The sequence below is a fragment of the Bosea sp. 685 genome, assembly GCF_031884435.1.
Lineage (GTDB): Bacteria > Pseudomonadota > Alphaproteobacteria > Rhizobiales > Beijerinckiaceae > Allobosea.
Genome location: NZ_CP134779.1, coordinates 4178360 through 4236030 on the forward strand (window position 1 = coordinate 4178360; position 57671 = coordinate 4236030).

Annotated in this window: 48 protein-coding genes (2 of these 48 running past the window's edge); 28 read left to right on the forward strand and 20 right to left on the reverse strand. The window is 64.1% G+C overall.

Annotation, left to right across the window (positions count from 1 at the left end):
- The 8 genes from mmsA to RMR04_RS20790 all read left to right on the forward strand — a co-directional run.
- Positions 1-122 carry the end of a multiple monosaccharide ABC transporter ATP-binding protein gene (mmsA, locus tag RMR04_RS20755; RefSeq protein ID WP_311910259.1) on the forward strand. It extends 1444 nt beyond the left edge of the window, so 122 of the gene's 1566 nt are visible here — the last part of the coding sequence; its start codon lies off the left edge, out of view; its stop codon occupies positions 120-122.
- Between the two features lie 11 nt (positions 123-133).
- Positions 134-1324: a multiple monosaccharide ABC transporter permease gene (mmsB, locus tag RMR04_RS20760; RefSeq protein ID WP_410492280.1), complete on the forward strand. Its 1191-nt coding sequence runs from the start codon at positions 134-136 to the stop codon at positions 1322-1324.
- 238 nt (positions 1325-1562) lie between these two features.
- Positions 1563-2333, forward strand: a complete 771-nt coding sequence (locus RMR04_RS20765) for a DeoR/GlpR family DNA-binding transcription regulator (protein WP_311910261.1) — start codon at positions 1563-1565, stop codon at positions 2331-2333.
- A gap of 73 nt (positions 2334-2406) precedes the next feature.
- Positions 2407-4842 (forward strand): GcvT family protein, encoded by a 2436-nt coding sequence (locus RMR04_RS20770; protein WP_311910262.1) that lies wholly within the window; start codon positions 2407-2409, stop codon positions 4840-4842.
- Positions 4839-5741, forward strand: coding sequence for a formyltetrahydrofolate deformylase (gene purU, locus RMR04_RS20775; RefSeq protein WP_311910263.1), 903 nt, complete (start codon positions 4839-4841; stop codon positions 5739-5741). Before RMR04_RS20770 ends, purU begins: the two co-directional genes overlap by 4 nt.
- 14 nt (positions 5742-5755) lie before the next feature.
- Positions 5756-6733: a bifunctional 5,10-methylenetetrahydrofolate dehydrogenase/5,10-methenyltetrahydrofolate cyclohydrolase gene (locus RMR04_RS20780; RefSeq protein ID WP_311910265.1), complete on the forward strand. Its 978-nt coding sequence runs from the start codon at positions 5756-5758 to the stop codon at positions 6731-6733.
- Positions 6734-6819: 86 nt separating this feature from the next.
- Positions 6820-7668 carry a metallophosphoesterase family protein gene (locus RMR04_RS20785; protein WP_311910266.1) on the forward strand — a complete coding sequence of 283 codons (849 nt, stop codon included), beginning with the start codon at positions 6820-6822 and terminating at the stop codon, positions 7666-7668.
- A gap of 14 nt (positions 7669-7682) precedes the next feature.
- Positions 7683-8528, forward strand: coding sequence for an EamA family transporter (locus RMR04_RS20790; RefSeq protein ID WP_311910267.1), 846 nt, complete (start codon positions 7683-7685; stop codon positions 8526-8528).
- 2 nt (positions 8529-8530) lie between these two features.
- On the opposite strand, the gene RMR04_RS20795 is transcribed toward RMR04_RS20790, so the two are convergent.
- On the reverse strand, positions 8531-9424 hold the full coding sequence (locus RMR04_RS20795) for a LysR substrate-binding domain-containing protein (protein ID WP_311910268.1): 894 nt from the start codon (positions 9422-9424) through the stop codon (positions 8531-8533).
- 105 nt (positions 9425-9529) lie between these two features.
- On the opposite strand from RMR04_RS20795, the gene RMR04_RS20800 reads away from it, so the two are divergent.
- From RMR04_RS20800 to RMR04_RS20830, 7 genes are all read left to right on the forward strand, one after another.
- Complete coding sequence (locus RMR04_RS20800) at positions 9530-10675, forward strand: 2-aminoethylphosphonate--pyruvate transaminase (RefSeq protein WP_311910269.1); 1146 nt, start codon at positions 9530-9532, stop codon at positions 10673-10675.
- Between the two features lie 11 nt (positions 10676-10686).
- Positions 10687-11940 carry a phosphonoacetate hydrolase gene (gene phnA / locus RMR04_RS20805; RefSeq protein ID WP_311910270.1) on the forward strand — a complete coding sequence of 418 codons (1254 nt, stop codon included), beginning with the start codon at positions 10687-10689 and terminating at the stop codon, positions 11938-11940.
- Positions 11941-11942: 2 nt separating this feature from the next.
- A complete protein-coding gene (gene phnY, locus RMR04_RS20810; RefSeq protein ID WP_311910271.1) occupies positions 11943-13394 on the forward strand; it encodes a phosphonoacetaldehyde dehydrogenase in 1452 nt (483 codons plus the stop codon).
- 106 nt (positions 13395-13500) lie between these two features.
- On the forward strand, positions 13501-14520 hold the full coding sequence (locus RMR04_RS20815; protein ID WP_311910273.1) for a putative 2-aminoethylphosphonate ABC transporter substrate-binding protein: 1020 nt from the start codon (positions 13501-13503) through the stop codon (positions 14518-14520).
- Between the two features lie 148 nt (positions 14521-14668).
- Positions 14669-15763, forward strand: a complete 1095-nt coding sequence (locus RMR04_RS20820; protein WP_311910275.1) for a putative 2-aminoethylphosphonate ABC transporter ATP-binding protein — start codon at positions 14669-14671, stop codon at positions 15761-15763.
- Positions 15760-17475: a putative 2-aminoethylphosphonate ABC transporter permease subunit gene (locus RMR04_RS20825; RefSeq protein ID WP_311910276.1), complete on the forward strand. Its 1716-nt coding sequence runs from the start codon at positions 15760-15762 to the stop codon at positions 17473-17475. Before RMR04_RS20820 ends, RMR04_RS20825 begins: the two co-directional genes overlap by 4 nt.
- A 21-nt stretch (positions 17476-17496) precedes the next feature.
- Positions 17497-19161: a Na/Pi cotransporter family protein gene (locus RMR04_RS20830; protein WP_311910277.1), complete on the forward strand. Its 1665-nt coding sequence runs from the start codon at positions 17497-17499 to the stop codon at positions 19159-19161.
- 459 nt (positions 19162-19620) lie between these two features.
- Here the strand turns inward: RMR04_RS20830 and RMR04_RS20835 are convergent, their stop codons facing one another.
- The 5 genes from RMR04_RS20835 to RMR04_RS20855 all read right to left on the reverse strand — a co-directional run bounded on the left by RMR04_RS20835 (position 19621) and on the right by RMR04_RS20855 (position 26359).
- Entirely contained in the window at positions 19621-20076 is a 456-nt protein-coding gene (locus RMR04_RS20835; protein WP_311910278.1) for a PaaI family thioesterase, read from the reverse strand.
- Positions 20077-20085: 9 nt separating this feature from the next.
- Positions 20086-21048, reverse strand: a complete 963-nt coding sequence (gene dusA, locus RMR04_RS20840) for a tRNA dihydrouridine(20/20a) synthase DusA (RefSeq protein ID WP_311910280.1) — start codon at positions 21046-21048, stop codon at positions 20086-20088.
- Between the two features lie 310 nt (positions 21049-21358).
- Entirely contained in the window at positions 21359-22930 is a 1572-nt protein-coding gene (locus RMR04_RS20845; protein ID WP_311910281.1) for a Fic family protein, read from the reverse strand.
- A gap of 776 nt (positions 22931-23706) precedes the next feature.
- Positions 23707-25131 carry a DUF2235 domain-containing protein gene (locus tag RMR04_RS20850; RefSeq protein WP_311910282.1) on the reverse strand — a complete coding sequence of 475 codons (1425 nt, stop codon included), beginning with the start codon at positions 25129-25131 and terminating at the stop codon, positions 23707-23709.
- A gap of 172 nt (positions 25132-25303) precedes the next feature.
- Entirely contained in the window at positions 25304-26359 is a 1056-nt protein-coding gene (locus tag RMR04_RS20855; protein ID WP_311910283.1) for a hypothetical protein, read from the reverse strand.
- A gap of 264 nt (positions 26360-26623) precedes the next feature.
- Here RMR04_RS20855 and RMR04_RS20860 point away from each other — a divergent pair, with 264 nt between their 5' ends.
- Both RMR04_RS20860 and RMR04_RS20865 read left to right on the forward strand, forming a co-directional pair.
- A complete protein-coding gene (locus RMR04_RS20860) occupies positions 26624-28069 on the forward strand; it encodes a hypothetical protein (protein WP_311910284.1) in 1446 nt (481 codons plus the stop codon).
- 80 nt (positions 28070-28149) lie between these two features.
- Positions 28150-30291, forward strand: coding sequence for a di-heme-cytochrome C peroxidase (locus tag RMR04_RS20865; RefSeq protein WP_311910285.1), 2142 nt, complete (start codon positions 28150-28152; stop codon positions 30289-30291).
- A gap of 68 nt (positions 30292-30359) precedes the next feature.
- Here the strand turns inward: RMR04_RS20865 and RMR04_RS20870 are convergent, their stop codons facing one another.
- The 3 genes from RMR04_RS20870 to RMR04_RS20880 all read right to left on the reverse strand — a co-directional run bounded on the left by RMR04_RS20870 (position 30360) and on the right by RMR04_RS20880 (position 32137).
- Positions 30360-30491, reverse strand: a complete 132-nt coding sequence (locus RMR04_RS20870; protein WP_311910286.1) for a hypothetical protein — start codon at positions 30489-30491, stop codon at positions 30360-30362.
- A 346-nt stretch (positions 30492-30837) separates the two neighbouring features.
- Positions 30838-31479, reverse strand: coding sequence for an NrsF family protein (locus tag RMR04_RS20875; protein ID WP_311910287.1), 642 nt, complete (start codon positions 31477-31479; stop codon positions 30838-30840).
- Positions 31480-31564: 85 nt separating this feature from the next.
- Entirely contained in the window at positions 31565-32137 is a 573-nt protein-coding gene (locus tag RMR04_RS20880; protein WP_311910288.1) for a sigma-70 family RNA polymerase sigma factor, read from the reverse strand.
- Between the two features lie 167 nt (positions 32138-32304).
- Between RMR04_RS20880 and RMR04_RS20885 the strand changes: the two genes are divergently transcribed.
- The 4 genes from RMR04_RS20885 to RMR04_RS20900 all read left to right on the forward strand — a co-directional run bounded on the left by RMR04_RS20885 (position 32305) and on the right by RMR04_RS20900 (position 36567).
- On the forward strand, positions 32305-33234 hold the full coding sequence (locus RMR04_RS20885) for a CE1 family esterase (protein ID WP_311910289.1): 930 nt from the start codon (positions 32305-32307) through the stop codon (positions 33232-33234).
- A 72-nt stretch (positions 33235-33306) separates the two neighbouring features.
- Positions 33307-34581, forward strand: coding sequence for an OpgC family protein (locus tag RMR04_RS20890; protein ID WP_311910290.1), 1275 nt, complete (start codon positions 33307-33309; stop codon positions 34579-34581).
- Positions 34582-34652: 71 nt separating this feature from the next.
- A complete protein-coding gene (locus RMR04_RS20895) occupies positions 34653-36038 on the forward strand; it encodes a tetratricopeptide repeat protein (RefSeq protein ID WP_311910291.1) in 1386 nt (461 codons plus the stop codon).
- A gap of 43 nt (positions 36039-36081) precedes the next feature.
- A complete protein-coding gene (locus tag RMR04_RS20900) occupies positions 36082-36567 on the forward strand; it encodes a hypothetical protein (protein ID WP_311910293.1) in 486 nt (161 codons plus the stop codon).
- Here the strand turns inward: RMR04_RS20900 and RMR04_RS20905 are convergent.
- Genes RMR04_RS20905 through RMR04_RS20940 form a run of 8 tightly spaced genes read right to left on the reverse strand, consistent with a single transcriptional unit; the run spans position 36531 to position 43920 of the window.
- Positions 36531-37490: an amidohydrolase family protein gene (locus RMR04_RS20905; RefSeq protein WP_311910294.1), complete on the reverse strand. Its 960-nt coding sequence runs from the start codon at positions 37488-37490 to the stop codon at positions 36531-36533. The genes RMR04_RS20900 and RMR04_RS20905 overlap by 37 nt on opposite strands.
- Positions 37491-37497: 7 nt before the next feature.
- Complete coding sequence (locus RMR04_RS20910) at positions 37498-38292, reverse strand: ABC transporter permease (RefSeq protein WP_311910295.1); 795 nt, start codon at positions 38290-38292, stop codon at positions 37498-37500.
- 2 nt (positions 38293-38294) lie between these two features.
- Positions 38295-39158 (reverse strand): ABC transporter permease, encoded by an 864-nt coding sequence (locus RMR04_RS20915; RefSeq protein ID WP_311910296.1) that lies wholly within the window; start codon positions 39156-39158, stop codon positions 38295-38297.
- A gap of 9 nt (positions 39159-39167) precedes the next feature.
- Positions 39168-40253 carry an ABC transporter ATP-binding protein gene (locus RMR04_RS20920; protein ID WP_311910297.1) on the reverse strand — a complete coding sequence of 362 codons (1086 nt, stop codon included), beginning with the start codon at positions 40251-40253 and terminating at the stop codon, positions 39168-39170.
- Positions 40254-40272: 19 nt separating this feature from the next.
- Positions 40273-41334 (reverse strand): ABC transporter substrate-binding protein, encoded by a 1062-nt coding sequence (locus tag RMR04_RS20925; protein ID WP_311910298.1) that lies wholly within the window; start codon positions 41332-41334, stop codon positions 40273-40275.
- A gap of 23 nt (positions 41335-41357) precedes the next feature.
- On the reverse strand, positions 41358-42032 hold the full coding sequence (locus RMR04_RS20930) for an RraA family protein (RefSeq protein ID WP_311910299.1): 675 nt from the start codon (positions 42030-42032) through the stop codon (positions 41358-41360).
- 19 nt (positions 42033-42051) lie between these two features.
- Complete coding sequence (locus RMR04_RS20935; protein WP_311910300.1) at positions 42052-42738, reverse strand: RraA family protein; 687 nt, start codon at positions 42736-42738, stop codon at positions 42052-42054.
- 3 nt (positions 42739-42741) lie between these two features.
- Positions 42742-43920 (reverse strand): aminotransferase-like domain-containing protein, encoded by a 1179-nt coding sequence (locus RMR04_RS20940; RefSeq protein ID WP_311910301.1) that lies wholly within the window; start codon positions 43918-43920, stop codon positions 42742-42744.
- A gap of 237 nt (positions 43921-44157) precedes the next feature.
- Here RMR04_RS20940 and RMR04_RS20945 point away from each other — a divergent pair, with 237 nt between their 5' ends.
- Complete coding sequence (locus RMR04_RS20945) at positions 44158-44610, forward strand: Lrp/AsnC family transcriptional regulator (RefSeq protein WP_311910303.1); 453 nt, start codon at positions 44158-44160, stop codon at positions 44608-44610.
- 361 nt (positions 44611-44971) lie between these two features.
- Positions 44972-45667: a DUF2161 domain-containing phosphodiesterase gene (locus tag RMR04_RS20950; RefSeq protein WP_311910304.1), complete on the forward strand. Its 696-nt coding sequence runs from the start codon at positions 44972-44974 to the stop codon at positions 45665-45667.
- Between the two features lie 309 nt (positions 45668-45976).
- Here the strand turns inward: RMR04_RS20950 and RMR04_RS20955 are convergent, their stop codons facing one another.
- A complete protein-coding gene (locus RMR04_RS20955) occupies positions 45977-49291 on the reverse strand; it encodes a DUF2339 domain-containing protein (protein WP_311910305.1) in 3315 nt (1104 codons plus the stop codon).
- A gap of 672 nt (positions 49292-49963) precedes the next feature.
- On the opposite strand from RMR04_RS20955, the gene RMR04_RS20960 reads away from it, so the two are divergent.
- The 5 genes from RMR04_RS20960 to RMR04_RS20980 all read left to right on the forward strand — a co-directional run bounded on the left by RMR04_RS20960 (position 49964) and on the right by RMR04_RS20980 (position 55409).
- Positions 49964-50662 carry a GntR family transcriptional regulator gene (locus RMR04_RS20960; RefSeq protein ID WP_311910306.1) on the forward strand — a complete coding sequence of 233 codons (699 nt, stop codon included), beginning with the start codon at positions 49964-49966 and terminating at the stop codon, positions 50660-50662.
- A gap of 226 nt (positions 50663-50888) precedes the next feature.
- A complete protein-coding gene (locus tag RMR04_RS20965) occupies positions 50889-52070 on the forward strand; it encodes an extracellular solute-binding protein (RefSeq protein ID WP_410492141.1) in 1182 nt (393 codons plus the stop codon).
- A 210-nt stretch (positions 52071-52280) separates the two neighbouring features.
- Entirely contained in the window at positions 52281-53486 is a 1206-nt protein-coding gene (locus RMR04_RS20970) for a mandelate racemase/muconate lactonizing enzyme family protein (RefSeq protein ID WP_311910307.1), read from the forward strand.
- Between the two features lie 175 nt (positions 53487-53661).
- Positions 53662-54486 (forward strand): NAD-dependent epimerase/dehydratase family protein, encoded by an 825-nt coding sequence (locus tag RMR04_RS20975; protein WP_311910308.1) that lies wholly within the window; start codon positions 53662-53664, stop codon positions 54484-54486.
- 8 nt (positions 54487-54494) lie between these two features.
- Positions 54495-55409 (forward strand): aldose epimerase family protein, encoded by a 915-nt coding sequence (locus RMR04_RS20980; protein ID WP_311910310.1) that lies wholly within the window; start codon positions 54495-54497, stop codon positions 55407-55409.
- 270 nt (positions 55410-55679) lie between these two features.
- Here the strand turns inward: RMR04_RS20980 and RMR04_RS20985 are convergent, their stop codons facing one another.
- Both RMR04_RS20985 and RMR04_RS20990 read right to left on the reverse strand, forming a co-directional pair.
- Positions 55680-56585: a S1C family serine protease gene (locus RMR04_RS20985; protein ID WP_311910311.1), complete on the reverse strand. Its 906-nt coding sequence runs from the start codon at positions 56583-56585 to the stop codon at positions 55680-55682.
- Positions 56586-56796: 211 nt separating this feature from the next.
- On the reverse strand, positions 56797-57671 hold the 3' portion of the coding sequence (locus RMR04_RS20990) for an ABC transporter substrate-binding protein (RefSeq protein ID WP_311910312.1). 625 nt of this gene lie beyond the right edge of the window; the window shows 875 of its 1500 coding nt (coding positions 626-1500); its start codon lies off the right edge, out of view; its stop codon occupies positions 56797-56799.

The following is a 57671-nucleotide window of genomic DNA, read 5'->3' on the forward strand; positions in this document are numbered from 1 at the left end:
GCATCTGCGACCGTATCTGTGTGATGAACGAGGGCGCCTTCGTCGGCGAATTCTCCGCGCAGGATGCAAGCCAGGAAAAGATCATGCGCGCCATCATGCGCAACGGGGAGGCCAGAGCATGAGCGGCGAAACCTTGAGCGGCAAAGCCTCAAGCGAAGCACCGGCGCGTCCGGCGGGCAACCACCTTAAGACGGGCCTGCGCGACTACGGCATGCTGATGTCGCTGGTGGCGATCATGCTGTTCTTCCAGGTCATGACCGGGGGCACGCTGCTGCGCCCGCTGAACCTGACCAATCTGGTGCTTCAGAACAGCTTCATCGTCATCATGGCGCTGGGGATGCTGCTGGTCATCGTCACCGGCCATATCGACCTCTCGGTCGGCTCGGTGGCGGGCGCGGTCGGCGCGGTCGCTGCCGTGCTGATGGTGCGCTACGAGATGCATTTCGTGCCAGCCGCCTTGATCTGCCTGGCACTGGGCGCGCTGATCGGCGCGGCGCAAGGCTATTGGGTCGCCTATTTCAAGATCCCCTCCTTCATCGTGACGCTTGCCGGCATGCTCGTCTTCAAGGGGCTGGCGCTGGCGATCCTGCAGGGCCAGTCGCTGGGGCCGTTCCCGGCGACCTTCCAGAAGCTGTCCTCGGGCTTCATCCCCGAGCTGATGCCGGAAGCCGGCGCACTCTACCCGACCTCGCTGGCGATCGGCGCTGCGCTCGCGATCCTGCTCGTGGTGCTCAATCTCAAGAGCCGCATGCGCCAGCAGAGCCATGGCATCCCGGTCGAGCCGCAGGGCTTCTTCATCGCCAAGAACCTCGCCTTCGCCGCGATCATCCTCTACGCGACCTATCTCATCGCCTCCTATCGCGGCCTGCCGAACGTGCTCGTGGTGATGGGGGTACTGATCGCGCTCTATGCCTTCGTGACGACGCGCACCAGCATCGGCCGGCAGATCTATGCAGTCGGCGGCAATGCGCGCGCCGCCAAGCTTTCGGGCGTGCGCACGGAATGGCTGACCTTCCTGACCTTCGTGAATATGGGCGTTCTCGCAGCGCTCGCCGGCCTCGTCTTCGCGGCGCGGCTCAACACGGCGACCCCGAAGGCGGGGCTGGGCTTCGAGCTTGACGTGATCGCCGCCTGCTTCATCGGCGGCGCCTCGGCCTATGGCGGGGTCGGGCGTGTCTCGGGGGCGGTGATCGGCGCGCTCATCATGGGCGTGATGAACAACGGCATGTCGATCCTGGGCATCGGCATCGACTATCAGCAGGTGATCAAGGGCCTCGTCCTGCTGGGTGCGGTCTGCCTCGACGTCTACAATCAGAAGCGCTGAGCAGGCAGAAGCGCTGAGCAGGAGCGGGATCGCCGGCCCGACACGAACCTGGTCCCACCTCTTCGATCTCTCCGAGTGCGGGCCGCCTAGAGGCTGTTAGGGACTCCGGCAAGCCGCAAGAACTTCCCCGGCTCGATCATTGTTACCCGCGGGCCATGTGGTTCGATTGCCAAGCGCCAATCAAAGACATAGTCCAATTTGATTTCACCCATCGGCTCGGATTTTTGGTCTCGTTTTCATGACACGTGACATCGCGGCGAGGCGGCAGCGCACCATTCTGGAAAATCTCGATAGGCTGGAATCCGTTACCGTCGAGGAGCTTGCCCTATCGCTCGAAGTCTCGCGCGAGACCATCCGGCGCGACCTCAAGGTTTTGTCGTCGGACGGATTGCTATCGATCGTTCATGGTGGGGCCATTCGAAACGAGAGTTCGGAGGCATCCTTCGCCAGCCGCCGGGGCGTGAACCGCGAGGGCAAGGAGCGGATTGCCAGTGTGGCGGCCTCGATGCTTGGCGATGGCATGACGATCCTGCTCGATTCGGGCACCACGACCGCAGCTGTGGCGCGCGCCCTGGCGCGGTCAGACTGCAAGCGGCTGGTCGTACACACGACTTCGCTCGAGAATGCGCGACTGGTCAGCCGGTTGCCGGGCGCTCGGGTCTTTCTGATCGGTGGCGAGTTCGACCGTAACGAGGACGCGACCTCAGGCCCCGAAGCCCTGCGGGCGATCACACGCCTCTCGGCCGATCTCTCGTTCGTCAGCGTAGGCGGCGTCGATGCGGAAGGGCGGCTCACCGACTATACGCGCGCCGGGGCCGCGACCCGAAGCGCCCTTCTGCATGCCGCCGAGCTCGGCTACCTGATGGCCGACAGCAGCAAATTCGGGCTCGTTCTGCCCAGCAGGATCTCAGGCGACGAGGGTTGCGCCGGGTTGTTGGTCGACCAGCTTCCACCAGATCAGATCACCGCGAAACTGGCAGAAAACGGCGTCCGCATCGTCACGGGATAATTTGACCGTTTTTGTGGTTTTCTGTTGTTTTTTTTATTCGGTGCTTTAGAGTGCCTCCATCACGGAGGCGCTCATGTCCATTCCCACGCAATCTCGTGTCGTCATCATCGGCGGCGGCATCGTCGGCTGCTCGGTCGCTTATCACCTGACCAAGCTCGGCTGGCGCGACGTGCTTCTCCTGGAGCAGGGGCGGCTCTCCTCGGGCACCACCTGGCATGCGGCAGGCCTGGTCGGGCAATTGCGCAGTCAGTCGAGCATGACGCGCCTGATCCGGTATTCGACGGAGCTTTACGCCTCCCTGGAGAAAGAGACCGAACTCGCCACAGGCTGGAAACGCTGCGGCTCCGTCTCCGTCGCCCGAACGTCCGAGCGCATGACGCAATTGCGCCGGACGATCTCGGCGGCACGCGCCCAGGGGGTCGACATCGAAGAGTTGAGCCCGAAGGAGGCCGGCGACAAATGGCCGGTGATGCGCACCGACGATCTCGTCGGCGGCGTCTGGCTCCCCGGTGACGGCAAGGCGAATCCGTCCGACATCACTCAGGCGCTGGCGCGGGGCGCCAGGAATGGCGGCGCGATCATTCGCGAGCGCGTCCGCGTCACCGCCATCGAGACGCATCAGGGGCGGATCAAGGCGGTGCAGACCGATCAAGGCCGTGTCGAATGCGAGGTTCTCGCCATCTGCGCCGGGCAATGGTCGCGCACGGTCGGGCAGATGTGCGGCGTCTCGGTGCCACTGCACTCGGCCGAGCATATGTATATCGTCACCGGCAAGATCGAGGGCGTGACGCCGGACCTGCCGGTGATGCGCGATCCCGACGGCTACACCTACTACAAGGAGGAGGTCGGCGGCCTCGTCATGGGCGGCTTCGAACCCGATGCGAAGCCCTGGGGCATGGACGGCATCCCTTATCCGTTCGAGTTCCAGCTCCTGCCCGATGATTGGGACCAGTTTGGGATCCTGATGGAGAACGCGCTGCAGCGTGTGCCGGCGCTCGAGACGGCCGAGATCAAGACCTTTCTGAACGGTCCCGAGAGCTTCACGCCCGACAACAACTTCCTGCTTGGCGAGGCTCCGGAGGTCGCCGGCATCTATGTCGGCGCCGGCTTCAACTCGATGGGCATCGCCTCGGCCGGCGGCGCCGGAAAGGCGCTGGCCGAATGGATCGTCGAGGGAGAAGCGACGAGCGATCTCTGGCCCGTCGACATTCGCCGCTTCGCCAATTTCAACAATAATCCGGCCTGGCTGAAGGACCGCGTCAAGGAGACGCTGGGTCTGCATTATGCGATGCCCTGGCCAAACCGGGAGCTCGACAGCGCCCGGCCGTTCCGCCGCTCGCCGCTCTATGAGCGGCTTGCCGCGAAAGGCGCCGTGTTCGGCTCCAAGATGGGCTGGGAGCGGCCGAACTATTTTGCGCGGACCGAGGGCGAGCGCACGATCGGCTACGCGTTTGGCACCCAGAACTGGTTCGAGACGGTCGCGGCCGAGCATCGGGCCTGCCGCGAGGCGGCCGGCATCGTCGACATGAGCAGCTTCGCCAAGTTCCTGCTCCAGGGCCCCAAGGCCGAGGAAGCCCTGCAGCGCCTGGCCGCCAACGACGTCGCGGTGCCTGTCGGCGCCTCGGTCTATACCGCGCTGCTGAACGCGCGCGGCACCTTCGAGAGCGATCTCACCGCCGCCCGCATCGCACCCGACAGCTATCTCCTGCTGACCGGCACGGCCCAGGCGACACGCGACGCGCACTGGATCAGGCGCCAGCTCCCGGAGGGCGTGACGCTGACGGATGTCACTTCGGCCTATGCCGTGCTCTCGCTGGCCGGCCCGAAGGTGGTGGAGATCCTCGGCCGCGTGTCGCCGGCCTCCTTCGCTCCCGCCGATTTCCCGGCCAACGCGATCCGGCAGATCACGATCGGCTACGCCACGACCTGGGCTTGCCGCCGCTCTTATCTGGGAGATGGCTTCGAACTTTACGTGCCAGCCGAATTCGCGCTCGCCATCTACGATGCGCTGCACGAGGCCGGTGCCGATCTCGGCCTTGTCGACGCAGGATACTATGCGGTCGACTCGCTGCGCATTGAGAAGGGCTTCCGCGCTTGGGGACGCGAGTTGACGCCGGACATCAACCCCTACGAGGCCGGTCTGGGCTTCGCCGTGAAGCTGGACAAAGGCGACTTCATCGGCCGCAGCGCGCTCGCCGCGGCCCGCCCGGCCCCACGCACGAAGCGGCTGATAGCGCTTGTCGGCCCACGCCCGGACGGTCAGATGGCCTGGGGCGGCGAGGCGATCCTGGCTGATGGCAAGCCGGTCGGCGAGATCACCTCGGCAGCGTTCGGCGCGACCGTCGATGGAATCGTTGCGCTCGGCTGGGCCGAAAGCCATGAGCCGATCAGCCAGGCCTGGCTCGACGCGCGCAACTGGACGATCGATCTTGCGGGGACGGCGGTTCCGGTCAGCGTCAGCCTGGCGGCGCCACTGGATCTCGTGCGGGCGCGCGGAACGATGGCATGACCGATCTCACACCACTCGCACCCGCCCTGCCCCGGGACATCGTCGTGCAGAAGCCTGCCCGCATCCTTACCCTTTCCTGTGAGGACCGGCCCGGCATCGTGCACGCCGTCAGCGGGGTGCTTTACCGGCACGGCTGCAACATCCTGGAGAGTGCGCAGTTCAGCGACCCGCGCGACGACCAGTTCTTCATGCGCGTCGCCTTTGCTGCGGGCGACCGCCTCGACGATGCCGCCTTCCGGCGCGAATTCGACGGCGTCGCCGGGACCTTCCGCATGAGCTGGGACACCATTGACGCCATGCGCCCAGAGCGTGTCGTCCTGATGGTCTCACGCTTCGGCCATTGCCTGAACGATCTGCTGTTCCGCCAGGCGACCGGGAATCTCAACATAACGATTCCGGCGATCATCTCGAACCACCGTGATTTCGAGCCGCTGGCGAAGAATTACGGCATCCCGTTCCATTACCTGCCCGTCACCGCGGCGACCAAAGTGGAGCAGGAGGCAAGGCTGCTGGAGATCGTCGCGCAGACCGAAGCGTCGCTGGTCGTGCTCGCCCGCTATATGCAGGTGCTCTCCAACGATCTTTGCCGCGCGCTCGGCGGGCGGGCGATCAACATCCACCACTCCTTCCTGCCAAGCTTCAAGGGGGCCAAGCCCTACCATCAGGCCTATGACCGCGGCGTGAAGCTGATCGGAGCAACGGCACATTACGTGACCCCCGATCTCGACGAAGGCCCGATCATCGACCAGGACGTTGCGCGGGCCGATCATTCGCTCGCTCCCGACGATCTCGTCAGCGTGGGGCGCGACATCGAAGCCGTGGTTCTGGCGCGCGCCCTGCGCCTGCACATCGAACGGCGGGTGATGCTGGCCGGCCGGCGCACGGTCATCTTCCGCTAGAGCCGGAGGTTCAAATGAGCGCCAGGATCCTCGATGGCCGCGAGATCGCGCGCGACATCCGCGCTGAAACCGCGTTGCGGGTCGCCAAGCTCGCCGCCAACGCCGGAATCGTCCCGCATCTGGCGGTGATCCTCGTCGGCGACAATCCCGCCTCGCGCATCTATGTGGCGAACAAGATCCGCGCCTGCGCCGAGGTCGGAATCCGGTCCACGCTCGTCGCGTTCGATGCGGGAATTTCGGCGCAGCAACTTGTCGGCGAGATCGAGCGCTTGAACCAATGCGCCGATATCCACGGCATCCTCGTCCAGCTACCGCTGCCGCCCCACCATGATATCCAGGCCGTCTTGCGGGTGATCTCGGTTCATAAGGATGTCGACGGCTTCCACCTCTACAATGTCGGTGGCCTGGTCGTCGGCAGAACGATCTTCTCGCCCTGCACGCCCTATGGCGTCATGCGCATGCTCGATCACGCTGCGATCCCGGTCGAGGGCCGCAACGTCACGATCGTCGGAGCCAGCAACATCGTGGGCAAGCCGATGGCCTTGATGATGATGGCGCGCGAGGCCACCGTCTCGGTATGCCATGCCAAAACGCGGGATCTCGCTCAATATACCATTCTGGCTGACATACTGGTCGTAGCGGCCGGCGTGGCCGGATTGATCAGCGCGCCGATGGTCCGCACGGGAGCGGTCGTGATCGATGTCGGCATCAACCGCGACACGCAGGGCAAGCTGCAGGGCGATGTCGATTTCGACGCCGTCAGAGCCAAGGCGTCCTACATCACGCCAGTTCCGGGCGGTGTCGGCCCGATGACTGTGACCATGCTGCTGGTCAACACGGTCTCGGCGGCCGAGCGGATTGCTGAAAGCGCGGATGCGCGCCCGATACCCGAATGTCTCCACGGCGGATCGACCCGGTCCCGGCGGCTGGCCGACGGCTCGGATGAGGGGGATATCGCCGGTCATTCCGGCTCATTTGCACGGCCCTGCTGAAAGGGCGCCGACGTCAGGTCTTTGAACGCAAAGGCTTCGACCGGGCACCCCAGGCTGACGGGCGGGTGATTGCGGAAGCCACCCCCGTGACGCGCAAGGCGCGCGGACATATTTCGCTGGCAAAGCGTTTAGGATGCTGTAAAGCGCCCGGCGCGAACGTCGATGTCCCCCGGACACGGCGAAAACTCACGGAGCGAGCCATGCGCCTCGGCGTCATCGCGGACATACATGGCAACCTGCCGGCTCTGGAAGCGGTACTGGACCGCCTTCGCGACCATTCCGTCGACGGGATCGTCAATCTCGGCGACTGCGCCTCGGGGCCGCTCTGGCCGATGGAAACCGTCGCGCTCCTGCGGGCAACGACGATGCTGCACGTGCGGGGCAATCATGATCGCGCGCTGGGAGCGATCTCGCCGGAACGGCTTGGCGCCTCCGACCGCTTTGCCTGGGAGCGACTTGAGCCCGCCCACCGAGAATGGCTGTCCACGCTGCCACAGGAACTGTTCGCCGGGGCGGCGCGCTGCTTCCATGCGGCCCCGGGGGATGATGAAGCCTATCTGATGGAAGGCGTCTTTGGCGGCCGCCTTCTGCCGGAGGCCCGGGCCACCATCGATCCAAGGCTGGCTGGCATACCAGACCCGCTGCTGCTTTGCGGTCACAGCCATCTGCCGCGATTGCTGCGCCTCGCAACAGGGACGCTCGTCGTCAATCCAGGGAGCGTCGGCTGTCAGGCCTATCGTGACGACACACTCCCCGCTCATGTTTCCGAAAGCGGAAGCCCCCATGCCCGCTTCGCCGTGGTGACGATCGACGCCGCGATCACGGTCGAGCATCACGCCATCGCCTATGACTGGGGCGCCGCCTCGGCCAAGGCCCTCCAGAACGGCCGGGACGACTGGGCGCAGGCGTTGTCGACCGGAACGGCGCGCCGATGAGCCTTGGCGCGCCTATGAGCCTTGGAATTTTCCTGACCGTCCTCCTGGCGGCGGCGATGCATGCGGGCTGGAACGCCTTCGTCAAGCTCAAGCTCGAGCCGATCCTCGCGATGACGCTGATCTCGCTGACGGCGGGGGTGCTGGCCTTCCCCGCGCTCCTGGTGACAGGCTTGCCGAGAGTTGAGGCATGGCCGTGGCTCGTGGCCTCGCTGATCTTCCATCTCGGCTACTATATCGGCTTGGCCGAAGCCTATCGCCGCGCCGAGATGAGCCAGATTTATCCACTGGCGCGGGGTGGGGCGCCGCTCCTGACGACAGCGATCGGCGTGGCCTTCTTCGGCGAGCGTCTTGCGCCGTTGCAGCTGGCAGCCATTGGCCTGCTCGGGATCGGCATCATGCTGATATCGATCCTGGGGCGCAGGCGCGGCAGCGCTTTCGACCCCGTTGCGCTCGGCTTTGCCGCTCTCGCCGCGGTCATGATCAGCGGCTACACCCTGGTCGACGGGCTCGGCGCGCGTGCCGCGGGCGACCCCCATGCCTATTCGGCTGCGCTGTTCGTCATCGATGCCGTGCCGCTGCTCGTCTATGTCGTCCTGCGACGTGGAAAGGCGGGTCTGGCGGCGATGCGACCGTTCTGGCTGCAGGGAACGGCCGGCGGCGCCTTGGCTCTCGGCGCCTACTGGATTGCAATCTGGGCGATGACGGTGGCGCCGATCCCGCTCGTCGCGGCCGTGCGCGAGAGTTCCGTGCTGTTTGCCGCCTTGATCGCGTATCTCTGGCTCAAGGAACCGCTGCAGGCCTCACGACTTGTCGCCTGCGGCTTCATCGTCGCCGCACTCGCGCTGATGCGGATCGCCTGAGTTCAGCGTGCTCGTTCCGCTTCGGCGGTGACGAACTCCTGGACGGTCTCGAAGAAGCCGCGCACCAACGGAATTCGTCGTCGCTCGGCGCGGCAAACGGCATATTCGCCGACCGCCAGATCGACCCCGCTGACGATGAGCCGCTTCAGAAGCGGATCGGGCCTGAACTCGGCATCGAAGGTCACACCGATGCCGAAGCCGGCGGCAACGGCCTCGCGAACCGCCTCGCGCGATTGCACCTCGAGCAGGTTGGCCGGCGTGATCCCGGCCTCCGAGAGGCGGGCCTCGAACGTCTCGCGCGTGATCGAGCCGCGTTCCCTCAGCACGATGTCCTGGCCGGCGAAGGCTTCGATCGGAATGCTGTCATGCCCTGCCAACGGATGCCGGCTCGAGACGAAGGCGACCAGTCGATCCGAGCGCAGCTTCAGCGTGTGAAGGCGTGGATCCGAGCTCTGCCGAGCGGTGATCGCCACGTCGGCCGAGAAGTCCATGATCTGATCGACGACTTCCGACGAGTTTCCGATCGTCAGGGAGAAGGTCAGGCCGGGGTATTTCTCACGCATTCGCGCCAGCGCGGCCATGACATGCGTCGCGCTGTCGGCCGCGATACGCAGATGGCCCCGCTGCAGGGTCCGCGTGCCGGCGAGCAGGGATTGCGCCTCGTCCTCGGCCGCAAACAGCCGTGCCGTGATGACAAAGAGGCTCTGGCCGAGTGGGGTCAGTTTGATCTGCCGTCCGACCCGGTCGAACAGCCGCACGCCATACGCGTCCTCGAGCGTACGCACCTGTGCCGACAGCGTGGGCTGGCTGACATTGCGCGCCTTGGCGGCGCCGGTGAAGCTCTCCGCCTCCGCGACAGCGTGGAATGCGGCCAAGCCCGAATAGCTGATCGCCATCCTATAGATCCTTTCTATAGATGACATGGAAACGATGTATTGGAGCTATGTCAATTGGCTGCCTAACCTCTCGCCATCCGCTGCAACGCGAAAAGCGAGACCGACATGGCCCGAGCCCGCCGCCCCGCCACATCCGAGACCGGTGACCCGCTTCTCCTGACTCCTGGCCCGTTGACGACCAGCAAGGCCGTCAAAGAGGCCATGCTGCATGATTGGGGTTCGCGGGATGCGACCTTCGTCGGCATCAACAAGGCCGTGATGGACGAGCTGCCGAAGGTCATCCATGGCGAAGGCAGCTTCGTTACCGTCCCGATGCAAGGTTCAGGCACCTTCGCCGTCGAGGCGATGCTCACAAGCTTCGTGCCGCGCGACGGCAAGGTCCTCGTCCTGATCAATGGCGCCTATGGCCAACGCGCCAAGCGCATTCTCGAGATCGCCGGGCGCGGTGTCGTTGTCCACGAGACGGCCGAGGATATGCCGCCCGATCTCGCAGAGATCGATCGGTTGCTGATCGACGATGCTGCGATCAGCCATATCTTCACGGTCCATTGCGAAACCACCAGCGGCATCCGCAATCCGGTCGAAGCCATTGCGGCGCTGGTGAAGCGCCACGGTCGACGCCTGCTGATCGACTCGATGAGCGCCTTCGGGGCTCTGCCGCTCGACAGCCGGGAGGTCTATTTCGACGCAGTCGCGGCCTCCTCGAACAAGTGCATCCAAGGCGTGCCGGGTCTCGGTTTCGTCATCGCCCGCAAGAGCGCCCTGGCCGAGACCAAGGATAACGCCACGACGCTCGTGCTCGATCTCCACGATCAGCATGCTGCCTTCGAGCGCACGGGCCAGTACCGCTTCACCCCGCCGATCCATGTCATCGTCGCGTTCCACGCCGCGCTGCAGGAATTCTGGGCGGAGGGCGGCGTCGCCGGGCGCGGCGAGCGCTACGCTGACAATGCGCGCATCCTGATCGAGGGCATGCGGGAGCTCGGCTTCCGTACGCTGCTGCCGGCCGCCCGCCAGGCGCCGATCATCGTCACCTTCCACATGCCCGAAGACAAGAACTTCGTCTTCCAGCGCTTCTACGACACGCTGAAGGATGCCGGCTACGTCATCTATCCCGGCAAGCTGACCGTCGCCGACAGCTTCCGCATCGGCTGCATCGGAGCGCTGGGCGCGCAGGACATGAAGGCCTTCGTCGCCACGGTCTCGGACGTGCTCTCCGAGATGGGCGTCGGCCTGAAGTCGGCAGCGTGAAGGGGGCAGTGATGAACATGCATGCGAAGATCGGCGCTGACGTCGTCGCCAACGGGCGGTCGTACAAGCGTCCTGAGAAGCCTGTCGTCGTCATCTGCGTGGATGGCTCGGAGCCAGGGTACATCGAAGAAGCGATCGCGGCCGGGCTTGCCCCCAATCTCGACCGGCTGATGAAGACGGGGGCGAACACCACGGCGCTCTCGGTCATTCCGAGCTTCACCAACCCCAACAACCTCTCGATCATCACCGGCCGACCGCCGGCCGTGCACGGCATCGCCGGCAACTTCTTCTACGACCGCGAGGCTGGGGAAGAGGTGATGATGAACGATGCGCGCTTCCTGCGCGCGCCGACGATCCTGGCCGAGTTCCAGAAGGCCGGCCTCAAGGTCGCGATGGTGACGGCCAAGGACAAGCTCCGGACGCTGCTGGGCAAGGGTCTGGACTTCACGACCGGGACCGCGATCGCGTTTTCGTCGGAGAAAGCCGACAAGGCCAACATGGCCGAGAACGGCATCCAGAACGTCCTGGACTTCGTCGGCCTGCCGCTGCCCTCGGTCTATTCGGCCGATCTCTCGGAGTTCGTCTTCGCGGCCGGCGTGAAGCTGCTCGCCACGTTCAAGCCGGACGTGATGTATCTCTCGACCACCGACTATGTGCAGCACAAGGCGGCGCCGGGCTCCGACGTCGCAAACGCCTTCTATGAGATGTTCGACGCTTATGTCGGCCAGCTCGACGCCGCCGGCTGCACGCTCGTGATCACCGCCGACCACGGCATGAACGACAAGCACCTCGCCTCGGGCGGGCCCGACGTGATCTATCTGCAGGGCCTGATGGACGAGTGGTATGGAGCAGGCGCGATGCGCGTGATCCTGCCGATCACCGACCCTTACGTCGTGCATCACGGCGCGCTCGGCTCCTTCGCCACGATCTATCTGCCCGACGGCGCGAGCCAGCAGGACGTGGCCGACCGGATCGCCGGGCTCGACGGAATCGAGGTCGCGCTGACCTCGCCCCAGGCCTGCGAGCGCTTCGAGCTGCCGGCCGACCGCATCGGCGACGTCGTCGTCGTCTCGACCCGGCACAAGGTGCTCGGCACCTCGCCCGACAAGCATGACCTGTCGGGCCTGACCGAGCCGCTGCGCTCGCATGGCGGATTGACCGAGCAGACCGTGCCGATGATCGCCAACCGCGCGATCTCGGTTCCCGCCGGTCGGACCTTGCGCAATTTCGACGTCTTCGACGTCGCCCTCAACCTGGTGGGCTGATCATGACCGTCAACATCAAGCCACCGCTGCGCCGGGAGGCGATGCGGATCGCCGGCAAGCTGGTCTCGACCGACGACATGGTCGAGGTTCGCAACCCCTATGACGACAGCGTCGTCGGGCTGATCCCGGCGGCCAGGCCCGAGCATGTCCGCGAGGCGTTCGCCAAGGCAAAGGCGTTCAAGCCGAAGCTGACCCGTTTCGAGCGCCAGCGCATCCTTCAGACGACGGCCGAGCTGCTGCGCGACCGCAAGGAAGACTTCGCCCGGCTGATCACGGCGGAAGCCGGGCTGTGCTGGAAGGATTCGCTCTATGAGGCGAGCCGGGCCTATGACGTCTGGTCGTTTGCGGCCCAGCTCACCATCAAGGACGATGGCGAGATGTTCTCCTGCGACATCTCGCCCAACGGCAAGGCGCGAAAAATCTTCACGACGCGCCAGCCGCTGCTCGGGGTGATCTCGGCGATCACGCCGTTCAACCACCCGCTCAACATGGTCAGCCACAAGCTGGCGCCGGCTATCGCGACCAATAACCGCCTCGTGCTGAAGCCGACCGAGTTGACGCCGCTGACGGCGCTGGCGCTGGCCGATGTGCTCTATGAGGCCGGGCTGCCGCCCGAGATGCTCTCGGTCGTCACCGGCAATCCCTCGACCATGGGCGACGCCATGATCACCGATCCCGATGCGGATCTGGTGACCTTCACCGGCTCGGTGCGCGTCGGCAAGCACATCGCCGCGACAGCGGGCTACAAGCGCATCGTGCTCGAACTCGGCGGCAATGATCCGCTGATCGTGATGGAGGATGCCGATCTCGACAAGGCGGCCGAACTCGCCGTCACCGGCGCGACCAAGAACTCCGGCCAGCGCTGCACCGCGGTCAAGCGCATCCTCGTCGTCGAGAGCGTCGCCGAGGAATTCTCAAAACTCGTCGTCGAGAAGGCGAAGAGGTTGAAGTGCGGCGACCCGATGGACCCCGAGACCGATGTCGGCACCGTCATCAACGAGCGCTCGGCAAAACTGTTCGAGGCCCGCGTGGCGGATGCCGTCTCGCGCGGTGCGCAGGTTCTGCACGGGGCGGCGCGCCAGGGCGCGCTGTTCCACCCGACGGTGGTCGATCACATTCCTTACGATTGCGAGCTGGTCCATGAGGAGACCTTCGGGCCGGTGATCCCGATCATTCGTGTCCCGAACGATATCGCGGAGGTCATCCGCATCTCGAACTCGACCGCCTACGGCCTGTCCTCGGGCATCTGCACCAACCGCTTCGACTACATCCAGCGCCTCATCGCCGAGCTCGAGGTCGGCACCGTCAACCTCTGGGAAGTCCCGGGCTACCGCATCGAGATGTCGCCCTTCGGCGGCATCAAGGATTCCGGCCTCGGATACAAGGAGGGCGTCGTCGAAGCCATGAAGAGCTTCACCAACGTCAAGACCTGGTCGACCCCATGGAGCGCGTGACGATCTGACTATTTCCAAGGGCCGGCGGCTCGACCCGCCGGCTTTAGACAATCATGGGGATGACGCGTCGAACGAGTGCCCAACCACATAAACAGGGGATGAGAACATGAAGAGCTGGCTTGCATCCGCCCTCATCGGCGCCTTTGCCTTCGCTATGCCTGGGGTTGCCCAGGCCCAGAAGACCAAGGTGACGATCTACACCGCGCTGGAAAACGACCAGCTCGCGCCGTTCAAGTCCTCGATCGAGAAGGCCGTTCCCGAGGCGGATGTCGTCTGGGTCCGTGACTCCACCGGCGTCATCACCGCGCGCTTCCTGGCCGAGAAAGACAACCCGCGTGCCGACATGGTGATGGGCCTGGCGGCTTCGAGCCTGCTCGTCTTCGAAAAGGCCGGCCTGCTTGAAACCTACAAGCCCGCCGGCGCCGACAAGCTGAAGCCTGTCTTCCGCGATCCCAACGAACCCTACACCTGGACCGGCATGGACGCCTATCTCGGCGTCGTCTGCTTCAACACGGTCGAGGCCAAGGGCATCCCGACACCGACCTCCTGGAAGGACCTGCTCAATCCGGCGCTCAAGGGCAAGATCGTGATGCCTCATCCCGCCTCGTCGGGCACCGGCTATCTGATGGTGGCGGGCTGGCTCCAGAGCATGGGCGAGACTGAAGGCTGGAAGTTCATGGACGGCCTGCACGAGAACATCGGCGCCTATCTCCATTCCGGATCGGCGCCTTGCGTCCAGGCGGCGCGCGGCGAGCGTACGGTCGGGCTGGCTCTCGACATGCGCGGCGCCGCCGAGAAGACCAAGGGCGCGCCGATCGAGGTGGTGATCCCCAAGGAAGGCGTCGGCTGGGAGATGGAAGCCAGTGCGATCGTCAAGGGCAGCAAGAACCTTGCCCTCGCCAAGAAGGTCGCTGATTGGACCGCCAGCCCTGAAGCCAACACCATCTATGCCAAGACCTATGCCATCGTCGCGGTGCCGGGTGCCGACAACACGCCGCCGAACTATCCCGCGAATGCCGAAGCAGGGATGATCAAGAACGACCTGTCCTGGATGGCCGATAATCGCGAGCGCGTGCTCGCCGAATGGTCCAAGCGCTACGAGTCCAAGGCGGCACCGAAAAACTAGGGCCGGCACTGCCCGGCTTCCAAGACGAAGTCGGGCGGAACGATTCATGCACGCTCACGATTCATGCAAGCTGCGGAGTGGCCCGACTTCGGCCGCTCCGGTTCAGAGCGCATCGCGACGCGCGCCGCCAATCACAAGGCTCGACGCCATGAACCTGCATAATCCGGCTCCTTTTCTGTCAATTCGCGGCGTCACGAAGAGCTTCGGCAGCTTCAAGGCGCTGCGCGGCATCGATCTCGACATCCGCAAGGGCGAGTTCGTCTGCTTCCTCGGCCCTTCGGGCTGCGGCAAGACCACGCTTCTGCGGGCGATCGCTGGGCTCGATCTCCAGGACAGCGGATCGATCCACATGGGCGGACGCGACGTCTCCCGCGCGGCCCCCTCCGAGCGTGATTTCGGCATCGTCTTCCAATCCTACGCGCTGTTTCCGAACCTCACGGTCGCCGACAATGTCGGCTACGGCCTGGTCAACCAACGCAGGCCGTCTCGCGATGTCACCAGGCGGGTGGAAGAACTGCTGACGCTCGTTGGCATGCCGGAACAGAGCAAGAAATATCCGGTCCAGCTGTCGGGCGGACAGCAGCAGCGCGTCGCGCTCGCACGGGCGCTGGCGACCTCGCCGGAGCTGCTGCTCCTTGACGAACCACTATCCGCGCTCGACGCCAAGGTCAGGCTGCGTCTGCGCGACGAGATGCGCTCGCTGCAACAGCGCCTCGGCGTCACCACGATCATGGTCACGCATGATCAGGAGGAGGCGCTCGCCATGGCCGATCGCATCGTCGTGATGAATGACGGCGCCGTCGAGCAAGTCGGATCGCCCGAGGAGATCTATCGCCGCCCGGCGACACCGTTCGTCGCCGATTTCGTCGGCCACATGACCTTCCTCGACGCCATCGTCACCGGCCCGGGACGCGTACGCGTCGACGAACTCGATCTGCTCGTCGCCAATGCCACGCCATTCGCGGAGGGGACGCCGGTTCGGCTCGCCATGCGGCCGGAGGAAGTGCGGACCCGATCGATCTCGGCGGATACGCCCAATTGCTTTGAGGCGACGATCGGCGATCTGGCGTTCCTGGGGTCTTTCTGCCGTGCCCATCTGCAGCCGACGGGCTCGCAGAAGACGCGCATCGCCGCAGATTTCTCGACCAACGCCATGCGCGATCTCGGTATCGAACCCGGCCAGGTGCGGTCGGTCTCCTTCCCGCCGGAGTCGCTGCACGTCTTTGCCGGAGCGCGGCGATGACCGTCGCCGTGCAGCCTGTCGCCATGGCCGCCCCGGCAGCGAAGACCGGTTCCCTTCATGCAAGCGAGCGGCATGTCGCGGCCGCGCTGATCCTGGCCCTATGCGCCGTTCTCGTCCTGATCATCGCGCTGCCGCTCTGGGCCCTGCTCTCCAAAAGCCTCGAGGATGTGAATGGACGCTTTGTCGGGCTGGCGAATTTCGTAACCTATGCGACCACGCCGACGCTGATCTCCTCGCTCGGCAACAGCTTGCTCGTGGCGGGCGCCACCACGGCGATCGTCATCCCGGTCGCGTTCTTCTATGCCTATGCGCTGCGCCGCAGCTGCATTCCCGGCAAGGGGCTGTTCTACGCGGCAGCGATGGTGCCCGTCTTCGCACCATCTTTGCTGTCGGGCCTGGCGCTGATCTATATTTTCGGAAACCAGGGCCTGCTCAAATCCTGGATGATGGGCGCTTCGCTCTATGGCCCCGTCGGCATCGTCGCGGCCGAAGCGTTGTATAGCTTTCCCCATGCCGTGCTGATCCTGGTCACAGCGCTCGCCCTCTCCGACGGTCGCCTGCGCGAGGCCGCCGAGGCGATGGATACGACGCGCTGGCGCATGTTCCGCACCATCACGCTGCCCGGTGCACGCTATGGCCTGATCAGCGCCACCTTCGTCGTCTTCACGCTCGTCGTCACGGATTTCGGCATTCCAAAAGTCATCGGCGGACAGTTCAGCGTTCTGGCCACGGACGCCTATCGCCAGGTCGTCGGCCAGCAGAATTTTCCGATGGGCGCTGTCGTCGGCATCATCCTGCTCGTGCCCGCTGTCCTGGCCTTTTTTGTCGACCGGATGGTGCAGCGGCGCCAGAGCGCCATGCTCTCGGCCCGGGCAGTGCCTTATACGCCGAAACCCGAACCGCGCCGCGATACGGCTTTGCTGGTTTTCGTCATCGCGACCACGCTGGCCGTCGTCGGCCCCTATCTGATCGCGGTTTGGGGATCCTTCGTCAGCTACTGGCCCTACAACCTGTCGCTGACGGTCAAGAACTATGACTTCGCCGCGGTTGAGCCGTCCGGCTGGGAGACCTATCGGAATTCCCTGGTCCTGGCATCACTCACCGCGGTGATCGGCACAGCCCTTATTTTCACCGGCGCCTATCTTATCGAGAAGCTGAAGCTGTTTCCCCGGATGCGCGCCTTCGCGCAGTTCCTGGCGATGCTGCCGATGGCGGTCCCCGGCCTCGTGCTCGGGCTCGGCTATGTCTTCTTCTTCAATGCCGGCTGGAACCCGCTCGGCTTTCTCTACGGCACGCTGGCGATCCTGGTCGTCAACACGATCGCGCATTTCTACACGGTCGGCCACATCACGGCCCTGACCAGCCTCAAGCAGATCGACAGCGAGTTCGAGGCGGTCTCGGCGTCACTCAAGGTGCCGTTCTGGTCGACATTTCGGCGCGTCACGGCTCCCATCTGCCTGCCGGCCATCCTCGATATCGGCGTCTATGTCTTCGTCAACGCGCTCACCACGGTGTCGGCCGTGATCTTCCTCTATGGCGCGGACACCAAGCTCGCCTCAATCGCGATCGTGCATATGGACGAAGCCGGCGCGATCGCGTCCGCCGCCGGCATGGCGACCGTGATCATGGCCACGGCCATCGCGGTGAAGCTCGCCCATGTCGGCCTGGACCGGCTGGTCTTCGGCCGCCTCCAACGGTGGCGGCAGCGCTAGTTCCGCGAGGAAGGCAGCACCATGCCCGGACAGACGCCGACCCAGATTCTGCTCGCTCTTGCCGGTGAAGTCGCGCTGCTGCTCTGGAGCGTTCAGTTTGTGACGGCCGGGGTCTCAGCCGCGCTCGGCAGCCGCTTGCGCTCTCTCCTGGCGGACGGCCTGAACAGCCGCTGGCGGGCCTTCGCCGCAGGTGTCATCGTGACCGCCGGCCTGCAATCGAGCACCGCGACCGCGATGATGATCGCTTCGTTCGCGGAGGTCGGTCTGATTGCGCTGGTGCCAGCTCTGGCCATGATGCTCGGCGCGAATGTCGGCACGACATTGATCGTCCAGTTCGTTGCGTTCGACACGAGCACGGCGATCCCGCTCCTGCTTCTTGGTGGCTATGTCGGCCTGCGTCGGTTCAGCGGCGTCACACCGCGAGAATGCTGCCGCGCGGTCTTTGGTCTCGGCCTGATGTTGCTGGCGCTGCGCCTGATGCAGGCGACCATGCAGCCGGTCGAACATTCTCAGACGCTCAAGGTCGTGCTGGGCGCACTTTCGCAGGATCCGCTCGTGGCCCTCTTGCTGGCCGCTCTGCTGAGCTGGGCGGCGCATTCGTCGGTCGCGGCCATCCTGGTCGTCATGAGCCTCGCCGGGGCTGGCGTCATCGGCCTGGAGACCGTGCTTGCGATGGTGCTGGGCTGCAATCTCGGCACCGCGATGAACCCGCTGATCCAGTCTCTCAAGGGCAACCCGTCATCGCGCCGCGTGCCCGTCGGCAATGTTGCCAATCGCCTGATCGGCTGCTTGCTCGGCCTGGCGATGCTGCCTCTCCTCGTTCCGCAGCTCGAGCGGCTCGCGATATCGCCGCTGCAGGTCGCGGCCTTCGCCCATCTCATCTTCAACCTGATCATGGCATTGGTCTTCCTGGCTCCGCTTCCCGCCATCGCCGGGCTCCTGATGCGCGGCTTTCCCGACGCCTCGCCCGACAGCGATCCGGCGCGGTCGCGCTATCTCGATCGTTCCGCACTCAGGACACCCGCAATCGCCCTGTCCAATGCGACGCGCGAAGTGCTCCGGATGGCGGATGTCGTCGAGGAGATGCTTGCCGCTTCACAGGATGCGTTCGCCAGCAACGACACCGGCAAGATCCTCCAGATCAGCCGCACGGACGATGTCCTCGACAGCCTCTACAACCAGATCCAGCTCTATGTCGGCGCGATCCGCCATGATGCGCTCAGCGAGGCCGAGGAGGATCGCCTGAATGCACTGCTGTCGCTGGCGATCAATCTCGAACATGTCGGCGACATCATCGAAAAGAACCTGATGCAAATGGCGGGCAAGCGAATCCGTGATCAGCGCCGACTGCCCGCCGACGATCTCGAACGGATCAGCGGCATGCATGGCCGACTTCGCGACCACCTGCGCCTCGCGGTGAACGTCTTCATCTCGCAGGACGAAGCGATGGCAAAAAGGCTCATGCACGAAAAGGAGATGTTCCGCGATCTGGAGCGCGACGCGGTCGAGCGGCACCTGGCCCAGATGCGCACCGGCCGCGCAGAGGCGCTTGCCGTCAGCGCACTGCAACTCGACATCACACGAGACCTCAAACGCATCGATGGTCACATCGCGGCCACCGTGCACGGTCTGCTCGAGCGACGCGGCCTGTTGCAGAGCAGCCGCCTCCTGCGCGCAGCCGAGTAGGTTGCTGAGCCCGCTATCGAAGCCCCTGCTGCCATTCGTTGTCAGCCCTGATCTGGTCTCGGTGGCATCGACTCCGAATTCGATGTCTCAATTCGCGCAAGCGATGAACATCGAACCCGAAGGGCAAAATGCACGACACGTTTGGAATGTCGGACGCATTATCGGACCAAACCCCTCGTCTAACGGGCCGGATGGCTTCGGGGATTGCCCAGCCCTGGAGCAGGATGCGGAAAAGTGGGAACCGGTTTTCGCATTGATCCTGCTCTAACTTTTGATGAGAGACGGATTCGGATTTCAGATGGGATGACTGTGTGTTTTCATCTGAAATCATCCGGCTCTAGGGCGATTTTGCCCCCACCAGAGCGTTTTCGAGCGAAGTGGACACCGGTTCGCGTGAAGAGAACGCGTTAAAACAAGGATCTTGAGCGGTTGAACGATCCAACTGGATCGGAAACCGCTCTAATCGGACACGCCCTCGCGCCCGGCGATCGTCATGCAGGTCGCGGTCAGCATGGCGCAGAGCTTGGTGGTGCCGCCCGAGATCGCGAAAACCTCGGCCATGGCGAGCGTCAAGGTGCGCCCGGCCTTGATCACCTTGCCCTTGGCAAGCAGGCGCTCGCCGGCGGCGGGGGCAAGCAGGTTGATCTTGAACTCGGCCGTCAGCACGCCTACCCCCGCCGGCATCGTCGTCAGCGCCGCATAGCCCGCGGCGGAATCGGCGATGCTCGCGACCGCGCCGGCATGGACGAAGCCGTGCTGCTGGGTCAGATGCCTCGAGACCGGCAAGTCGATCTCGATCTCGCCAGCGCCGACATGCAGCAGCCGGGCGCCGAGCGTGTTCATGAAGGCCTGCTTGGCAAAGCTGTCGGCAATCCGCCGGGCCATGTCCTCCTGTAGGGGCGAGACATCCGGCATGAACAATTCCTAAGCGGCTGCGACGGCTGCGTCTTCATAACGCGAAACATGCGCCGCCGCCGCGCGCAGATCGGCAAGCCCCGCCTCCGCAGAAACGCAATGCTCGGCGAGATGGCGACGGAACAGGCGCGCGCCGCGCTGGCCCGGGAACAGCCCGACGAGATGGCGCGTGAAGGCGTGAAGCCGCCCGCCCCGCTCGAGATGCGCCGCGATATGTGGCTCCAGCGCCTCCAGCATGGCGAAGGCGTCCGCGACCGGCGCAGCCTCGCCGAAGAGCAGCGGATCGACCTGGAGCAGGATCTCGGGATTCTGATAGGCCTCGCGGCCGATCATGACGCCGTCGAGACGGGCGAGATGGCCGCTCCATTCGTCAGGCGCGCGAATGCCGCCATTGATGGTGACGACGAGGTCGGGATTGGCGTCCTTCAGCCTGTAGGCGCGCTCATAGTCGAGCGGCGGCACCTCGCGGTTCTCCTTCGGCGAGAGCCCCTGGAGCCAGGCTTTGCGGGCATGGACGGTCAAGGCGTCGACGCCGGCCGCACGCACCGCCGCAGTCAGCGCATCCAGCGCCTCTTCCGGATCCTGATCATCGACGCCGATACGGCATTTCACCGTCACAGGGATGGCAGCGGCAGCCTTCATCGCCGCGACGCAATCGCCCACGAGCGCCGGCTCGCGCATCAGGCAGGCCCCGAAGGCGCCGCCCTGGACGCGGTCAGAGGGGCAGCCGCAATTCAGATTGATCTCGTCATAGCCGAAATCGGCGCCGATCCGCGCCGCTTCAGCCAGCAGAACGGGATCATTGCCGCCGAGCTGGAGCGCGACCGGATGCTCGAAATCGTCGAAGCCGATCAGGCGCTGGCGATCGCCCCGGATCACGGCCTGCGCCGTCACCATCTCGGTATAGAGCCGGGCGCGGCGCGACATCAGGCGATGGATGATGCGGCAATGCCGATCAGTCCAGTCCATCATGGGAGCGACGGAGAACCTATGTGATTGATAGTGCTGCATTATATCCAGGCGAGAGCGGCGCAAGTCATGCTTTGCGAGCCCTTATACGCGAAATCGGGCGATTTTCGACCGGTTTCGCTGATCGGGGGTCTGCTCCGCCGCTTGGCTCCATCTCGACAAGAGGCGGTCCGCGCCAGCCCGCGAGATCGAAGCGCCTTGTCGGCGGACGTTCAGCCAAGCCGCAGCGTTTACTGTCGTTGAGGCAAGGCTGCGATAAAACTGACGCTATCGCACCAGATGCATCCCCGCCGCCCAGCGACCCGTTCTCGTACTATTCTCTCAGCTGTTCAGACCCGACATCAAGGCTCAGGCGAAGGTCTGCGAAGATCGCTTGTATCTCCGCGGTCTCCTCATCGGTCAGGGCGGCAAATTCCCGCTCACGTGCCCGCTGCGATAGCCGCCCCTCATTCTGCCTCAGGAATCGGAACAGCAGGTCCAGCAACCTGTCCGGCATGTCGATCATCCCCGCGACACGGCCCTTGAACGTGTCGTAAGCCCGAAGGAAAGCGGTCTCCGCTGGCAGATCGACATCGACCGTGCGGGCGACGCAGGCAAACAGGAACTCGGCATGCGGGGTCGCGTCGAAATAGCGGTAGAAATCGATCGTGTCGTTCAGCACCTCGACATTGCCATGATCGGTCGGTCGCCAGCGCACATGCGGAAGCAGGCGGCGCGAATAGCTCTCCAGGGTTCGGCGGTAGTCGTCGATCCTGTCGAGGATCACCGCCGAGACAGGAAAGACTAGGCCTGGCGGGTTGAAACCGCGCTCAGCCAGCACGTGATGGATGAGATAGCGGTGCAGGCGGCCGTTCCCATCCTCGAGGGGGTGGATATAGATGAAGCCGAAGGCCAGAATGGCAGCGGCAAGCACGGGATCGAGCGCCCGGGCCGCGCCTCTGTCGAAAGCGGTCAGTCCTGCGACCAGCTCAGGCAAATCCTGATGCCGTGCGCTGATATGGTCAGGAATGGGCGCGCCCGTTTCGCGCTCATGCTCGCCGACGAAGCCGCCATCCTGACGCAGCCCCATATGGACGAAGCGCGCATCGCCGATGACGATACGCTGCAGCCGCTCCAGCTCGTCGCGGTCGATCGCTCGGCGACCCGCCTCCCCGATGACTTGGCCCCAGCGCTGGATTCGGTCCTGCGGCGGGTCTTCCCCTTCGATCTGGAAGCTCGATCGTGAATCCTTGAGCAGCAGGAAGGCCGCCGTCCGCGCGAGCAGATCCGCCGGCACTCCCGCAGCAAGGCGGCGGGCCTCCCCGGCCAGATCGCGGACGAGGAACGCCTCCAGCGCCGGTGTCCGGAAGATCATCGGGCAGAAGCCGGACGTGCCCGGCAGGTTGTTCTTCACACGATGACGCGTAGAGGTCGTGCCCTCGATCGCCCATTGCAGCTTCGGATCGACGATCAGGGCGTAAGCCCCCTGCCCAGCATCCGGCAGATCGAGCCGCTCCTCCAACAGCCATTCAAAGAGAAACCACACCCGCCGGGCATAGGCACCCGTCGGAGCGGCCCGCACCATACTGATGATCGCATCGGGGCCGGCGGCACGAAACAGGGCCTTCAGCACGACCAAGTCCAGCCCTTCATAACGCAGGGCGAAGGTCAGGTGCCCCACGAGATCGGCATCTGGCGCGTGGCGGGGCGTATAGATGCGCCAGCCATCGGCTTGGTAGACCTTATGGCGAGGGCCGATCGCCGCCAGGGTGAGCGGGACCGGAGCCGCCAGATCATAGGCTTCGATCAGGGCCGCGTAGCCGACAGGCGTGGCCTCTTCCGGCAAGCGTCTGCCGTGAAAAACCGTCACGGCGCCTGAAAATGGCTTCCACTGCCCCTTTTGCATGAATTTCGATATCTATCCATGAAAATTGATTTATATATCATTATCTCATGAAATTCGATAACAAACAATCACAAACCGCTCGAAACGATTCCGCGCCATAATTTCGATCACGAGCCCCGCGCCCATCTTGTGTCGGTCTTTCGAAAAATGCCCGCATACGCTCGCGATGATCGGGCGCACCAGAGCCGGCAGGCAATCAAACCTACGCATCCGCGCGCTCTCTCAATTTATGGGTTCACGACCTGGAACTGCCAATTTGAGCGGGCTCGCATAAAGTCTGCACACAAAACCAAACGAGACATTGAAGACACCTCATAGCTTATCCAGCTCGTCATCGGCGCCTCGGAAAACCTATAGAGTTGATAGCCCTGCATTCTCTCTTGCGAACCGGTGCATACGCGGCGTTTCGCGCGCCACCGGGGGGCCAGGCGCCGGGTCGATCCTGGCAAGGCCCCTCGACACCCCAAGCCTGCCCCGCTTGAATTGCTCCAGCAGCAGCCGGGTCAGCACAATGCAACTCGGCAAGTATAGCCCGGCAAGCACAACATGGCGTCTCCCAATCGCGAGCGTCTCATTCGTCTCAGTCGAGACCATGCAGCGCAAAGCCAGATCCTGTAGCCTCGAAACCCGCCGACAGATCAGGAATGGCCCGGTGGTTCCATCGTCGCCTGGACCGCAAATGCAGTCCTATATGCAGGCAATGGCCCTCGGCCATGATCCGCAAGCGACGCTTCCCCATCCGGAGCGCCGCCGGTTAGCCCCCTCTGCCGGGACGATCATGCCTGGTAGTATTGCCGAACATCTTGATGCTCACACAGCGAAGGCGGGCGATAGGGCTTGAAATCGCCATATGAAATCACGCCGAGCGCCTGGAACCGTTCCAGGACGGAGGGGTGCAAGGGCGCATTATGAGGGATATTGCGGAAACCCTCCGGCCAGCCAATGCGATCCGGCGCGAGAAAGAGCGACAGGGTCCAAACGAACCAGCGTGACCAGCCCGCCAAGGTGTTTTGCCGTTCGTCATGTTGCATTCCCGTCGGCAGCGGGAATGTTCTAAGATACCTCTCGTCGACGAAAATCGGGCAAGGCAATTCCTTTGCCTCGTCGGTCATCCATTTCAGCGAAATGTCCGACAGCCGCGATTCCGGCTCTATGTAGCTGCCTCCGACGTCGGAATGCACGCCGCAGAACCAGATCTGTTTGAAGCGTTCTGGGCCTTCACGGCCGGCAAAAAAGTCGGCCGAACCATCTTCCGCCCAAGCCACTCGCTGGAAGTCCCGGCGGTTCTCATCGATCGCAAGGGCATGGCGTGCGTAGTCCACGCGGGGGTTGAGCGTAGTATCGTAAAAAGCCATCCGATACTTCGCCAGGCTCATCCATTGCCTGTAGCGGAAGCTCATAATCAAATAAGCAATTCCGGAGATCGCGACGACCGTGAGAAGGCTCCCCCACCAGGACATTTTCTCTATGGCGTTCGGCAATTGCGATGCGAACAAACGGCTCAGCATATAAACCGCTGCAGTCGATAAGAAATACGCGATCAGCGATATCACTATCAGCGGAATCCAGCCCACTCCCAATGTCGCAACCGTATCCCACACACCGATAAAATAGGGTGGCGCGTTGGATCGATCGTCCTCATTTGAACCATAGGTTTCCCGAAAGGCAGCCGCCTTGGCCAACCGCTCCGCTTTCTTCGGGTCGTCTTTGATGGAGCTGCCGTGCTGGTAAACGCTTTTCACCGCTTCCGCTGCGATGGCTCGAGCCGTGACGGGATCCCGGCGCAGTGGTGATTCGTCCTTCATGCGGGTTGGCACGCCGCAAAGGCCCAGAACGCCGGCAACGCACCTTGCCGTATAAGCCCCACGGCTGAAACCGAAGAGATAGATGCGATCGCCGGGCTCCCAAACCCGCAGAATCGCTGCGTAGCAATCGATGATGTTGCGGGTGATCCCCAGGCCGGTCGCCCCGCTCATGATGTTGTAGATCTTGCGCATCCATGAAAATCGGTATCCGCCGCCATCGCTGGCGGAGCCCAGGCCGGGGTCATAGAATGCGAATTGTCGGGCTGGATCGATATCGCTTTCGGGACCGCATCTGGTTGCCCTGAATAATTTGTAGACATTGCTGCGTGCCTCGTCAGGGAAGAGCCCTCCAGACTGGCCCGTCCCGTCAGAAAAGATAATAATATTCTTCCCCATATTGTCTTTCTTTCCAAATGCTGTTGTTGATTACGTTCCTGGCGAAAATGCTGCCACTCTGACGCCATCACACGGCCCGGGAATCAATACCCTCCAATTTAGCAGACGATCAGTTCGATCATCATTGTCTATCTACAAGACTTAAATCGCGAACGGCATCATCAGCATCCTCTCATTTATTTAATAAACCCAGCTTTTTAAGGATAGGCTGACACACTTCATCCTTTCTGCCGTAGGTTGGACAGTAAATATTTGCTGCCCTGAGGTCTGTTTTGGGGATTTGGCAGTCGCTTCTTACCTGGCAATTGGTAGCCATCCCCGACATTCCAACAACGAAACGCAGGCTGTCATGACCCATCGTTCCCTTCGGAACCAATTTGAGCGGGTACCAGCGGTAAGTAGGGGTGTCCTGCTCCTTGAATATCCAATGGTGCAGCTTGGTGAGCTCGTCCCGCTTATCATGAAGGTGAACAATCACGGCTGCATCGTGAGGAGCATCATAGACGTGCTTGTTCGTCACAAACGATGTATCCAACACCACTGCTGAGACACATGGGAAGCCAAAAGCAATGTGCTGGGCAAGCCCCCCACCTAGTGAATGACCGGTTGCGATCCATCTTATCGTCTTACCCGGCGCTAACTGCTGAACCCGGTCCCGCGCCTTCGCGAAGTCCCGCCGGGCCGAGTCATAGGCATTGTCGATCGGCAGAAAGCCCGTGAACCAAGAAAAATTGGCATACCAATCCCAGAAATTCGTGAACCTTGTGCCACGAAACGCGGCAATTGCTAGCGGCTCCGCTCCGTCCCTGAAATGTATATCCATGTCTGGGTTAATGTGATCGGCGTCAGCTATCAGCTGAAATTGGGAAGCGTAATATGAGAGCGTAAACTCAGAATTGAATTTATATTTGTAGACGTTCAAGCTTGCGATTGCGAACGGAAGATAATCGTTCGACGCCAGCTCTTGGTTGTATTTTTCGTAAAATGGCAACCCATAGCGCTCGCATGCTTCTGATTTTCCGGGATCACCTTTTGAAATCAGCCCGACCTTAATACTCCCAACCGTAACAGCGTACGTCAACGCACCGCTCAATGCCAACAGAAGCGAGCATCCTATTATTGCAAAGATAATCTTCTTAAGCAAAGCAGCCCTCAATCCTTTGTTGTGGCTTTTATACGCCTTATCTGCAGAATGATACCGTAACGTCAATGACGTATAATGGCGCATTCTCTCAGAAATTCGCCTTCACTTAAGGCCACTCCTAGATTCTATTACCTAGAGGAATACACCTAGACGAGCTTGGGAATTCGGGCAATAGATGTTTTTGACGGTCACGGAGCAAATTGGTGGCGATCATTGGAGTTTAAGGGCTCGATTTGGAGAATTCGCTCCCGCTTGCCGCCCGTTATGGATCGCGCGTTCGAGGCTCAATGCATTGGTTTACTTGTATTTTATCGAAAAAATCCTTACTCTTGAAAAGTGAAGCATGAAATGGCAAATGCTCGCAAGACATCCGGTTGGCGCGCGGCTTTTGTTGCATTGGGCGCACTTGGCGTGACAAATATTGGCGGCAGGCTCTCCAGCCATATCCAAGATTTACCGTTTGATTGGTTGGGAGGGCCGGCGCAGGCCAAACCTGCAGCCTCGCCAACCCTGCTCTCGAGCGCGGACGTGTCCTGGCTGTTTCCGGCTCCTCTCAAGCGAGCGGATTTGAATCGCGTCCTGGCGATCAAGGACCTCGTGTCGAAAGACCCCAAAAACCCAACCCAACAAGAGCCGGTGTGGCCAGACAGCGCCTTCAAGCAGCTCCTCGCGATCGCCGCTAGCCCGGCCGGCCAGGTCGACGGGTCAGCGCGGATTGGCTTGCCCAAGGACGCGCTCACGATCGATGCCTGGCACATTGCAGGCATTCGCATTGATGCCGGCGCTCCCGGGCTTTCCAAAAACATCATCGAACAATTCGGCCAATCTCCTCAGATTCGGCTGATTGTGCAGCCGGTCATCAAGAATGCCGCCGGCGAGCCCGAAATCCAGGATATCGCGGTCCACCTGATCTACACGTTCACTGACGGCGAGGACGCGCCGGCTCAGCCCGGCTGTTTCACACGGCCGAAGCCGGACACCGCCGCATTCAAGCAGATTGTCGTGGAGCTCACCGACCTTAAAACCAAACTGGCCGCAGGGCGATTTGGGCGACACCGGGTGACGACCACAACCGCGGCCTTAGGGGCGCATCCCGGATTGACCGATGCAACCACGCGCGACGGCGTTCGCATTGCCATGAAGGCGTTTCTCGAACGCCATCTCAGCGGTGCGCGCTTAAGGGCCATGGCAATCATGGGACTTCCTGCCGACAAGGCAGAGCCATGGATTTTCCTATCGATGGCCCCGATCCCGGCCGGTGTCTCGCCGCTTCTGCCGAATGGTGGATTCATCCCGGTTCACGGCCCAGCGCTCGATGGAACGCAGTTTGCGCAAATGCTGGACCCGAACGCCTCCGGCAACAAGGTCGTTCCCAAGCCGTCACCGAACAACCTGAACCCCATCACCTGTCAGCATGCTGCCCTGATCCAGCCTGTTCCAGAGCCCGCGAAGCGCAAGGGCGTCTCGACAGCAGATCTGTTCGCCGGGCAAACGCCGGGCCCGGCCGAAATCAAAACGATCCTCGATACGATCGCAGATCCCAGGAAGAGCCATTTCTTCAACACGGACTGCGTCAGCTGTCACACCGATACGCGTCGCAGCATCGAGTTGCTCCAGACGAAAGCGATCGCCGGCGTCGACACGAAGGCTTTGCCGAACGGGCCGTGGAATGTTCGCAATTTTGGCTGGTCCCCACCGATCGAGGGACCGGTTCAGGCGACGGTTTCGCGACGCACGGCGGAAGAAACGGCTGAGGTCGTCAAATTCATCAACGATTCGCTGGCGGCAAAGTAGCTGCGATATCGTCCAGCGCGGAACCGGGCTCCGACGCTGCTCCACCAAACTGACGCGGTTCTCAACATCGGGGTAGCAACATGTCGAAGCGCGCATCATGGGTGAAGGTTGTTCGGCGCGGTTTTCTGGGTCTGGCTGCCCTCATCGGTCTGGCGCTCATCGCGGCCATGCAGTTTCCCGATGCCCTCAAGCAGGCATTCCCGGGCACCCCCATTGATCTGGCATTGCGCCCGACACTGCCCGTTCGTGCGCCGATCAAACAGGCGCAGTGGCTTGACCAGAACTGGTCGCAGGCCGATCGCCACTGGTTCCATCATGCGTCTCAAGGCACGGCGACCATTCCTGTTCCTTACGCGTGGTTTGTCGCGCTGGAACAGCCCGAATTTTCCTATCTCGGGACGCCCGGCCTTCTGACCGAGCCGGGTTATCTGGAGCGGTTCGGTTTCATACCCAGCCCACGCAGCTTGGACACGGGGCTCGAAACCTTACAGCGCTACGGGTATTTTCCCTCCACCGAGGCAACAATGACCGTGGCCACTGCTGTGCCCCGGACCGGCGCCGACAATCTGGACGGCTTACCGGTCGGTTTTGCGCGCATGCCAGGACGACAAGATCCGACCCGCGGATCGCCAATGCCGGATCAATTGGGTTTCACATGTGCGGCCTGCCATACCGGACATCTGACGTATAAGGGCACAAGCCTGCGGTTCGACGGCGGTCCCGCCATGATCGATCTGGGGAAACTCGAACAGGCCATCGGACTTTCCATCTACTACGCCTGGTGGGTTCCGTTTCGGTTTCAGCGCTTTGCAACCCGGCTGTTGGGGCAGGATCCCGCGCCAGAGGCGCTCGCCAAGCTGAAAACGGATATGACAGAGGTGATGGAGGGCTTGAATCTCCGTTTAGGGAATAGAGAAATCATCAAGGCGCGCAAAGACAAGAACGGCGACCCCGAACGAGATACGATCGAGGGTATCGGTCGGCTCGACGCCTTAAATCGTATCGGCAACCAAGTATTCTTCGAAAATTTGCGGATTTCAGACAAATCCTCTGACGCACACGCTCAAAGCAAGGTCCCCGATACCAATCTCGCTGCGCTCCACGCTCCCGTCAGCTTTCCGCCGATCTGGGGCACGCCCTGGTTCTCCTGGGCGCAATATGATGCATCGATCCTGCAGCCACTCGTTCGCAACGCCGGTGAAGCGCTGGGCGTGTCCGCCAAGGTCAATATGGTGTCCGCTACCGACCCGGCGACCTTTTTCCGCTCTTCGGTCATCCTTCAGAACCTCTATTGGTTCGAAGAATTGCTGAAAGGCGACCATCCGTTCAGCGGCGATACAAAGGGCTTCAAGGGGCTGGCTGCCCCGCACTGGCCGAGCCAGTATTTCGCCGACGACCCCAAATGGCGCATCAATGACGAACGCGTGGGGCGAGGGCGTGCCCTCTACAAGCAGTTTTGCGTCGAGTGTCATCTCGGACCGGCGCGGGATCCAACCTTCGATCGGACTTACCCCGAAGCGTCGCTGTGGACTTCGCAGGCCTGGAAACACAAGGAGAGCCCGGCCGATACCGTCCTCAGTGTCGTTCAAAAACCGGCCGCCGCAATGGGAACCGACCGTGAGCAAAGCAATGTGCTGCAGACGCGCAAGGTCGAGATCCCTGATGTCCTAAAAATGGATCCGGCCAAGGAATTGGGTGAGAACTGGGGCTGCACCGATGTTCCAGGGAAGGTCGATGGCAAAGAGCTGTTTGCGCCAGCCTTGATGGCGGTGGTCGATCGGGTCGTCGCTCGCTGGTTTGAAGACAACCAAAGCTCGGCACCTTTCAAAGGCGACATCATCGGAACCCGGCCCAACTGTCCAAATAAGAATGGTCCCGTATACAGGGCGCGCCCTCTGGACGGCGTCTGGGCCACAGCGCCATATCTCCACAACGGTTCCGTTCCCTCGCTCTGGTGGATGCTTTTACCGGCTTCCGCCCGCCCAACGCGGTTTTGCCTGGGCGCGCAGGACTTCGACCCTGGCCATGTCGGGTTTCCTCCCCTGGCAGGTCAAGCCGAATGCAAAAAAGGTGAGTTCACCTTCGATACCGCCCATATCGGCAACAGCAACTCTGGACACTCTTTTGAAGGAGATGGTCAGCACTTGCCCAATGGCGTGATTGGCCGAGCGCTGAGCGAGCCGGAGCGTCTGGACCTCATCGAATATCTCAAGACGCTGTAGGTGCGAGCCGTCGGTGAAGCCGGTGATTGGGTATGGTGCAGTCGCATGAGATCCTCATCACGGGATCTTCACCCCATGATGTCAGCGACGATCTTGCGCAGTTCCGCGCGGGTAAGGCCGCAGGGCTCGGGCTTCCAGTTCGGATCGGATTTTCGGGGTGCGGTCTTGGCCGCGTTCGTCAGGTTGGCCGCGTTCGTCATGTCGGGGCGCTGATGCCCGGTTGCAGGCTTGGTTTCAGTGGTGTGGTGCATAGTCATCCATTCGCGACGCGGCTAAGCCGCGCAGCAGTTACGTCCTAGGGAAATCGGCGGGCGCAGAAGCGCAGCGGCACGCTGCATTCGGGCAGCGGTCAAACTTCGATGAATGCGGGTTCCGGGCTCGGCGCTTGATCAGCGCATCGGGAGCCGGCCGAACGAATCGTCGCCGAGCCACAATCTGTAAAGGCACAATGTGGCAAATTCAGGCGCCCGGATCGAATAGCGGCTCCCCACCCCGCGCCATCTGCCAAACTCGCAACCATCGGTCAAAGCCGGCGGCTGTGCCGCCTCACCAGCGGATCAGGCGCGGGAAGGTGAGTGCGCCGAGGCAAGCCATGATCGCGATGGCGAGCGTGTACCAGGTCGCCAGGAATGGCGCCGTGTCGTCAGGGCAATGCAGGCTGTAGGCCACCGCAGCGAGACCGGCCGAGGCCAGGCCGGCGCAAGCGCCGGTGAGACGCCCATTCGTCGGAGCGCCCCGGCGCGCCAGCAGCAGCAGGACGACGAGAGGACACAGCGCATAGAGCGGCACGGCGATAAGGCAGGCGCGCCAATAACGGCCGAAGACCAGCGCGCTCCACTGCTCGACCGGCGCCTGGTTCAGGCTCAGCAGGGCCCAGCCCGTCACCAGCAGCAGCGGAATCGCGAGCATCGGCAGGAGCCGCGCTGCCTTCAGCCCGGGACGCAGGCTCCGCTGGAACAGCACGAGCGCGATGGTCGCGACGCCGGCTCCGAACATGGCCTTGGCGATGACCGGAAGCGTCATCCAGGCGCGGGCGAGATCGGGCCGTGTGCCAAGCGTGACGAGGACGAGCCCGACCGTGACCGCAAGCGCCGCGAGCGCGGCGATACCGGTCGCGCGTCTGAGCCAGCCGGTGTCGACCGGCTGGTGGCTCGCGGCCATGAGGGAGATCAGGTCGTTGGTTTGCATGTCTGATCTTACGAATAAGTTCGGTTCGGGAGGGAATTCGCGGCAAACCGGCGAAAGGTTACGGTGCATCGATCTTGTATCGGGCTCATGCCGTGTGTGTCCCGCGCTTCGACAGGAATTTCGCCATGGCCTGCAAGCCGCGATGGATCGCGACCTTGGCCGCCGTCTCGGTCATTCCCGCGGCGTTCGCTGCCTCGGCCACGCTCGTCCCTTGAATCTTGACCCGGTCGATCAGAGCGCGTGTGCGCTCCGGCAGAGCCTGCATCGCGCGCTCCAGATCGAGCCTGGCATCCGGGGCGGCGCTGTCGGGCGCGGCCAGTTGAAAGGCCTCCTCGTCGATCGGCAGGTTTGCGGCGTGACGCCCGCTGCGGCGCAGATGGTCGACGAGCTTGTAGCGCGCGATCGCATGGGCCCAGGCCGTCACCGGGCTCGCAGGATCATAGGTGTGGCGGGAGAGATGCAGGGCCAGCAAGGTCTCCTGCAGCACGTCCTCGGCCTCGCTCGCCTCGCTGCGACCGGCGCGCGCCAGCATCTGTCTGAGATAGCCGCGCAGACGCAGGCTGATCGTATCGAGGAAGAGCCGATAGGCCGCGGCATCGCCGGCCAGGGCAGCCAGGAAGACGGGGCGCAGCTGCTTTTCGAGTTCCAGGAGCGACAAGGCTATGCGCTTTTCCGGGGATGGCGAGGCAAAATCCGGCTTATTCCGTCGCATGCCGTCACTGGGCTCACAAGCCCGTGACCTGGCGATGAACCCCGCTGGCCGACACTATAGGCTCGCGCCTGCGGGAGGCGCTGTGTGGGCGCGCATGCACAGGAGCCTCGGAGATGAGCGCGAGGGATTTGGCTGCGGGACAGCGTCTTGCGCGCTGGATAGCGGCTCTTGCCACCAGCCTTGTCCTGACCGGCCCCGCGCCGGCCCAGAATCCGACCGACCGCAAGCCTGCCAATCGCAAGCCTGCCGATTCCTGCCCGACCGAGGGCGGCTGCCTGGTCGATGGCGGTTCTTACCGCATCATCCTGCCACAAGTGCCGGCCGGGCAGCGCAGCGGCGCGATCCTGTATTTCCACGGCTATCAGGGCTCGGCTGACGAGACGATCGCCGATCAGGGGCTCGTCGGCGTGGCGCAAAACCTCGGCGTCGCCCTGATCGCGGCGGACGGCATGGCCCGCACCTGGTCCTATCCCGGTTCGCCCGGCCATAACCGCGACGAGTTCGCCTATGTCGGCCACGTTCTCGACGATGTCGCACGGCGCTTCCCGGTCGACCCTGGCCGGATCCTGGCAAGCGGCTTCTCGCAAGGCGGCTCGATGGTCTGGTATCTGGCCTGCCGGATGCCGACGCGCTTTGCCGGGTTCGCGCCGATCGCCGGCGCCTTCTGGGAGCCGCTGCCGAGCGGCTGCGCCGGTCCGCGCCCGAACCTGATCCATGTCCATGGCGTGAGCGACACCACCGTGCCGCTGGCCGGGCGCAGCTTGCGGTCCGGCTACAAGCAGGGCGATGTCTTCAAGAGCTTGGCGATCCTGGCGCCTGGCGGCTGCACCGCCTCCTTGGTCGCCGAGACGCAAGCGCCGGCCGATCCCCCTGAACTGAGCTGCCGCCTGGCGAGTGGCTGCGCCGGCCCGGCCCGGCTCGAACTCTGTCTGCATACTGGCGGCCACATCGCCTCCGCCGGTTGGGTCGAGCGCGCCTGGAGGCTGATCATGCCGCCCGAGGTGCCACTGGGGCGCACCGGCGCCAGGCTCACTTTTCCGTGAAGATGTAACCGTGGCGCCGGCCGCTGCGATCTCTCCCACGCAGCCACTGACGCGGCCCGCCGGAGACCCTGCATGCGCCACACTTCTTTGACGAGCCTCGCAAACAGCGCCAACGACACCGCGACCGGGCCCGCCGCCGGCCCCTCCCCGCCAGCGGCGAAGCGGCCGCGCGACGAGCGGCTCGACTTCTTCCGCGGCCTGACCATGCTGATCATCTTCGTGGCGCATCTGCCGGAGAACAGCTGGAACGCCTTCATCCCGGCGCGCTTCGGCTTTTCCTCCGGCGCAGAGCTCTTCGTCTTCTGCTCCGGCATCGCCAGCGCGCTCGCCTTCGGCAGCGTCTTCGTCCGGCGCGGCCTCTGGCTGGGCACCGCGCGCATCGCCTACCGGATCTGGCAGGTCTATTGGGCGCAGCTTGGCCTCGTGCTGGCGCTGATCGCGCTCGCAGGCCTGCTCGACCGCGCCTTCGGCTTGGCCGAGCTCGCCAGGCAATTCCCGCCGCTGCTGAGCGACGCGGAGACCGCGCTCTTCGGCCTGGCCACCCTGACCTGGCAGCCCGATTATCTCGACATTCTGCCGATGTACCTCGTCATCCTGGCGCTGGTGCCGGTCATGATGGTGCTCAGGCGCCTCCATGCCGCCCTGCCCTTCCTGCTGGCCGGTTTGCTCTACGCGCTGGTCTGGACAGAGGGCCTCAACCTGCCCGGCAATCCCTGGAATGGCGCCGGCTGGTTCCTCAACCCCTTCGCCTGGCAATTCGTCTTCTTCATCGGCTTCTTCATCACGATGAAATGGCTGCCGGTGCCGCGGCTCGGCGACACCAGATTGATGCTGGCCGCCGCCGGCTTCATCCTGCTCTGTGTGCCGCTCTCCTTCTGGGGCATCCTGGAGCATTGGCCGGCCGCGCAGGCCTTGCGCGACCTGATCATCCCCGAAGCCGAGAAGAGCAACCTGCATATCCTGCGCGTGTTGCATTTCCTCGCTTTGGCCTATCTCGTGCTGAGCCTGATCGAACCCTGGCGCCAGCGGCTCGACAGCGGAGCCGGCCATCTCCTGATCCTGATCGGCCGGCAGTCGCTCGCGACCTTCCTCGCCAGCGTCGTGCTGGCGCGCCTCGCCGGCACGGCCGCCGACATGCTGGGGCGCGGCGAGGCCAGCGTCGCGCTGCTCAACCTGGCAGGCTTTGCGCTGATCCTCGCGGTTGCCGTCATCGTCGGCTGGTTCAAGAGCCAGCCCTGGGCCGGGCCGGCGCCCAAGCCCGAGCCCAAGTCAGAGCCCAAGTCAGAGCCAGTGCGGCAGGACGGGCCGGCCGCGGCCCTGCCAACACGCGTCCGTGAAGCGAGTTGATCTCCGTTTGAACGGCGCCCTGCGAACTCCCCGATGAGCGCCCTTGCCGGGCGCTGCAATGGAGCAGCCTCATGTATCACGATCTATCGGGCGACCGCGTCACCGTCGCCAACGACGCGGCCCGGCTGGCCTGGAACGACACGCTGGAGGCGCTGCTGGCGCATGCCGCAGCGACGCCCGAGCATCTCGCCCGCACCCTCGACGCCGATTCCGGTTTCGCGCTCGCTCATGCGGCCAAGGGCCTGATGCTGCTCTCGCTGGCGCGGCCCGAACTGCTCGGCGCTGCACGCGACTGCCTGGCGAAGGCCCAGGCCGCCATGGCACAGCGCCCGGCGACGCGGCGCGAGCACATGATCAGCGAGGCGCTGGCGCTCTGGCTCGCAGACGCGCCGCGCCAGGCGGCGCAACGCCTGGAGGCCATCCTCGACAGCCATCCCTTCGACGTGCTGGCGCTGAAGCTCTCGCACGGCCTGCGCTTCATGCTCGGCGACCAGGCTGAGATGCTTGCGAGCCTGCGCCGCGTCGTGCCGGGCTTCGCCGAGAGCCATCCGCTCGCCGGCTATGTCAATGGCTGCTACGCGTTCGCCTTGGAGGAGCAGGGCTTCTATGCCGAGGCCGAGCGCACTGGGCGCCGCGCAGTCGCCCTGAGCCCGCGCGACGCCTGGGGCCGCCATGCCGTGGCGCATGTGCTGGAGATGACTGGCCGCGCCAATGAGGGCGTCGCCTGGCTCGGCGATGGTCGCAACTGGGCCCATGCCAATAATCTGCGCTTCCATATCGTCTGGCACCTCGCTCTGTTCCGGCTCGAGCGCGGCGAGACCGCTGAAGTGCTGCGCCTCTATGACGAGGAGATCCGCGGCGAGCAGACCGATGATTACCGCGACATCGCCAACGGCGCCTCGCTGCTGGCCAGGCTCGACTATGCCGGCGTCGATGTCGGCTCGCGCTGGGAGGAACTCGCTGCCAAGGCCGAAGGCCGCGTTCATGACGGCCGCCTCGTCTTCGCCGACCTGCATTACGCGCTCGCGCTGCTCGGCGCCGGCCAACATGACGCGGCCGAAACCATCGCGCGCGGGCTGGTCGAGGATTGCCAGACGCATCCGAGCGGCGAACGGCGCGAAGCCGCCCGCAACGGCGCGCTCGCGGCGTTCGGCCTGATCGCCTTCCATGAGGGCGACTATGCCGAGGCCTCCCGCCTGCTCGGCAGCGCCCGCAGCGGGCTTGTTGCCATCGGCGGCAGCCACGCCCAGCGCGACCTGTTCGAGCAGGCCCATATCGAAAGCCTGATCCGCTCCGGCAATCATGATCGGGCCAACCACGTCCTCAGTGAACGCCTCGCCCGGCGCGGCGGTTCGAACCTCTACGCCGCCCGCAGGCTGGCGCAGCTGCGACAGCGGCCATCGAGCCGGACCGCGGCGCTCGCTATCGCCGCGACGCCGCTTGCCATCGCCCATTGACCCTTTGGACCCCTTGGACCTCTTCGCGACAGGAACCCATGCCATGACCACCGTCACCATGACCCGGGGCTTTGCCTTGCCTTCGACGCGCAGCGTGCTCAACCTCGCTCTCGGCGGCTTTGCCGCGCTCGGCTTCTGGGAGCTGTTCTCGGCCGTGCCGACCGCCTGGTTCGCCGAATATCCGCTGGAGCCGCCGGAGCTGGTCAAGTCGCTCTTCGCGCATCAATTCGGCCTCACCATCTCGACGCCGACAGCCAAGCTGCTGCATTTCACCACCGGCTTCCTGTTCTACCCGCTGGGCTATTACGGGCTGACCCGCTGGGTGAAGAGCTTCGGCATGCCGGCCGATGGCTGGATCTGGGGCGTGATCACCTATTTCATCGCGCTCGGCTTCTTTGCGCCGCTCGCCGGCCAGCATTTTCTGCTCAACGACGTGCCGCGCCTCTCGGTCATGAGCCTCATCGGCCACGCGATCTACGGCTACCTCGCGGCCTATGTCTTCGAGGCGCTGGAAGCGCGCAAGGCCTGAGCAAATGCTCGTGGCGCTGGCTGAACGCGGTAGAGACGGGCCGCATTGCCGTGGAACAAGGCGGTCTGTTCGTCGGGCGAGAAGCCCGCAGTCATGCGCTTGAAGTGGTCGAATATACCGCCATAGGCAATATAACGCGTCGAGACTGGCCAGTCGCTGGCGAATAATGTTCGGCCCGGCCCGAAGCAGGCAATACAGTGGAGCGCCATGTCCTTGACCGCCTCATAGGTCGGGTTGGGATCATAGCCGACCATGTTGACCTTGATCGCGATATTGGGCGCGTCCGCCAGGCGGCGGACGGCCTCGCGCCAGCGGGCAAGACCGTCTTCGTCGCGATCGATCGGGCTGCCGCTGTGATTCACGACAATCTGCAGATCGGGACAGGCGCGGGCGAGAGCAGCGACACCCTCGGCCTGATAGGGATACATCATCAGATCGAGCGTCAGCCCGCGCTTGGCGAGCAACGCGACATCGCGGCGCCAGGCGGGATCGAGCACGACATCTCCGCTCTTGGCCCAGGACTTCGCTGGATTGGTCGGGTGGTGGCTGATGATCGCCCTGAAACCGTTCAGACGCGGGTTTGCGCTTTCGCGCTCGATGATCGGCAGCGCATCCTTGGTCCCGAACGGCGCCGATCCAACATAGCGGGCTGCGACTCCGGAACGTTTGTCGAGCGTATCGAGCCAGGCAAGTTCCCCGCCCGGATCGGCCGGGTCCCACAAGGCTTCGACATGGACGCTCGCCACGACGTCATGGGCCATGCTTGCCTGGCGATAGTCTTCCGTCAGGAAATTGCGCCGGATGCTTTCGAGGCCACTTACCGCGGTTGCGCCCCCGGACGGCTTGAGCCAGGGGTGCCGCCCCATCGACACATCCCAGAGATGCATATGCGGATCGATAATCGGTCCTGAATAGATCGGCATCGTTCCGCTACCTCAAAAACCCCTTCGAGAGCCCGATGCTCCGATGGACCACGGTCACCACGGCGAGCGTCATCACGATCATCAGGACCGCGATCGCAGCGATCAGCGGGTCGGAGCGCGACTCGAGATGCCTGAACATCTCCACGGGCAGCGTCGAAACCCGCGGCCCGGCCAGGAACAGCGTGATCACGATCTCGTCGAACGAAACGAGAAAGCTCAGCGCGCCGGCCGAGAGCAGGCCAGGCGCGATCAGTGGCAGGGTGACCCGGCAGAAGACGCTCAGCGGCCTCGCTCCCAAGGTCGCCGCGGCCTCCTCGACCACGATCGGCAAGCCGCCCAGCGCCGTCACGAGAATGCGCAACGCATAAGGCAGGGTCAGGACGAGATGTCCGAGCGCGATGCCCGTGAAGGTCCCAAGCAGGCCGACAGAGGCGAAGGTGATCAAGATCGCCAGGCCGAGCACGATGGTCGGCAGCAGAAGCGGCGCCGTGAACAGATTGTAGATGAATTCCACGCCGCGCGGCTTGAGCCTGACGATGACATAGGAGGCCGGCAAGGCGATCAGCAGCGTCGCCGCAGTCACCAGCGTCGCAAGGATCAGGCTGTTGCGGAAGCCTTCCAGCATCCGCCCGTTGGCGAAGATCGCCGCATACCACCTCAGGCTCCAGCTCGAAGGTGGAAAGCGCAAGGTCGTCTCGCCGCTGAAGGACAGCGGAACGATCACCAGGACCGGAGCGAGCAGGAAAACGAAAAGGATCGCGACAGCGATCTTCAGCGGCAGGCCTGTGCGGGTTTCCGTCATCGTCAGTCCAGCGAGCGCAGGGCGCGCGTATAGAGGGTCAGTGCGGTGCCGAACAGCAGGAGGACCAGGATCGACAGCGTCGCAGCCGCCGGCCAGTTCAACGTCACGATGGCCTGGTCGTAAATCTCCGTCGCCAGAAGGAAGACCCGACCTCCACCCAGCACGCGCGGCGTGATGAAGGACGAGACGCAGAGGACGAAACAGAAGAAGCAGCCGAGCGCGATGCCCGGCGCGGTCAAAGGCACGACGATGCGCCAGAAACTCTGCCAGGGCCTGGCGCCGAGTGTCAGGGCAGCCTCTTCGCATCGTGGATCGAGGCGGCCGAAGCCCGCCAGCAGCGCAAGGATCATGTAGGGCATCAGGATTTCGGTCAGCCCGATGACGACGCCCGTCAGATTGAACAGCAGCCTGAACGGAACCGGCGCTCCGAAGAACCCCAGCGCATTATTGATCAATCCACCATCCGCGAGCATCGCGATCCAGCCATAGGTCCTGACCACTGCGGAGGTCAGCAACGGCGCGATGACGAGGACGAAGAGGAAGGTTCGCCAGGCTCCGCTCGCCCGGTGCAAATAGAGCGCGATCGGATAGGACAGGAGTAGCGTCAGCACCGTGATCAGCACGCTCACGCCGATCGATCGCAGAAGGATTTCCAGGTAATAGGTGTCCGCCACGAGCTGGACCCAGTTCTCCCAGGTGAAGGCCGGCCCGATGCCGCCGCCGGGCAGCGCCTCGTTGAACGAGATCCGCAGGAGGTTGACGATCGGAACGATGAACACGATGGCGTTGACGAGCAGGATCGGCGTGATGAGCGCTGCTGCGAGGCCGGCGCCATTGCGGTTCATGTCGTTCTTGCCGCCGGCCATCGCCCGCCCTCACGCAGACCTGGCGAAGGCGAGGGTATCCTCGACGCGCCATGAAAGATCGACCGCAGCGCCCGGCAGATGCGGTGCGCCGGCAGCGATGGTGTGATGTTCGATCAGCCAGGTGGCACCATCGACATCGACATCGTACTGGACGACGTCGCCGATATAGACGACGCGCCTGACCTGCCCCGATACCCGGTTGAAGCCATCTCCGCCGGCCGGCTCTCCAAACGCGATCCGATGCGGCCGCACCATCACCTCGATCTCGCCGCTCTGTGTCACCGGCAGGCGGATCACGTGGCTCCCGACGATCGCGTGATCGCCCCGCGCCAGGCAGGGAAGCCGGTTGATGCGGCCGACAAAGGAGGCGACGAAAGGGTTGGCCGGGCGCTCGTAGAGGTCGGTGGGAGCGCCGATCTGCTCCACCTTGCCGGCGTTCATAACGGCGACCTTGTCGCACATGGCGAGCGCCTCCGCCTGATCGTGGGTGACGAAGACGGCGGTGATGCCGAGCCTTTGCTGGATCTCCCGGATCTCGGCACGCATCTGGTCGCGCAGCTTCGCGTCGAGATTGGAGAGCGGTTCGTCGAAGAGCAGCGTCTTGGGCTGGATCACGAGCGCGCGCGCCAGCGCGACGCGCTGCTGCTGGCCGCCGGAGAGTTCGCGCGGCCGCCTTTGCTCCATGCCCCGCAGGCGGACCATGTCGATGGCCTCCGCGACGCGGCGCGCGATCTCGGCTTTGGCGACACGGCGCATCTGGAGGCCGAAGGCGATGTTCCTCTCGACCGTCATATGCGGAAAGAGTGCGTAGCTCTGGAAGACCACGCCCATGTCCCGATTATAGGGTGGCTCGTCCGAGATATCCCTGCCGCCGACCATCACGCGCCCTGCGGTCGCCGGCACGAGGCCGGCGATCATCCGCAACGTGGTCGTCTTGCCGCAGCCGGACGGCCCCAGCAGCGCGACCAACTCACCGCGCGGCACGTCCAGGTTCAGATCATGGACGGCCGTGAAGCCGGCATACTGCTTGTGCAGATGCTGGAGCGACAGATAGGCGTCTGCCTTGGATGCAAGGGTACGGTCGCCCGCAATCATCGTGTCGCGCCTCGCCCCGTCACTTGCTGAGCGGGATGACGCGCCGGCGCCAATCCTGCGTGAGCTTGTCACGGATCTTGGCAAGCTCCAGCCAGTCGACATCGATCACCTTGCTCATATCGGCTGGCCGGATCCGCTTGGCGGCCTCTGGCGAGAGCTCTGCCTTCTTGTTGGTGGGCCCGTAGAACATCGCTTCGGCGAAGGCTTTCTGCGCGACGGGGCTCAGCATGTAGTCGACGAGTTTTCTGGCCGCGGCCGGCTGGGGCGCGTTCTTCACCAGCGTGACCGCATTGATCTGGAACAAGGTTCCCTCGTCAGGGATCGAGGCGGCGAGCACGCTGCCGGGCTGATCGGCAAAGACCTGCGAGCGGGCGTTGTAGCCGGCCCCGATCGCCGCTTGCTGCGACATGACCATTCCCCAGAGATCGGGCTTGGGATCCCAGGTCATCACATGCGGCGCGAGCGTTTCCATCTCCTTCACGCCCTTGTCGAGATTGTGATTCCAGTCCGTTCCGCCGGCGATCTTCTCCATCACGACGGTCAGCGCGATGCCCAGGATGTCGGGAGCACCGTGGAGTGCGACCTTGCGGTCTACGGCTGGGGCCCAGAGCGCGCGCCAGGACTTCGGCGGCTCCTTCAGGATCGTCTTGTCATAGACCAGGACGAGGCTGTCGAACGTCATGCCTGCGAGGTTGACGCCCGGCATCAGTGCCTGCGGATAGAGGTCCTTGACATGCGCCGTGACCTTTTCATCGATCGGGTCGAACAGGTTTTCGTCGGAGCCTGCCTTTGCGATCGAGATGTCCATCATCGCCACATCGATCTGCGGCGCGCTCTTCTGCGCCCGCAAGGTGCCCAGGATCGCGGCGGAATTGCCGGGCGCGAAGTAGACCACCTTGATGTCGGGGTTTGCTGTCATGAAGGGCTCGATCACGGCCTTCGTGTAGAGGTCCTGATAGAGCCCGGTATAGCCGGCGAAGGTGATGGTGGTTTGGGCGGCCGCCGGAGCGGCGATGAGGGTCGCGGCAATGGTCGCCGCGACGGCAGTACTTGCAATTCCAGCACTTGCAATTCTCGACATGTCACAACCCCCTTTTGTCATGCTCAGACCGGATTTCTGATGAGCTTCGCCTCGACCATCGCGGTCGCGCCCGTGATGTCCGGCAGCTTCTCGCCGGCGCGCAGCCGCACATGCATGCCTGCCTCGGCGGCCTGCATCGCCAGGGCACGCTCGGCGGCCTGTCGCGCGACGGCTGGTGCGAAAACGAGCACGCCCTGCTCGTCGGCCAGAACCGCGTCCCCCGGGTTGACCACCTGGCCACCGATGCTGATCGGCACGTTCATGGCGCCTTCGATCCCGAGCAGACGCGTCGTGATCGAGGACAGGCCTCGGCTCCACATCGGCAGATCGAACTCCTGGATCTCCGAAAGGTCGGTCGCCGGGCCGTCGATGATGCCGGCCTTGACGCCGGCGAGCTTCATGGCGAGCGTCATGCCGCCACCCCAGCAGGCGTATTTCGTGTCGCCGCAGCGATCGACCAGCACGACGTCGCCGGGGCGCACGAGCTTGGCTGCATAGTGCAGCAGGGTCGAATCCGCATGGGGCAGTCGCAGCGTCACGGCCGTACCGGCCACACGTCGGCGCGGCAGCAGGGCTGCGATGGCGCGATCGACGAACCCTGGATACAGCACATGGCCGATCGTCGCCGTCTCGGCTTTCTCCAGGAGATCGACCAGCTCCTTGTCGATCTGTGGCGGCATATCGTTGACGACGAACATGGTCCTCTTTCCCCTTGCGTTACGACTGAATATTCGTGGGGGCAGCTGCTTCGGGAAGGCCAAAGAGACTCTGCACCGATGTTCCGCCCGCCAGCGCTTCTTCCCAGGCGGCCTCCTTGGCCAGTTTCGCCTCGGCGTCGCCGATCAAACGCCTGATCGCGGCAGGCGACAGCACGACGAGGCCGTCATCGTCTCCGATCAGCAGGTCGCCCGGCGAGACGAGCTGGCCCCCGACCACGACGGGGCGATTGACCACGCCACGTTCGGCCGATGAGGGTCCGCGCGGCGTGATCGAACGGGCGAACACCGAGAAATCGCTCCAGCCCGCCAAAGTCGCGACATCGCGCACCGCACCGTCGCAGACGATCCCGCAAGCGCCCTTGCGGCGCAGCTGGCCCCCGAGGATTTCCCCGATCATCGCCGTTTCGGCGTGGCCCGACGCGGCGATCACGAGCACATCGCCCGGCCCGACGGCATCGACGGCGTAGAGGACCGCGCCGAAATCGGGTGGCTCGCAAAGCGCAGTCACCGCGCGGCCGAACAATCTTGGCTGGCGACCGACGGCACAGATCGGCCGAATCCGCGGATCGAGCAACGCGTCATGCCTGTCGAGATCGGCGATGATCGCCGCGGGAACGGCCCGCCAGCGATCGAGATCGGACTGTGCGATCTGCGGGATCTGCGGTGCTTGCACGGAGACGGGCATGGCTCAGGCCTTGTCCTCACACAGGTGGCGGGTCGCCTCGGCGAGGCGTCTCACGCCCTCGTCGAGGCGTTCGGGTGGGTTGAGCGTGAAATTGAGGCGCATGGCGCTGCGATTGCGGCCTGAGGCGTCGAAGACGCTGCTCGGAGCGATGCAGACTCCCGCCTCCAGGGCGAGCTGGAAGAGACGTTCGGTGTCGAGCGAAGGGTCACGGGCGACCGCCCAGACGAACATGCCGCCAACGGGAACCTCCCAATCGAACCATGCTGAGAGGTGGGCCTTCATCGCCAGGCAAAGTGCATCCCGGCGTTTGCGATAGAGTTCGACGATGACGGGCTGCACGCGCTCGATGAGGCCGTTTTCCAGCGCCGCCAGGGCGATGTGTTGTGTGACCCCGCTGGTGCACATGTCACTGCCCTGCTTGGCGGTCGTCAAAGCGCGGATCATCTCGGGGGCCGCTACGACCCAGCCGATGCGCAGGCCTGGCGCGACCGCCTTGGACAGCGTGCCCGTATAGATCACGGGTCCGCCATATCCGTTTGGCCCGCCAAGTCCGTTTGGCCCGCCATGCCTCTCGGCGGACAGGTCTATCAGGCGCGGCAGTGGGCTGCGGTCATAGTGGAGGCCGCCATAGGGATCATCCTCGACCAGCCAGACGCCCGTGCTCTGAGCGGCATCGACAAGCCGTTCCCGCAGCGCCATGTCCACGAGCCGGCCCGAGGGATTGGAGAAGTTGGGCACCGTATAGGTGAACTGGGCACCCGCCATCGCGGCAACCGGATCGAATTCCGGGCTCTCGAGAACGAGGTTGCGGAAAGCCGGCCGGCGCGGGCGCCAGGCATCGAGCGCTCCCAGATAGGTCGGGAACTGGCCAGCGACGATCCCGCCTTCCTCGAGCAGGACCTTCCCGACGAGGTCGAGCCCCTGCATGCCACTGGTGGTGACGAGGATGTTCTCGGGGGTGAGGCGCAGCGCGCGCGAGCTGAGGCGTTGAGCCAAGGCGCGGCGAAGCGAAGGCAGTCCCTCGATCGGCCCGTAGCCAAGCGTTTCGACCGGATGCGTCTCGATCACCTGTTTCGCGATGGCTGCGATTTCGGGAACCGGATAGGTCTGCGGAGCGGGAAGGCCGCCAGCCAGATTGATCAGTTCCGGATTGGCACCGGCGGCCAGAAACCGTTGCGTCACATCATTGGTCGTCCGAAGCCATGCAGCGAAGGGAGGGCGCTGCGCGGTGCGGGACGGCGCGTGGCATAGGACCTGGCTCATGCTTCGACCTCGAGCGGGCCGCCCGGCGAATACGGGCGTCTTGTTGAAAAATGATGCCACGTTCAAATCAGCGAGTCCGTGCAAAAATTGGCGTCGTTTGCCGGATCCGTGGTGTATTTCACTCAATCGAGGATCTCATTTGAGGAATGATCGCTGATGATGAAATTGGATGCGATCGATCGGCGGATTGTCGCCGCGCTGCAGGCGAATGGGCGCATGTCGACACTGGAGGTTGCTGAAAGGGTCGGGCTGTCCGCGAGCCCCTGCAGTCGTCGGATCAAAGCTCTCGAAGAGGCTGGCGTGATCGAAGGTTATGGAGCCCGGATCAACCCAGGCGCGCTCGGCCTCAACATCAGCGTCGTCGTCTCCGTTCGGCTCGGCAAATTCGGGCCGGAGGGCCATCAACAGTTCCAGCAGGCGATCTCGGGGCGACCGGAGATCACCCAGTGGCTCCTGGTGACGGGCAGCGTCGATTATCTGCTGAGCGTCCGGGTCAAGGACATCGAAGCGCTGCGAGAGTTTGTGACCAACACACTGCAGTCGATCCCGATCGTCGCCGAGACATCGACGATGGTCGTCCTTGAAACAGGGCACGCAGCCCGCGCCTGATTGGGGTTCGGTCGCGTTCGATCGGTACAGCCTCTAGGACAATCCCGGTGCTTGCAATTGCACGGATCCAAGCGTCGAGGCGGTCTTGGAGCCCGTTTGGACATTCCAGCCCTCATCCTGAGGAGCCGCGAAGCGGCGTCTCGAAGGATGCTCCAGATGGTTCCGGAACCTCCTGGAACATCCTTCGAGACGCCATTTCCGAGGAAATGGCTCCTCAGGATGAGGGCTCGCGGAGTTTCCAAACGGGCTCTTAGGGCCATTTGTCATTCCGAAACGACTGCGGCCGCATAGTCGCGGCAGCCGCCCATCTCCCGACAGCCGATTCCGGGAGTGGCGTTTGGTTGCATCCGGAGATTTCGCGTTGGAGACGACCCTCTATTTGCCGGTCAAGCGCTTTCTCGAGAATCTCGGCTATGCCGTGAAGGGCGAGATCGGGCGATGTGACCTTGTCGGGCTCAAGGAGGGTGACCCGGCTGTCGTCGTGATCGGCGAGCTGAAGCTGAGCTTCAACCTCGAGCTTGTCCTGCAAGGCGTCGACCGGATGAGCGTCGGCGACGAGATCTGGCTCGCCGCCCGCCTGTCGGCCAGGGGCAAGGGGCGCGAGAGCGATGCCCGGTACCGTAACCTGTGCCGGCGCCTCGGCTTTGGGCTGCTCGGTGTCGCCTCCTCCGGTCGTGTCGATGTCCTGGTCTCCCCGGCGGCGCCGACGCCGCGCAAGGATCCCCGGCGCCGCTCGAAGCTCGTGGAGGAGCACAAACGGCGCCAGGGCGATCCGGTCGCGGGCGGCGGCACGAAAATGCCGATCATGACCGCCTATCGGCAACAGGCGCTTGCCTGCGCCGCGGCGATGACGGCGACGCCGCAGCGGCCGCGCGATCTCAAGCCATCCTGCCCGGACGCCCAGAAGATCCTGCATCGCAATGTCTATGGCTGGTTCGAACGTGCCGATCGCGGGGTCTACGCGCTCACGGAGGCCGGCCGCGCCGCGCTGCTGAAATGGCCGCCGTCCACGATCGAGCGAAGGCATGAAGACCCGGCCGGGCATGCGTCTGCCTAGAGGCGCAATCAATTCTGAACGGCGCGCACGGGCTCCTTTCGACATGCCGCGCTTCGTCTTCTCCGAAGCTCTCAAAAGCCTGGCCCGAAATGAACCGAGCTATTTCAATGGCTCTGTCTCGATCATCTATGCGCCGTCATCCTGGGCGAAGCGAAGCTTCGACCCGGGATCCATCGTAGAGAGCCGCGCTCTACGATGGATCCCGGATCTGCGCCGCTGACGCGGCTTGTCCAGGATGACGGCGCGGAGAACGGAAAGCGATTGTAAGCCATTGAAATCTTTGGCTTCATTTCGGGCCAACCTCCAAGGCTATGGTGAGACGGAGGCGTCGCCTGTGACCTTCTCCTGCTGCGCAAATTCGCGCCGCAGCAGGCGCTGATAAGCGAGCCCGATCCCGACGAGGCAGGCGCCCAGGCCGATGAAGGACAACGCCCTCAAGAGGCCTTCCAAACCCGACATATCGACGAGGAAGGCTTTGCAGATCGCGACAGTGACGACGGCAAGGGAGGCCAGCCTGAGGTCTTTCGATTGCAGCCGGAAGCCGAGCGCCAATAGGGCGACGCCATAGAGCAGGAGCGCCGCCGAGTAAGCGTAGAGTTCGGTTGCGCTGCCGCCATCGACCAGCAGGTCGGGGCCGACGAACCAGCGCCGCACCTCGATCAACAGGTAGATCAGGCCGCCTATGATCGCTGCCGCGCCAAAGATGCGCCTGGCCAGCGGAGCCGCGACGTATTCGCGTGTCCAGCGCGCCGCGGTGAAGGCGAGAAGCGATGGCATGAGATAGCCGACCAAGGCGTTGTCGAGGATGATCGGCCCGGCCAATGGCGCCTCTGTCAGCAGCGGATTGGCGAGCAGTCCCGAGAGAAGTCCGAAGGCGATGCTGGAGCCAAGAGCCGCGCTTTCCGCGCGGACGACGATGGGGCGACCGAACACCCTGACCGAACCGGCGATCATGACGGCAATGGTCGCGATGAAGCCGAGCGAGGCGTACCAACCAGCTTCGGCCAGCGTTACCGGCACCTCGGAGACGAGCAGTGGCCCGTGGAAGCCATGTCTCAGAAGCAGGAAGGCGCACAGCACCGCCCCGCCGATTGCGGTCTTGGCGAAGGCTTGACTGATTGCTGGACGGGCGGAGCGCGTCCAGAAGGCAAGGCCGGCGAAGGCAAGGGTTGCTGCGCCATATCCCCATAGGATCCGATTGAAGATGATCGGGCCGGAGACGCCGCTTTGATCGATCATCGGATTGCGCAGGATGCCGAGCGCGAGCGTCGCCCATCCGATCGCCAGGACGGCCAGCGCGCGCATCGCATATTCGGTCACGCGGCTGCTTGCGGCTGTGTGCCAGATCCGCGCCGCGGCAGTCAGGGCGAGCAGCATGAGCGTGACGATGACCGCCTCGACGAAGCCGACGGTCTCAACGGATCGCGGCGCCATTTGCGGGCCCGCAAAGGCGTGCCGGACGATGAGGATGGCCCCGAGAGAAATCAAGACGGCCGCACAGGCGGTGAGACTTTCGCCGATGCGCGAGCGTGCTTCATCTCGATCGAGCACGAAACCCAGTACGCCCAGAGACAGGCCGGCCAGCACGTAGAGCATGAGCCGGTTGAAGACGGGCGGCCCGAGCACCTGCGTGCCATCGAAGAGCGGATTGAGCAGGCCGCAAAGCCCAGCGAGGCTCAGCACGATCAGGGCGGCGGCAGCGATGTCTGCAGCCGGGCCGAAGATGCGCCCGGCCAGGCGGCGAGCAAGGCGTTGCAATCCTGCCCCGATGAGGCCGATCGCCACGACATGCATCACAGCTTCCTCGAAGAGCCTGTTTCGTGGCTCCCCCAAATAATGGTCTGCGATCAGCGTGATGTTCGGCACGAGGTCCGGCCCGGCGAAGAACTGCCGGATTTCGAGCAAGACGAACGCTGCCCCAAAGGCAACGGCCAAAGCCTCGTGCACGCTGCGGGGCCGGTCCTGCTTTGCGCGCAGCGCCAGAGCGCCAATAGCGAAGCACAGCGCCGGACCGGCATAGGCGGGGATGACCCAGTTGACGATGGGCCAGGAGCCCATATCGGTGACGATCGGTTGCCAGACCAGGCGCGCGAATGCGGCCGTCGCCAAAGCGGCCGACATGCTGCGCAACAAGGGGATCGGGCGCAGGCTGGCGATGATGGCAACGCCTGCTGCGGCGATGGCCAGCCCGACCACAAGCCAGGTCTCGCGCAGCGCAAAGGCAACAGTCATGCCGAGCGCTATCGAGCCGCCGGCGGCATAGGCGGCCGAGCCGATGAAGGCGAGCGGGTTGGTCCGCGACCGCGTGTTGCGTCGTTCGACGGGCAGCAGCACTTCCGAAGCGCCAAACAGCGCCAGCGACAGCAAGAGCGCGAGCGCCGCGAAGCCGGTCGAGCGCTCAAAGCCGTTGCTGCGCAGAGCCGCTGCCAGCAACAAACAGATCGGTCCAAGCGCGGAGGCGAAGGCAAGGCAGCCGCGGATGATGAATCCGCCTGCACCGGAGCCCTTGCGCGTCAGCAGGGCATAGAAGGGAAGTCCTGCGACGATCACAGCCAGCAGGGCAGCGGTCCAGCCAATTCCCGGACCGGCATTGCCGGTGAAACTCAGCCTGATGAGATCGAGGACGAGGTGCGGCGAGATGCCGAAGGCGGCCTCCCGGCTCGGCCAGAGCAAGACCATTCCCGCCGCGGCAGCCGCAGCCAGAGGCGCCAGCGGCGCAAGGTCACGGTGCCGCGCAGACGAGAGCACGGCCACCAGCACCGATATCAGAATGGCAGCGTGCAGCGGTGCGGGACCACCATCGGCTGTCCATATGACCCCGGACAGAACCAGCGGGACGGCGATCGCGATGAGGCTGATCGCGTCGAAGCCCAAAACGGTCCAAACGCCCTGGGCTGATCGGCCCCTGAGCGCGGGCCATTCCTTGAGCAAGACAAGAGCAAGCACTGCGCCGACGATCAGCAAGAAGGAGGCCCATGGCGGATTGTGACCCGCCAGTGCGATCAGCAGGGTCCAGATGCCGTGTCCCGCAACGGCGCCCAGCGTGACCACCCGGCTCGGCCGCCGCGCATGCAGAAGGAAGGCGGTCGTCGTGACGAAAGCGATGAAGATGGATAGCGACGCGTAGCTCGGCGCGGTGCTGGCGACCAGCATGGGCGTCGCATAGGAGCCGACGAGGCCAAATAGCCCAAGGACCGGGCCGTGGACGAGAGATGCGGCAAGCGCGGCCAGGCCGATCAGCCCCATCAACGCGAAGGCGAAACCAGGCCCGATGAAGCCATAGATCGCATGCGCCGCAAAGACGACGCCGAACCCGCTGAGCACGCTGACGCCGGCGAGAACGCCGGGGATGTTGGCGCTGCCCAGACGTTCGAATGCAGCCGAGACAGGGCCGAGATCGTGGATCTGGTCGGTCCGCCTCAGATATTCACTGGCGGCGGCGGCGAGAAGCGAAAAACCCGCGCCCATCAACAGGCGCACGCCTGGGCCGAAGACACCGGCCTCGATTGAGTATCGAACGAGGAAGAGCCCGCCAAAGGCGAGTGCGATACCACCCACCCAAACCGCCCAACGCGAGCCGATCGCCTCTTCGAAATCGCGGCGTGGAGCGACTGGCGCAGGCAACGGCGCCTCAGTGATTGCAGCCACTGGCGGTGGTGATGAGGGTACGGCCTGTGCTTCGAAGGTCTGCGGAGCGTACTCCGGCTCGAGCTCAGCATCGCGGGCCGCTTCGGCAAGCGGCTCGATCTCTTCCACGGAGGGCGACGGCGCCTCGAACGCATCGAGCGGCGGCGGGGGAGCGATTACGGGTTCAGGCGGACTATCCGGCGTCGGTTGCAGGATGGCCTCAGCCCGAACGACAGCATCCGCGGGCGAAGCCGTATCGCGAGCGGACCACTGCGTGGCTGCGAGTCCGCTGTCGGCTTCTGGCTGGCCAGGTTCCGCAAGAGATCTGCGAAGCGCGGCTATCGCAGATCGCAATTCGTCGAGTTCAGCCTGCTGCCTTGCAACACGTGCAAGCGCGTCATTGGCTCGCCCGATTGCAGAGAAGGCCGCCCAAGGGACGGCGATGAGGAAGCCAAGGATAAGGATTACGAGGCCGAGCAGAGCCAGAGCTTCCAAAACATACCCTCAACCACAGATAGACCGTCGTTGATGGCATAACGTGTCGTCACAGGCTGTGTCCAATGGTGCGGGCCTCATGACCTGCTCCAGCGCGGCTTGTCTTGGGCCGCTGTTGAAATATCAGATATCTCATATTAGAAACCACCCGGCGGGATGATCGCGGAGGCCAGCATGGATCACGGCGAGCGCGTCACCCCGGTCCAGCCGATCTTCCTCGTCAATCTGCGCGACCATGTTCACGAGAATCTGCGCAAGGCGATCATTGCCGGCCGGCTCGTCGACGAGGAGCGCTTGAACGAGCGCGATCTTGCACGCGATCTCGGCGTCAGCACCACGCCGCTGAAGGAGGCCTTGCGGCAGCTCGAGACTGAGGGCCTGGTGCGGACGGAGCCGAGGCGCGGCGTTTTCGTGACCTATGGCCCACAGCAGGCCGAGGAGATGTCGCTCGCCCGCGCCGCGCTTGAAAGCATGATCGCGCGCATGGCGGCCAGACGCGCCTCGCCTGCCGATATCGACCTCTTGCGGGCTCAGGTCGCCGATATGGAGACCGCGACGCGAAGGGGCGATGTCGAAAGGCTGATCGAGCTCAACGAGCTCTTCCACGGCCAGATCCATGAGGCCTCGGGCTGCGAGTATCTGCGGCGCCTCCAGAGCCGGCAGCAGATCTACGATCATACGACGCGCGTCGGCCTGCTCCAGGACGCCGATGAGCGCGGCCGCGCTTTCGCCGAGCACCGCGCCATTCTCGACGCGATCGCAATGGGAGACCCCGATTCCGCCGAACGGATCATGCGCGATCACATCGTCCGATCCGGGCAACGCCATATCGAGACGGTTTTCGGGCGTGCCCGGCCGGGAGACAGACAATGAGCCTGGGCCGCGTCGGAAGGACGCTTGCCGGAACCTCGGCCTCATCGGTGCCGGGTGATGGCGTCAGCCGTCGCGACGCGCGCAGCCGGCACGGGCGCAAATGCCATTCGCCACTGAGGGAAAGGCAGACTGCATAGCCATAAAAACGAGAAGCCCAACATGGGCCCCCGACGGACGAGCCAACGCCCGCGGACCAGTTTTCCAATGTTCCAGAAAGGGTGGAAACATGACGCATGATATTTCCAGACGGCATCTGATCGGCGGCGCGCTTGGCATGGCCGGGCTCGGCGGGCTCGCTGTGCATCCCGCTGCTGCCCAGGTGGCAAAGCCGAAATCCCCGCTGCTGCTGAACGTGGTCGACGCTGCCGGCAACCTTGCCCTCACGCAGCCGGCCTTCGACAATTACCGCAAGGCCAATCCGGATCTCGTCTCGCGCATCGCCTTCACCAAGGCTCCGGCGCCCGAGCTTCCGAGCAAGATCAAGGCCCAGCAGGGCGCAAACCGCGTCGACATCGATCTTGTGATCATCGGCCCCGATGCGCTCTCCGCCGGCCTCGCCGACGACATCTACTACGATCTCATCGGCGAGCAGGCGAAGAACCTGCCCGATCTCCAATCGATCTATCTCGACCCCGCCTGGCGCATGCAGGCCCTGGCCAAGGGGCGCGGCGTCGTCATCAGCTATTATCCGTCCGGTCCGCTGCTGGAATATGCGCCGGCGCGCGTCAAGACGCCGCCGACCACGGCCGAGGAACTGCTCGACTGGGCCAAGCAGAACCCCAAGAAGTTCATCTATGCGCGCCCCGCCAATTCCGGGCCCGGGCGGACCTTCCTGATGGGGCTGCCCTATCTGCTTGGAGACACCGACCCGAAGGATCCAGTCAAAGGCTGGGACAAGACCTGGGCCTATCTGAAGGAGTTGCACAAGCAGATCGAGTACTACCCGACCGGGACCGGAGCCGTGATGAAGGAGTTCGGCGACGGCACGCGCGACATGATGGTCACCACGACGGGATGGGACATCAATCCGCGTGCGCTCGGCATCGTGCCGAAGGACGCCAAGATCCAGACGCTGAAGGGGTTCCGCTGGGTAGTGGACGCGCATTATCTCAGCATCCCGAAGGGTCTCCCGGCGGAGCGCATTCCGATCCTGGTCGACCTGATCTCCCACATGCTGAAGAAAGATCAGCAGGCCTATGCCTATGACGAAGGCTATTTCTATCCCGGCCCGGCGGTGAAGGACGTGCCGCTCTCGATGGCGCCCAAGGCAAGCCAGGACACGCTCGCCGAATATGGCCGGCCGGAATACGACAAGCTGATCGCCGACAATCCCAAGGAACTGCCACTCGAGCCCGTACAGCTCGTCCAGGCTTTCCGGCGCTGGGATGAAGAAATCGGCTCCAAATAACGGCCGACTCTTGCATGACGGCAATCTCTAGCTTCGCCATGGAGCGTCCGCCGTCGCGGCGGGCGCCTCTCCGCCATCGCATCCCGCACGTGCCATCATGCCCGTCACTGCGCGTCGTCCTGAACGGCGCCTTGAGAGGCACGCGCCCCGACACCGTCGCAAGGTCTGCCTCCGGGCCGACATCACCCGCATTCTCACGGATACCGGCCCATGAAAATCACTGCGCTCGAAACCATTCAGCTGCCCTACCTCAAGAATATCCTCTGGCTGCAGATCCATACCGATGAGGGGCTGATCGGCCTCGGCGAGACCTTCCGCGGCGCGGATGCGGTTGCGCGCTATCTGCATAGCGACGTCGCGCCGCTCCTCATCGGCCGCGATCCGCTGGAAATCGACGCGATCTCGAAGCTGCTGATCGAGACCTATGTCGGGTTCCGCTCCTCGGGCGTCGAGATGCGCGCGGCCTCCGCCGTCGACATCGCGCTCTGGGATCTCTTCGGCAAGGCGACGAACCAGCCGATCCACCAGTTGCTCGGCGGTCTCTCGCGACAGCGCATCCGCACCTACAACACCTGCGCCGGGTACACCTACAACAAGAGCGGTGCGCGCCGTTACATCGGTGCCGGCGACCAGGGGGCGGAAGGCCCCTATGAGGACCAGATCGCGTTCCATCGCGATGCCGGCGCATTGGCGCAAAGCCTGCTGGAGGAAGGCATCACGGCGATGAAGATCTGGCCCTTCGACCCTTACGCGGTCGAAAGCGGCGGCAACTTCATCCACCGGGCCGATCTCGACAAGGCGCTCCTGCCCTTCCGCCAGATCCGCGACGCCGTCGGCGACAGGATGGAGGTGATGGTCGAGCTGCATTCGATGTGGGACCTGCCATCGGCGCTGGCGATCGCTCGCGGCCTGCAGGAATTCCGGCCGTTCTGGGCCGAGGATCCCATCAAGATGCAGGACCCGGACGCGCTCGCCATCTATGCGCAGCGTTCCGGCCTGCCGGTCTGCGCCAGCGAAACCGTCGCAACCCGATCGCAGTTTCTCGAATTGCTGCGCAAGGGAGCAGCCGACTACGTCATGCTCGATGTGTCATGGTGTGGCGGCTTGAGCGAGGCCAAGAAGATCGGCACGATGGCCGAAGCCTTCCAGCGCCCGGTCGCGCCCCATGACTGCACCGGCCCGGTCGTCTTCGCCGCCTCGATCCATCTCGCGATGAACCTCCCCAATGCGATCTTCCAGGAATCGGTCAGGGCCTATTACAGCTCCTGGTACCGTGACCTCGTCACGGTGATGCCGCGCATCGAGGACGGGCATGTCTACCCCTTCGCGGGCGCGGGGCTCGGCCTCGAACTCAGCCCCTACGTGCTCGAACATCCCGATGCAATCATCGAGAAGACAAGGCGGGCCGATCTGTGATCGCCTTCCGCACGCTCTCTGCGCTTGGTTGTCGCGTCGGCGAATGTCCGCTTTGGGACGAGCGGCGCGACATGCTCAGCATCGCCCCCCTGCCCGGCCCGGGCGATGGCGACCTGTTCGTCGCGGTGGCTCCTGTCGCCGGCGTGCCGATTGCGCGCATGAAAGGGCTTTGACGATGGGCTTGGCATCGACGCATCGCTCGGCTGAGGCCAGCCATGTGCTGCTGACGGGAGCGTCCGGCACCTTGGGACGCGTGCTCGCACCGGGCCTCAGTGCCGCCGGTCATCGCTTACGTCTCAGCGACCTCCTGCCCTTTCCCGATCCGACGCCTGGCGGAGCGCGCTTTGCGGCCGCCGACCTCACCGACAAGGCAGCTCTTGCTGCCGCTTGCCCGCACGACGTGACCGACATCGTGCATTTCGGCGGCATCAACACCGAAGCGGACCCCGAGGCGATCCTGAGGGTCAACATCTCGGGCACGCTGAATATCTTCGAACTGGCGCGCGAGCGCCGGGCGCGCGTGATCTTCGCCAGTTCAAACCATGCGATCGGCTTCTATCCGCGCACGCAGCAACCGCTGACGATTGCCGATCCTTGCCGGCCGGATGGGCATTATGGCGTCTCCAAGGTCTATGCCGAGGCGCTGGGCCGGCTCTACCATGACAAGCATGGCATCGAGAGCGTCCATCTGCGCATCGGCTCCTGCCTGCCCAAGCCGCAGGAAACGCGGAACCTCGCGACCTGGCTGTCCTATCCCGATCTCATCCGCCTCGTGCTTGCCGCGCTTGCCGCGCCGGACATCGGCTATGGCGTCATATGGGGAATTTCGGCCAATACGCGCCGCTGGTGGACGGGCGACGACGCGCACCGGATCGGTTTCGTGGCGCAGGACAATGCCGAGGATTTTGCCGATCAGGTCGCGCCGGAGGAAGGCGACACGGTCACCCGCAGCTTCCAGGGCGGTTCTCATTGCGGCATCGGCTATAGCCGGCGCGGCTGAGGGGCGACATGTCGCGGATCACGCTTTCGGCCCATGGCTATGAACTCGCCGTCAATCCGGATTACGGCGCCAACCTCACGGCTCTGAGCTGGCGGCATCCCGACGGCCGGCTGGTCGATATTCTGCGCGGCTGCGACGACACGGCGCTTATCCCGGGCGAACCGTCGCCCGTCGGCTGCTTTCCGATGGCGCCCTTCGCCAATCGCATCGATGGCGGCAGCTTCAGCCATGCCGGCCGCGACTACGCACTGCCGATCAACCGGCCTCAGGACAGATGTGCGATCCACGGGTTCTCGCGCTTCGCAGCCTTTGAAATCATCTTCCAGGGAGAAGGCACGATCAGCCTGTTGCATCGCTACCGCGGTGATGTTTTCGCCTATGATCTGGTGCAGGACATCATCATCGACGCCCGAGGGGTGGCGGTGCGGCTTGCCGTGACCAATCGCGGCGCGGCGATGCCTTTTGGGCTCGGCCTGCACCCCTATTTCCCGCTGGAAGCTGGCGCGAGGCTCCGCTTCTCTGCCGCTCAACGCTCGGAATCGGACGACCGATACCTGCCCTTACGGTTCGTGCCGGCGCAAACCGTGCCTGACCTCGGTGGGGGCTTCGCGCTCGCGGATGTTGCGGGCTTCGATGCCCACTACTCCGGTTGGGAGCCGCGGTTGGTCGCGCTGGAACGGCCCAGCGTGGGCCTCTCGATCAAGGTCAGCGGCGAGGAGGCGTTTTCAAACCTGCATCTTTATGTCGGGCCGGATCGCGATTTCGTCTGCATCGAGCCGGTCAGCCATATCCCCGACGCCCATAATCGCAGCGATCTCGCGCAGCATGGCAAACTCGCCGTGCTTGGACATGGCGAGGCCTTTGCCGGGACAATGCGGATCTCCGCGTCCGAGATGAGCAGTCTGAATGCCAACGGCTTTTGACACTGAGAGGAGTGTCGCGCCTTGCGGCAAAAAGCGCGGGGAACCCTTCTCCCGGATGGGAGAAGGGCAGGGATGAGGGCCTGCCGCTGATTGCTGGGGCGAGGCTGAGCCGCAGCGCCTTCTACTGAGAGGGCACACCCTCACCCCTGCCCCTCTCCCATCCGGGAGAGGGGTTCCCCGCGCCCCGTCGAAATGGTGATAACTGTCTCATCGGCTTTCAAGCGCGAGATTGGAGGGAGAGGACAGGGTGAGGAGGAGCCCTCCTGCGGGTCACTGAAGATGCGGCTTTCTCAGAAAGCTGCCACGGTCGGCGGATTTCACGCGAAGCCAGGTTTCGCGGCCATTACGGACAACCCTGATGGGAACCTCCGATCCTGCCGGCCCGCTCGCCCATAGCTTCCGGTAGAAATCGGCCAGACCATCGATCTCGCCATCGCGCACGTCCGAGATGATGTCGCCAGGGCGCATGCCGGCCTGGGCCGCCGGGCCTCCCTCAGCCACGCTCATCACCACGACATCGCCGTTACGCTCGGCCGAGAAGGCACCGAGCCAGGGGCGCGGCGGCTTGTCGGCGCCGCCCCGGGCAAGCAGATCGTTCAGGATCGGCGGAAGCAGATCGATCGGCACGATCATATTGACCTCAGAGATCTCCTCACCCCGGCCCATTTGCAGGTGCAGCGAGCCGATGCCCAGAAGCCTGCCGTCCGCTCCGATCAGCGCGGCGCCTCCCCATGCAGGATGCGCCGGGGCGGTAAAGATCGCCTCATCCAGCAGATACTCCCAGTAGCCGGCGAATTCCTGCTTGGCCACGATGCTGGCCTGCACCACTTGGCCGATTCCGTCAGCAAGGACGACGGGGTCGCCGATTTCGACCTGGGTTGCGGCGCCGAACTCCATGGCGGGCAGGTCGAGCCGATCAAGCGCCTGCACCAGGCCGAAGCCGGTTTCCTGGTCATAGGCAAGCGCATGCGCGGGAACCACGCGACCGGTCTGGGTCGTCAGCCAGACATCCTCAGCCTCGGTAATCAGGTAGCCTATGGTAAGCACCAGCCCGTTGTCCCGAATGACCACGCCACTGCCCTCCCTCCGGGTGCCCAAGGTGGCAGCCGTGAAGGCGTCTTCCGGGATCGAGGAGCGAACTCCCACGATCGATTGCAAGGCCGGGCCGAAATTCATCATGCCATCCTGAAAGGGCGCGGTGCCATGCGCAAGCGGGGCGCAGCAACGGAGGCTGGATACGCCTGTTGAAAGCTATGCAGCGGCCCGGCCAGCGCAAGGCCTTGCAAGGCGATTGAGCTCCTGCTCCCTTCAACTGTCCGGCGCGCCGGCTTGTGCCGACGGCACCGCTTCATAGGGGAGAAGCCCCTCCGCGCGCTTGAAACCTCGCTCAGTCCGCCCAGCGCATGCGGTTGAGGAACAGGCTTTCGTTCGGCGTCGGGGTGAACTGCAGCGGCTTGGCGGCGCCATAGCCCGCGACGGTCTGGTAGAGCGGTACGACCGGCAGCGTTGCAGCAACCGTCTCGTGAATCGTCCGGTAATCCGCGAGCCGTGCCGCCGGATCGAGCGTGGCGCGGGCGCGGTCGAGCAACCCGTCGACTTGGCTGTTCTCGGTGATCGTCCAGCCATTGCCGGAATGGAACAGCTGATAGAGCGCGCCGTCGGCATCCTGGCAGGCGCAGGAGGAACGGCTGATCGCCAATACAGGCGAGTCGACCGGGCCGCGCTGGGTGCGCTGCAGGAAGCTCGGCGTGTCCACCATCTCGATCGTCACGTCGAGCCCGACATCCCGCAATTGCTGCTGGATCGCCTGGACGACGCGCTGATCGAAGAACGGCGCGGTGGTGAGCGGAATCGAGACCCTGGCGGCGGCCCCGGCCTCGGCGACAAGCGCCTTGGCGCGCGCCGGATCGTAAGCGGGGCCGGTGATGCCCTCGGCCCAGCCGAAATGCGCCGGCGTCAGCATCTGGGCGATCGGCTTCTCCTGCCCGCTGAGAATGCCGTCGATGATGCCCTGCTTGTCGACGGCCCGCGCCACGGCTTCGCGAACCTTTGGATTGTCGAAGGGCGGCCGGTTCGGGTTGAGGCGCAGATAGGCGAGGCGCTCGGTCAGCGCCGTCAGCGGCTTGGCCCGCTGCGACTCAGAAAATTGGGCAAGCTGGTCGCTGTCGAGCCCCACGGCAAGGTCGGAGCTGCCGGCCTGGAGATTGGCGACGCGTGTCGCACCATCCGGCACCGCCCGGAAAAGCACGGTCGGAAACGGAC

Bases quoted from the DNA above. Each gene is read 5' to 3' on its own strand.
- RMR04_RS20765 (WP_311910261.1), top strand. From the start codon at position 1,563: ATGACACGTGACATCGCGGCGAGGCGGCAGCGCACCATTCTGGAAAAT.
- RMR04_RS20770 (WP_311910262.1), top strand. From the start codon at position 2,407: ATGTCCATTCCCACGCAATCTCGTGTCGTCATCATCGGCGGCGGCATC.
- purU (WP_311910263.1), top strand. From the start codon at position 4,839: ATGACCGATCTCACACCACTCGCACCCGCCCTGCCCCGGGACATCGTC.
- RMR04_RS20780 (WP_311910265.1), top strand. From the start codon at position 5,756: ATGAGCGCCAGGATCCTCGATGGCCGCGAGATCGCGCGCGACATCCGC.
- RMR04_RS20790 (WP_311910267.1), top strand. From the start codon at position 7,683: ATGAGCCTTGGAATTTTCCTGACCGTCCTCCTGGCGGCGGCGATGCAT.
- RMR04_RS20795 (WP_311910268.1), bottom strand. From the start codon at position 9,424: ATGGCGATCAGCTATTCGGGCTTGGCCGCATTCCACGCTGTCGCGGAG.
- RMR04_RS20800 (WP_311910269.1), top strand. From the start codon at position 9,530: ATGGCCCGAGCCCGCCGCCCCGCCACATCCGAGACCGGTGACCCGCTT.
- phnA (WP_311910270.1), top strand. From the start codon at position 10,687: ATGAACATGCATGCGAAGATCGGCGCTGACGTCGTCGCCAACGGGCGG.
- phnY (WP_311910271.1), top strand. From the start codon at position 11,943: ATGACCGTCAACATCAAGCCACCGCTGCGCCGGGAGGCGATGCGGATC.
- RMR04_RS20815 (WP_311910273.1), top strand. From the start codon at position 13,501: ATGAAGAGCTGGCTTGCATCCGCCCTCATCGGCGCCTTTGCCTTCGCT.
- RMR04_RS20820 (WP_311910275.1), top strand. From the start codon at position 14,669: ATGAACCTGCATAATCCGGCTCCTTTTCTGTCAATTCGCGGCGTCACG.
- RMR04_RS20825 (WP_311910276.1), top strand. From the start codon at position 15,760: ATGACCGTCGCCGTGCAGCCTGTCGCCATGGCCGCCCCGGCAGCGAAG.
- RMR04_RS20830 (WP_311910277.1), top strand. From the start codon at position 17,497: ATGCCCGGACAGACGCCGACCCAGATTCTGCTCGCTCTTGCCGGTGAA.
- RMR04_RS20835 (WP_311910278.1), bottom strand. From the start codon at position 20,076: ATGCCGGATGTCTCGCCCCTACAGGAGGACATGGCCCGGCGGATTGCC.
- dusA (WP_311910280.1), bottom strand. From the start codon at position 21,048: ATGATGGACTGGACTGATCGGCATTGCCGCATCATCCATCGCCTGATG.
- RMR04_RS20845 (WP_311910281.1), bottom strand. From the start codon at position 22,930: ATGCAAAAGGGGCAGTGGAAGCCATTTTCAGGCGCCGTGACGGTTTTT.
- RMR04_RS20850 (WP_311910282.1), bottom strand. From the start codon at position 25,131: ATGGGGAAGAATATTATTATCTTTTCTGACGGGACGGGCCAGTCTGGA.
- RMR04_RS20855 (WP_311910283.1), bottom strand. From the start codon at position 26,359: ATGCGCCATTATACGTCATTGACGTTACGGTATCATTCTGCAGATAAG.
- RMR04_RS20860 (WP_311910284.1), top strand. From the start codon at position 26,624: ATGGCAAATGCTCGCAAGACATCCGGTTGGCGCGCGGCTTTTGTTGCA.
- RMR04_RS20865 (WP_311910285.1), top strand. From the start codon at position 28,150: ATGTCGAAGCGCGCATCATGGGTGAAGGTTGTTCGGCGCGGTTTTCTG.
- RMR04_RS20870 (WP_311910286.1), bottom strand. From the start codon at position 30,491: ATGACGAACGCGGCCAACCTGACGAACGCGGCCAAGACCGCACCCCGA.
- RMR04_RS20875 (WP_311910287.1), bottom strand. From the start codon at position 31,479: ATGCAAACCAACGACCTGATCTCCCTCATGGCCGCGAGCCACCAGCCG.
- RMR04_RS20885 (WP_311910289.1), top strand. From the start codon at position 32,305: ATGAGCGCGAGGGATTTGGCTGCGGGACAGCGTCTTGCGCGCTGGATA.
- RMR04_RS20890 (WP_311910290.1), top strand. From the start codon at position 33,307: ATGCGCCACACTTCTTTGACGAGCCTCGCAAACAGCGCCAACGACACC.
- RMR04_RS20895 (WP_311910291.1), top strand. From the start codon at position 34,653: ATGTATCACGATCTATCGGGCGACCGCGTCACCGTCGCCAACGACGCG.
- RMR04_RS20900 (WP_311910293.1), top strand. From the start codon at position 36,082: ATGACCACCGTCACCATGACCCGGGGCTTTGCCTTGCCTTCGACGCGC.
- RMR04_RS20905 (WP_311910294.1), bottom strand. From the start codon at position 37,490: ATGCCGATCTATTCAGGACCGATTATCGATCCGCATATGCATCTCTGG.
- RMR04_RS20910 (WP_311910295.1), bottom strand. From the start codon at position 38,292: ATGACGGAAACCCGCACAGGCCTGCCGCTGAAGATCGCTGTCGCGATC.
- RMR04_RS20915 (WP_311910296.1), bottom strand. From the start codon at position 39,158: ATGGCCGGCGGCAAGAACGACATGAACCGCAATGGCGCCGGCCTCGCA.
- RMR04_RS20920 (WP_311910297.1), bottom strand. From the start codon at position 40,253: ATGATTGCGGGCGACCGTACCCTTGCATCCAAGGCAGACGCCTATCTG.
- RMR04_RS20925 (WP_311910298.1), bottom strand. From the start codon at position 41,334: ATGTCGAGAATTGCAAGTGCTGGAATTGCAAGTACTGCCGTCGCGGCG.
- RMR04_RS20930 (WP_311910299.1), bottom strand. From the start codon at position 42,032: ATGTTCGTCGTCAACGATATGCCGCCACAGATCGACAAGGAGCTGGTC.
- RMR04_RS20935 (WP_311910300.1), bottom strand. From the start codon at position 42,738: ATGCCCGTCTCCGTGCAAGCACCGCAGATCCCGCAGATCGCACAGTCC.
- RMR04_RS20945 (WP_311910303.1), top strand. From the start codon at position 44,158: ATGATGAAATTGGATGCGATCGATCGGCGGATTGTCGCCGCGCTGCAG.
- RMR04_RS20960 (WP_311910306.1), top strand. From the start codon at position 49,964: ATGGATCACGGCGAGCGCGTCACCCCGGTCCAGCCGATCTTCCTCGTC.
- RMR04_RS20965 (WP_410492141.1), top strand. From the start codon at position 50,889: ATGACGCATGATATTTCCAGACGGCATCTGATCGGCGGCGCGCTTGGC.
- RMR04_RS20970 (WP_311910307.1), top strand. From the start codon at position 52,281: ATGAAAATCACTGCGCTCGAAACCATTCAGCTGCCCTACCTCAAGAAT.
- RMR04_RS20975 (WP_311910308.1), top strand. From the start codon at position 53,662: ATGGGCTTGGCATCGACGCATCGCTCGGCTGAGGCCAGCCATGTGCTG.
- RMR04_RS20980 (WP_311910310.1), top strand. From the start codon at position 54,495: ATGTCGCGGATCACGCTTTCGGCCCATGGCTATGAACTCGCCGTCAAT.
- RMR04_RS20985 (WP_311910311.1), bottom strand. From the start codon at position 56,585: ATGAATTTCGGCCCGGCCTTGCAATCGATCGTGGGAGTTCGCTCCTCG.